Source organism: Stenotrophomonas sp. YJH_SMC_8, from assembly GCF_059371315.1.
The window spans coordinates 226,348-281,388 of the sequence record NZ_JCAFUL010000002.1 but is presented as its reverse complement, the minus strand read 5'-3'; the positions used below and the strand labels follow the sequence as shown (position 1 = coordinate 281,388).

Genomic DNA, 55,041 nt, shown 5'->3' with positions numbered 1-55,041 from the left:
CTGTGGTCAGCGGTTGCGGAAGCGGGTCAGCGCTTCCCATGCGGTACGGACGGCGCCGGCATCCGGGGCCTGTTGCGGCAGCGGGCGGTAGTGCAGGTCAAGCGCCGTCGCATTGCCGAACTTGTCGAACACGTAGATGGCGTTGCCGTGCCGGACGGCGCGTTGTGACCAGCTTTCGACCACCAGTGCGCGCTCGCCTGCGGGTTCGGCCAGCAGATCCTGGCCGGTGCTGAAGTCGCCCAGTGCGTTCTCGCAACCCAGGGCGTGGCGCATCAGGGTCGGCACCCAGTCCTCATGCGAACTGATGCGTGCTTCGTGGCCGCTGCCCTGGCCGGGCCAGTGCAGCACGAACGGCACCTGCAGCTGGTAATCGGAGAAGTTGCCGTTGTGGCCCCAGTAGTTCAGCTTCAGATCGTTGAACTCTTCGGCGTGGTCGCCGGTGACCAGCACGATGGTGTTCTGGTCCAGGCCCTGCGCGCGCAGATCGTCCAGCAGGGTGCCGACGAGGCTGTCGGCGTAATGCACGGCGGTCCGGTAGCGGTTCAGTTCCGGGGCCGGGTCGTGGTCCGGGCCGAACTTGAGGAAGTCGATTTCCTGCGCCATCGGGGTCGCCAGCGGCGGGTAGCCTGCGGGCATGTGGTAGGGCGCATGGGTGGAATCGAGGAAGACGAAGCCGAACCACGGCGTGTGCGCCGCCTGGCTGGCACGGATGTCCTTCTGAAGCGAGGCCACGATGCTGCTGTCACGGCCTTCCGAACCCAGCTCGGACGGGCCCTGGTGCAACTGGTCGCGGACGTCCGCAAATGCAGTGCGGTCGAATTCCGGGCTGTACATCGGCGCGCTGCCGTACAGATGCAGGTCGTACCCCTGCTGCCCCAGCACCTTGAACAGCTGTGAGCCGCGCTGCTCGTCAAGCATGCTTTGCCAGTAGCCGCCCGGCAGGCCGTAGAGCAGGCCGAACAGGCCATAGCGGGTGGCGTTGCCCGTGCTGAAATGGCGGTCGTAGACGCGAGCGGAGGCCGCCAGTGCCGAGGTGTTCGGCATGATCTGCGGGGTAAGCGCATCGTGGCGCAGCGATTCCAGCACGACCATCAGCACGTTCGGTCGCTGTGGGTTCTGGCAGCGCAGCGGCTGCAGCGGATACAGCAGCTGCGCATGGCGCGGATCGGGCAGGCCGACCTGCTGTTCACTGACCACGCCCAGCCTGCGCATGAAGCTCTTGGCGGTGATCGGCTGGGCCCAGGGCAGGTAGTTCCACTGGGCAATCACGTCACGGTCGCCGCGTGCGTCGTAGTAGGCGGTGGCCACCTGGCCGCTCGCCATCAGCAGGGCGGCCACCGCCCAGGCCTGCAGCACCCTGCGGCGGCGGGGCGCGGCCGGCAGCAGCTTCCAGCACGCCCAGGCCAGGATGCCCTCGGCGGTGAAAATGGCCGCCACCAGCAGGCCGGCCTGCACCCAGGTCTTCCACGACAACGCAACCTGGTCCTGCAGGGCGCCGCCGAACACCATGTTCACGACCATGGCATTGAGGTGGAAGCGGTACAGGGTGAACACCTTGGCGTCGACCAGCAGCAGGCACAGCCACAAGCCCTGCAGCAGTACCGCACTGATGCTCAGCGTGCGCGCGCTGCGCGGCCACAGGCCCAGCAGCAGTGGCAGCGCGCCGGCCAGCGCGCCGAAGGCGAGCAGGTGCCCGGGCAGGGCAATCGCGAGATAGGCCAGGCCCTGGTGGCCGCCCGGGTTGTCGTGCAGCGGCACGTTGCCGAGGGTGATCACCGTCGCCAGCAGCGCATTGCCCAGGACGAACAGTGACCACCACGCAAGCCGGCGCCAGCGAAGGGCAGGGCCTGCGGGGGGGAGGGCGATGGCGGCTGGGGCGTCGGGCATGGTGCGTCGGGTCGGGGAGGCGCGGTCGGGGCTTGCGCTGCCAACGTGATGGATTCGTTAAATGTGCGCAGGTCGCGCATTGTATCGATTTGTTTCCGAGGATCGAGTAGCGTCCGCCGGGCGATCTGTCACAATGTTCAGGCGGGCCATGAATGCGCGGGCCCCCCAAGACCCAATGACAAGCCAGGAATCGCTGTGAGCCAGATCCCCACCCTCGACATCACCCGTTTCGACAGCGACCGCGAGGCCTTCGTGGCCGAGCTGGGCGCGGCCTACCGCCAATGGGGATTCGCGGGCATCCGCAACCACGGCATTCCGCAGGCCGACATCGACGCGGCCTACGATGCCTTCAAGGCCTTCTTCGCCCTGCCGGACGAGGTCAAGCGCAAGTACCACGTGGCCGGCAGCGGCGGCGCCCGTGGCTATACCCCGTTTGGTGTGGAAACCGCCAAGGGCTCCAAGCACTTCGACCTGAAGGAGTTCTGGCACATCGGCCGTGAAATCGCCGATGACTCCAAGTACCGTGACGTGATGGCGCCGAACCTGTGGCCGACCGAGGTCGAGGGCTTCCGTGAGCGCGGCTACGGCCTGTACCAGGCGCTGGACAACCTGGGCTCGCGCGTGCTGTCGGCGCTGGCCCTGCACATCGGCCTGCCGGAAGACTTCTTCGCCGACAAGACCAATTTCGGCAACTCGATCCTGCGCCCGATCCACTACCCGCCGATCACCACCGACGACATCCCGAACGTGCGCGCCGGTGCGCATGGCGACATCAACTTCATCACCCTGCTGGTCGGTGCCAGCGCCGCGGGCCTGGAAGTGCAGTCGCACGAGGGCGAGTGGGTGCCGTTCACCTCGGACGCGGACACCATCGTGGTCAACATCGGCGACATGCTGCAGCGCCTGACCAACCATGTGTACCCGTCGACCATCCATCGCGTGGTCAACCCCCCGGGCGAGCTGGCCCGCCAGCCGCGCTACTCGGTGCCGTTCTTCCTGCACCCGAACCCGGATTTCCTGATCGACGTGCTGCCGTCCTGCATCACCCCGGAGAACCCGAGCCGGTACCCGGAGCCGATCACCGCCCACGGCTTCCTCGAGGAACGCCTGCGCGAGATCAAGCTGAAGTAATGAAGAAGCCGCCGAAAGGCGGCTTTTTCATTACGGGTAGCGCCGGGCCATGCCCGGCGAGCGCAGCGGAGGGTGTTCGGCAGGGTTGCACCCTGCACCCGCAGAGGCCAAAGCCAAAGCCAAAGCCAAAGCGGCTCTGGGGTGTTCCGTGGGGAGGCGGGGAGGTGTCGGATGGCGGGGGCGCCGTAAACCCATCCCTGGGGGCTTGGCCGCGGCTTGCTCGTGTGCGCTTTCCTGCGCACACGGCAAGACCGGGGTTGGGCGTCCGGCCCAACCCGCCCGAGGCATGCCTCGGGCCCATGCCGCGGACACCCCGCCATCCGACACCTCCCCGCCTTCGACAGTTTCCCGGTGACGGTTGGCAAATCGTGATTTCCGGTGGGTGTCGACCTTGGTCGACACGGTAGATCCACGCCATGCGTGGATGAGATCTGTCAGATCGAAGCGGGGTAGGGGGCTGGTCCAGCCCGGCAGCCACCCGCAATGCCGCTTTTGCTTTTGATCTTCTTTTTCTTTCCGTGGCGGGCGGAACCGCCGGAATGTGTCAGAGGCCGGGCGGGTGGGGCTGCGCAGGGGCGTGAGCCGCATGGATGCGGCGATCGAGCTTACATGGACGTACTTGCAGCGCCCCCTGCGCAGTCCCACCCGCCCGGCCAGGCCCACCAATCCAACCGGTGCTCTCCTCGACCAACCCCACCCCGCCACGAGGGGCTGCGCCGTTGGCTGAAAATCCATGTAACCGCTTACACGGAAACGGATTTTTGCCGTAACGGGTATCATGACCGGCTGACTTCACACAGGAGCCACCCGCTCATGCGCCGCAAGATCGTCGCCGGAAACTGGAAGCTGCATGGCAGCCGTCAATTCGCCAATGAACTGCTGGGGCAGGTGGCCGCCGGGCTGCCGCTGGACGGGGTGGACGTGGTGATCCTGCCGCCGCTGCCGTACCTGGGTGAACTGGTCGAGGATTTTGGTGACACCGGCCTGGTATTCGGTGCACAGGACGTCAGCAGCAACGAGAAGGGCGCCTACACCGGCGAGGTCTGCGCCGCCATGCTGCACGAGGTCGGTGCGCGCTATGGCCTGGTCGGCCACTCCGAGCGCCGCCAGTACCACCATGAAAGCAGCGAGCTGGTCGCGCGCAAGTTCGCCGCGGCCCTCCATGCCGGCCTGGTGCCGGTGCTGTGCGTGGGTGAGACCCTGGAGCAGCGCGAAGCGGGGCAGACCGAGGCGGTCATCGCCAGCCAGCTGGCACCGGTGCTGGAGCTGGTGGGTGCCGCCGGTTTCGCCCAGGCGGTGGTTGCCTATGAGCCGGTCTGGGCCATCGGTACCGGCCGTACCGCCACCAAGGAACAGGCACAGCAGGTGCACGCGTTCATCCGTGGCGAAGTCGCGCGTATCGATGCTAGAATCGCTGATTCACTGCCCATTGTTTACGGCGGTAGCGTGAAGCCCGACAATGCCGGGGAACTGTTCGCGCAGCCGGATGTCGATGGTGGGCTGGTCGGCGGCGCCTCCCTGGTGGCCGCGGACTTCCTGGCCATCGCAAGGGCGGCGGCCGCGAACTAATCCTAGAAGTATTGTCCGAGGGCGGTTTCCAATGCTGATGTTGATCCTCAATGTCGTCTACGTGCTGGTCGCTGTGGCCATGATCGCGCTGATCCTGATGCAGCGTGGCTCGGGTGCGGCGGCGGGTTCGGGCTTTGGTGCCGGTGCCTCGGGTACGGTGTTCGGTGCGCGTGGCGCCTCGAACTTCCTGTCCAAGTCGACCAAGTGGCTGGCTGTCGTGTTCTTCGGCATCAGCCTCTTCATGGCCTGGTATGCCGGTCATGGCAGCCGTCCGGCGGCCGACCAGGATCTGGGCCTGATGTCCGCCCCGGCGGCGGTCGCTCCGGCGGCTCCGGCAGGCGAATTGCCGGCCGTTCCGAAGGCCGATGCGGTCCCGGCAGCCCCGGTTCCGGCCGCGAATGTGCCGGCTCAGGCGGAATCTTCGGTTTCTGGTGAAGAAAAGCCTTCGGAAGGCTCCCAGAAACACTGAAGCCGGTTACAATACGCGGCGCATCGGGAAGATAGTCTGATGTGATCGTTTGCCCAGGTGGCGGAATTGGTAGACGCACTACCTTGAGGTGGTAGCGACTTAGGTCGTAGGGGTTCGAGTCCCCTCTTGGGCACCATTTGTAAGTAAAGCGGGTTCGCCTGGCGCGCAAGGCGCCAGGTAGATTCCCGTCCACTCCCCCATGCCAAAGCGCCTGCAGGCGCAGCGGCAGAGGCAAGAGAGAATCGCTGTGCTGGCCGAATATTTGCCGTCTCTGCTGTTTCTGATCGTTGCCACCGGTATCGGCATTACGCTGATGCTGGTTGGTCGATTCCTCGGTCCCCGCCGCCCCGATCTGGAAAAGCTGTCGCCGTACGAGTGCGGCTTCGAGGCCTTCGAAGACGCGCGCATGAAGTTCGACGTGCGCTACTACCTGATCGCGATCCAGTTCATCGTCTTCGACCTGGAAATCATCTTCATCGTGCCGTGGACCCAGGTCTTCATGGAGCTGGGCGCCCGTTCGCTCGTCACCATGGGCCTGTTCGTCGGCATGCTGTTCCTCGGTTTCATTTACGTCTGGAAGAAGGGAGCGCTGGAATGGGAGTGATTCAGACTCTCGATGGCCTCATGAACAACCCCACGCCGGAAGGCCGGGTTGATGACATCCTGCGGCCGGAAGGCGACAACCCGCTGCTGGAGAAGGGCTTCGTCACCACCAGCGTCGACGCACTGCTGAACTGGGCGCGCACCGGCTCGATGTGGCCGATGACTTTCGGCCTGGCCTGCTGCGCGGTCGAGATGATGCACGCCGGCGCCGCGCGCCTGGACCTTGACCGCTACGGCGTGGTGTTCCGCCCGTCGCCGCGCCAGTCCGACGTGATGATCGTGGCCGGTACCCTGGTCAACAAGATGGCCCCGGCGCTGCGCAAGGTCTACGACCAGATGCCGGACCCGAAGTGGGTCATCTCGATGGGTAGCTGCGCCAATGGCGGCGGCTATTACCACTACTCCTATTCTGTCGTGCGCGGCTGTGATCGCGTGGTGCCGGTGGACGTCTACGTCCCGGGTTGCCCGCCGACCGCCGAGGCGCTGGTGTACGGGATCCTGCAGCTGCAGAAGAAGATCTGGCGTACACAGACCATCGCCCGCTGACCCTTCCACACTACAAGAGCGCGCCAAGCCCCCATGGCAGAGCAAGCATCCTTCATCGACCGACTCTCCGCACGTTTCGCTGGTGCGAAGGTCATCGTGGTCGAACCCCGCGGCGAAGTGACGCTGGAGGTGCCTGCCGCCGAGTGGCATGCCACCGCGCTGGCGCTGCGTGACGAGTTTGGTTTCGAGCAGGCCGTGGATCTCTGCGGCGTCGACTACCTTGGCTATGGCTCCGACGAATGGGACACCGCCGACGTGTCCTCGCAGGGCTTCAGCCGTGGCGTCGAAGGCAAGGCCCAGGGCCGTTTCGCGTGGGGCGAATTCCCCACCGAGGAAAACGGTGCCGACGGTGCCCGCCCGCAGCACATGCCGACCCAGCGTTTCGCCGTGGTCGCCCAGCTGCGTTCGTACCAGCACAACCTGATGATGCACCTGCGCTGCTTCGCCCCTGACGAAGCACTGCCGGTGGTGTCCTCGCTGACCGGCATCTGGCCGGGCCTGAACTGGTTCGAGCGCGAAGCGTTCGACCTGTACGGCGTGATCTTCGAAGGCCACCCGGACCTGCGCCGGATCCTGACCGACTACGGTTTCGTCGGCCATCCGTTCCGCAAGGACTTCCCGCTGATCGGCAATGTCGAAGTCCGCTACGACGAAGAAAAGAAGCGCGTGATCTACGAACCGGTCACCTCGGTGGAGCCGCGTGTCGGCGTGCCGCGCGTGATCCGTGACGACGCCCGTCTGCAGACCGCAGAAGGCGAGCGCGCGCAGGAGGCAGTGAAGTGAGCGAGTTCCACCAGGCCCGCGAAGCGTTCGCGAGCAATCCGGCCGAAGCACGGCAGGAAATCCGCAACTACACCATGAACTTCGGCCCGCAGCATCCGGCCGCGCACGGCGTGCTACGCCTGATCCTGGAAATGGACGGCGAAACCATCATGCGCGCCGACCCGCACGTGGGTCTGCTGCACCGTGGTACCGAGAAGCTGGCCGAGTCCAAGCCGTTCAACCAGTCGATCGGCTACATGGATCGCCTGGACTACGTGTCGATGATGTGCAACGAGCACGCCTACGTGCGCGCGATCGAGACCCTGATGGGCATCGAGGCGCCGGAGCGTGCGCAGTACATCCGCACCATGTACGACGAAATCACCCGCATCCTCAACCACCTGATGTGGCTGGGCTCCAACGCGCTCGACCTGGGTGCGATGGCGGTGATGCTGTACGCCTTCCGCGAGCGCGAAGAGCTGATGGACTGCTACGAAGCGGTCTCGGGCGCGCGCATGCACGCGGCGTACTACCGTCCGGGCGGTGTCTACCGCGACCTGCCGGACCACATGCCGAAGTACAAGGAATCGCGCTGGCACAAGGGCAAGGCGCTGAAGCAGCTCAATGCTTCGCGCGAAGGCTCGCTGCTGGACTTCCTGGAAAACTTCACCGTCGAGTTCCCCAAGCGCATCGACGAATACGAAACCCTGCTGACCGACAACCGCATCTGGAAGCAGCGTACCGTCGGCATCGGCGTGGTCACTCCGGAACTGGCGCACCAGTGGGGCATGACCGGCGTGATGCTGCGCGGCTCGGGCGTTGCCTGGGACCTGCGCAAGAAGCGCCCGTACGCCAAGTACGATGCCGTCGATTTCGACATCCCGCTGGGCAAGGAAGGCGACTGCTACGACCGTTACCTGGTCCGCGTTGCCGAAATGCGCGAATCCAACCGCATCATCAAGCAGTGCGTGGCGTGGCTGAAGGCCAACCCGGGCCCGGTGATGGTGAAGAACTTCAAGGTCGCTCCGCCCAAGCGCGAGGACATGAAGGACGACATGGAAGCGCTGATCCACCACTTCAAGCTGTTCAGCGAAGGCTACTGCGTGCCGGCCGGCGAGACCTACGCGGCGGTGGAAGCCCCGAAGGGCGAGTTCGGCTGCTACCTGGTCTCCGATGGCGCCAACAAGCCCTTCCGCGTGCACCTGCGCGCACCGGGCTTCGCCCACCTGTCCTCGATCGATTCGATCGTGCGCGGCCACATGCTGGCCGACGTGGTGGCGATGATCGGTACCTACGACCTGGTGTTCGGCGAGGTTGACCGGTAATGCCGTCCGCCACGCCAACGCCCGCTGCAGGCAGCCGGCGCAAGCCGGCGCCGCAGTTTCTGGAATTTCACGTTATGCATTTCGCTGAGGTCGGCCGATGAAGGCGACAGGTAATTTCGAGGCGGCGCGCGACGTCGACCCGATGGTGGTGCTGAGCGACAAGACCCGCGCTCACATCGATCACTGGCTGTCCAAGTTCCCGCCGGACCGCAAGCGCTCTGCCGTGCTGCAGGGCCTGCATGCGGCCCAGGAGCAGAACCAGGGCTGGCTGACCGACGAACTGATCGCCGGCGTGGCCAAGTACCTGGACCTGCCGCCGGTGTGGGCCTACGAGGTCGCCAGCTTCTACTCGATGTTCGAGACCGAGAAGGTGGGCCGCAACAACGTGGCCATCTGCACCAACATCAGCTGCTGGCTCAATGGCGCCGAGGACATCGTGCGCCATTGCGAGAAGAAGCTGGGCATCAAGCACGGTGAATCGACCCCGGACGGCCGCGTCTACCTCAAGCGCGAGGAAGAGTGCCTGGCCGGCTGCGGTGGCGCGCCGATGATGGTCATCAACGGTCACTACCATGAGCGTCTGACCCTGGAAAAGGTCGACGAGCTGCTGGACGGGCTGGAGTAAGGGCATGGCACATCACCACGAATCCAAGGGTCCGGTCGGCCCCGCGCCGCTGCCGCACCAGGTGGTCTACACCACCCTGCATTACGACACCCCGTGGTCGTACGAAAGCTACCTGAAGACCGGTGGCTACGCCGCCCTGCGCAAGATCCTCGAAGAGAAGATCCCGCCGGAGCAGGTCATCGAGATGGTCAAGGCCTCGGGCCTGCGCGGCCGCGGTGGCGCGGGCTTCCCGACCGGCCTGAAGTGGTCCTTCATGCCCAAGGGCAACATGCAGAAGTACATCCTCTGCAACTCGGACGAATCCGAGCCGGGCACCTGCAAGGACCGCGACATCCTGCGCTACAACCCGCATTCGGTGGTGGAAGGCATGGCGATCGCCTGCTACGCCACCGGTTCGACCGTGGGCTACAACTACCTGCGCGGTGAATTCCACCACGAGCCGTTCGAGCACTTCGAGCAGGCCCTGGCCGACGCCTATGCGAACGGCTGGCTGGGCAAGAACGTGATGGGCTCGGGCGTGGACATCGACATCTACGGTGCGCTGGGCGCCGGCGCCTACATCTGCGGCGAAGAAACCGCGCTGATGGAATCGCTGGAAGGCAAGAAGGGCCAGCCGCGCTACAAGCCGCCGTTCCCGGCCAACTTCGGCCTGTACGGCAAGCCGTCGACGATCAACAACACCGAAACCTACGGTTCGGTGCCGGCGATCATCCGCAACGGTCCGGAGTGGTTCAAGGGCCTGAGCCTGACCGCCAACGGCGGCCCGAAGTGCTTCTCGGTGTCCGGCTGCGTGCAGAACGGTGGCAACTTCGAAGTGCCGCTGGGTACCAAATTCCACGACCTGCTGGAAATGGCAGGTGGCCTGCGTCCGGGCCGCACGCTGAAGGGCGCGATCCCGGGCGGCGTGTCGATGCCGGTGCTGACCGCGGCCGAGCTGAAGGACCTGCCGATGGACTACGACACCATCCGTGCACTGGGCTCCGGCCTGGGTTCGGGTGCGATCGTGGTGCTCGACGACAGCGTGTGCTGCGTCAAGTTCGCCTGCCGCATCAGCCAGTTCTTCCACAAGGAATCCTGCGGCCAGTGCACCCCGTGCCGTGAAGGTACCGGCTGGATGCACCGCGTGCTGGAGCGCATCGTCGCCGGCAAGGCCACGATGGAAGACCTGCACCAGCTGAAGGCAGTGGCCGGCCAGATCGAAGGCCATACCATCTGTGCGTTCGGCGAAGCGGCTGCATGGCCCATCCAGGGCTTCCTGCGCCAGTTCTGGGACGAGTTCGAGTACTACATCGTCAACGGTCATTCGATGGTTGACGGCAAGAAGGTGGAGGCAGCCGCTGCATGAGCGCGCAACCCGTAAATCCGAGCGTCCCACCCGATCACGTCACCATCGAGATCGATGGCAAGTCGCTGGTCGTGCCCAAGGGCTCGATGATCATCCAGGCCGCCGACAAGGCCGGCATCTCCATTCCGCGCTTCTGCTACCACGAGAAGCTGCCGATCGCCGCCAACTGCCGCATGTGCCTGGTGGACGTGGAGAAGTCGCCGAAGCCGGCACCCGCCTGCGCTACCCCGGTGATGGACGGCATGAAGGTCGCCACCCGCAGCGAAAAGGCACTGAAGTTCCAGCGCTCGGTGATGGAGTTCCTGCTCATCAACCACCCGCTGGACTGCCCGATCTGCGACCAGGGCGGCGAGTGCGAGCTGCAGGACGTGTCGCTGGGCTATGGCCGTTCGGTCAGCCGCTTCAATGAGCGCAAGCGCGTGGTGCCGGACGAGGACATGGGTCCGCTGGTCGCCACCGAGATGACCCGTTGCATCCAGTGCACCCGCTGCGTCCGCTTCACCGCCGACGTTGCCGGTACCTACGAGCTGGGTGGCATGTACCGCGGTGAGAACCTGCAGATCGGTACCTTCGACGGCAAGCCGCTGACCACCGAGCTGTCCGGCAACGTCGTCGACGTCTGCCCGGTCGGCGCGCTGACCAACAAGGTGTTCCAGTTCCGCGCCCGCCCGTGGGAACTGACCGCGCGCGAGTCGCTGGGTTACCACGACGCGATGGGTTCGAACCTGTTCCTGCACGTGCGTCGCGGCGAAGTGCTGCGCACCGTGCCGCGCGACAACGAAGCCGTGAACGAGTGCTGGCTGTCCGACCGTGACCGCTACTCGCACCAGGGCCTGTACAGCGAAGACCGTGCGGTCAAGCCGCTGCGCAAGGTCAATGGCGAGTGGAAGGAAGTGAGCTGGGCCGAAGGCCTGGCCGCGGCCGCCGAGATCCTCAAGGCGAACCAGGGCGACAACCTGGGCGTGCTGGTGCACCCGTCCACCTCGAACGAGGAAGGCGCGCTGCTGGCCCGCCTGGCCAAGGGCCTGGGCTCGAGCAACATCGATCACCGCATCAACAACCGCGATTTCTCCGACGCCGCAACCGCCGAAGTGTTCGGCCTGCCGTTGGCCGAAATCGAAGGCGCCGACCGCATCGTCGTTCTGGGCAGCAACATCCGCCACGAACTGCCGCTGCTGCACGCCCGCCTGCGCAAGGCGCAGACCACCAAGGGCGCGAAGATCCACGTCGTCAACCCGGTGGACTTCGACTTCGCCTTCAGCATTGCCGGCAAGCAGATCGTCGCCCCGTCGAAGTTCGTCGACGCGCTGGCCAACGCCGAGCTGCGTTCGGCAGTGCAGGGCGGCAACAACACCGTGCTGATCGTCGGTGGCATCGCCGAGAACCACCCGCAGGCTGCCGCGATCCGCGCCGCTGCGCGTGAGTTCGCCGCCGCCACCGGTGCCAAGCTGTGCCGCATCCCGCAGGGCGCCAATGCCGTGGGCCTGACCCGCGCCGGCGTGCTGCCGGCCGGCAAGGACGTCGCCGCGATGCTGGCGCAGCCGCGCCAGGCCTACGTGGTCTACGGCCTGGAGCCGGGCCTGGACTTCGCCGATGCCCCGGCCGCGCGCAAGGCACTGGTCGGTGCCCAGGTGGTGGCCTTCAGCCAGTTCGCCTGCGTGTCCACCCGCGACGTCGCCGACGTCATCCTGCCGATCGGTGCACTGCCGGAAATCGACGCCACCCTGACCAACCTCGATGGTCGCGAGCAGTCGGCCCGTGCCGGCGGCAAGCTGCCGGGCGAGGCCCGTGAAGGCTGGCGCGTGCTGCGTGCGCTGGGCGGCGAAATGGCGCTGACCGGTTTCGACTTCATCGACCTGGCCGGCCTGCGTGCCAGCCTGGCCCCGGTGTCGGTCACCGTTGCCGCTTCGGCGCAGCCGGCGGTTGCCGGTGAAGGCCTGGAAGTGGCTTCGACCGCCGCGATCTACCGCACCGATGCGGTGGTCCGTCGCGCGCCGGCGCTGCAGTCGCATCCGCTGAACAACGCCCCGCGCATCGTGCTGAACGCTGAAGATGCCGCTCGCCTGCAGCTGCAGGAAGGGCAGATGGCCAAGGTCGGCACCGATGCCGGCAAGGCCACCCTGCCGGTGGTGGTCGACGCCCGCGTCGCTGCGGGTTCGGTCTGGATTGAATCGGGCCACGGCGCGACCGCGCCGCTGGGTGCCGCTCGCGTATCGGTGGTGGCTGCATGAACGAATTGCTGTTGAACGCGGTCGACCCGCTGCACCAGTGGCTGCTTGGCCTCGGTGATATCGGCGCGCTGATCTGGATCATCCTGAAGATCCTGGTGATCACCGTGCCGGTGATCATCTCGGTGGCCTTCTACGTGGTCTGGGAACGCAAGCTGATCGGCTGGATGCACGTCCGCCACGGCCCGATGTACGTGGGCATGGGCATCTTCCAGGCCTTCGCCGACGTCTTCAAGCTGCTGTTCAAGGAAGTGGTCCAGCCGAGCAGTGCCAACAAGGCGATCTACCTGCTGGCCCCGCTGATCACCCTGGCCCCGGCCTTCGCGGCCTGGTCGGTGGTGCCTTTCGATTCGCAGATCGTGCTGTCCAACGCCAACGCTGGCCTGCTGTACCTGCTGGCGATGACCTCGCTGGGCATCTACGGCATCATCCTGGCCGGTTGGGCGTCCAACTCGAAGTACGCGTTCCTGGGTGCGATGCGCGCCTCGGCGCAGATGATCAGCTACGAAATCGCCATGGGCTTCGCCCTGGTCGGCGTGATGATTGCCGCTGGCAGCCTGAACCTGAGCAACATCGTGATGGCGCAGGCCGGCAGCTCCGGCTTCTTCGACTGGTTCCTGCTGCCGCTGTTCCCGCTGTTCGTCATCTACTGGGTGTCGGGCGTGGCTGAAACCAACCGCGCGCCGTTCGACGTGGTGGAAGGCGAGTCGGAAATCGTGGCCGGCCACATGGTCGAGTACTCCGGCGGTGCCTTCGCCCTGTTCTTCCTGGCCGAATACGCGAACATGATCCTGATCAGCTTCCTGATCTCGATCTTCTTCCTCGGCGGCTGGCTGAGCCCGGTCCAGGGCTGGGTCAACTTCGGCGATGTCTCGCCGCTGGTCGACTGGATCTGGAAGGGCGGTGCACCGTGGCTGTTCGTCAAGGTGTTCTTCTTCGCCAGTGCCTACATCTGGTTCCGTGCCAGCTTCCCGCGCTTCCGCTATGACCAGATCATGCGCCTGGGCTGGAAGGTCTTCATCCCGCTGGCCATTCTGTGGATCGCGGTTACCGCCGTCATGGTGTTCTTCGGCGTGATTCAAAAGGGCGTCTAAGTGATGAACAGGATTACCCATTACTTCAAGAGCCTGCTGCTGCTCGAACTGCTGGCCGGTCTTTGGCTGACGCTGAAGTACAGCTTCAAGCCGAAGTACACGATGATGTACCCGATGGAGAAGTTCCCGCAGTCGCCGCGCTTCCGTGGCCTGCACGCACTGCGCCGTTATCCCAACGGCGAAGAGCGCTGCATTGCCTGCAAGCTGTGTGAAGCGGTGTGCCCGGCCCTGGCCATCACCATCGACTCGGCCAAGCGCGAGGACGGCACCCGCCGCACCACCCGCTACGACATCGACCTGTTCAAGTGCATCTTCTGCGGCTTCTGCGAAGAAAGCTGCCCGGTGGACTCGATCGTCGAAACCCACATCCTCGAGTACCACTTCGAGAACCGTGGCGAAAACATCGTTACCAAGCCGCAGCTGCTGGCCCTTGGCGATCGTCTCGAAAACGAGATCGCCGAGCGTCGTGCCGCCGATGCCGCTTACCGCTGAGGTCGAGAGATGGATTGGGTAAATATCGCTTTCTGGGTGTTCGCCATCGCGGCAACGGTTTCGGCCGGTGCGGTGATCAGCGTGCGCAACCCGGTGCATGCAGTGCTGTGCCTGGTGCTGACCTTCTTCTCCATTGCCTGCGTGTGGCTGCTGGTGGGCGCCGAGTTCCTCGGCGTGGCGCTGGTGCTGGTCTACGTCGGCGCGGTGATGGTGCTGTTCCTGTTCGTGGTGATGATGCTGGACATCGATCCCACCAAGATGCGTGAAGGCTGGGTGCGCTACCTGCCGGTCGGTCTGATCGTGGCGGTGGCGATGCTGGTGCAGATGCTGATCCTGATCGGCGTGAAGGGCAGGGCGGTCAACCCGTTCCCGGCCGACAACGCCGCTGCGGTCGCTGCCGACAGCTCCAACGTCACCTGGCTGGCGCGCACGCTGTTCACCGAATACCTGCTGCCGTTCGAGTTCGCCGCCGTCATCCTGACCGTGGCCGTGGTCGCCGCCGTGATGCTGACCCTGCGCCGCCGTACCGGCGTGAAGAGCCAGAACCCGGGTGAGCAGACCATGGTCAAGGCCGACCAGCGCCTGCGCATGGTCAAGATGGGCGCCGAAGCACCGGTCGTGCACAGCAACAGCAAGCCGGCCACCGGCGAGGAGACCCAGCCGTGATTACCCTTGGCCACATGCTTGCGCTGGGCGCGGTGCTGTTCGCCATCAGCCTGGCCGGCATCTTCCTCAACCGGAAGAACGTCATCGTCCTGCTGATGTCGATCGAGCTGATGCTGCTGTCGGTGAACATCAATTTCGTCGGATTCTCGCGTCAGCTGGGCGATCCGTCCGGCCAGCTGTTCGTGTTCTTCATCCTGACCGTCGCCGCCGCGGAAGCCGCCATCGGCCTGGCGATCCTGGTGACCCTGTTCCGTACCCGCCGCACGATCAATGTCGGCGAAGTCGATTCGCTGAAGGGCTGATCCACAGATGGAAATCACTCTCTCCAAGAGTCTGTTGATCGCAGTGGTGCTTGCACCGCTGTTCGGCAGCATCATCGCCGGCCTGTTCGGTCGCCAGGTCAAGCGCTTCGGCGCGCAGACCATCACCATCCTCGGCGTCGCGGTAGCCTGCGGCCTGTCGATGTACACGTTCTACCAGCTGATGTGGGGCGGCGCGCAGCCGTTCAACCAGAACATCTACACGTTCTTCGAGGTTGGCCAGTACTCGGCCCACGTCGGCTTCATGGTCGACAAGCTGACCGCGATGATGATGGTGGTGGTGACCTTCGTGTCGCTGCTGGTCCACATCTACACGATCGGCTACATGCAGGACGATCCGGGCTACCAGCGGTTCTTCAGCTACATCTCGCTGTTCACCTTCTCGATGCTCACCCTGGTGATGAGCAACAACTTCCTGCAGCTGTTCTTCGGCTGGGAAGCGGTGGGCCTGGTGTCGTACCTGCTGATCGGCTTCTGGTTCAAGCGCCCGACCGCGATCTTCGCCAACATGAAGGCGTTCCTGGTCAACCGCGTCGGTGACTTCGGCTTCCTGCTGGGCATCGCCGGCGTGCTGTGGGTGTTCGGCACCCTGGACTACTCGCAGGTGTTCTCGCAGGCCGGCATGCTGGCCGACCCGCGCGCCCAGCTGCAGATCTGGGACGGCACGATCCTGGGCATGCAGCTGCTGAACGAGCCGGTGATCTGGTCGATCGCCACCGTCATCTGCATCTGCCTGTTCATCGGCGCCATGGGCAAGTCGGCCCAGGTCCCGCTGCACGTGTGGCTGCCGGACTCGATGGAAGGCCCGACCCCGATCTCGGCACTGATCCACGCCGCGACGATGGTGACCGCCGGTATCTTCATGGTCACCCGCATGTCGCCGCTGTTCGAGCTGTCGCAGACCGCGCTGAACTTCGTGCTGTTCATCGGTGCCACCACCGCGTTCTTCACCGGCCTGATCGGCATCGTGCAGAACGACATCAAGCGCGTCGTCGCGTACTCCACGCTGTCGCAGCTGGGCTACATGACCGTCGCCCTGGGCGTGTCGGCCTACTCGGCCGCCGTGTTCCACCTGATGACCCACGCCTTCTTCAAGGCCCTGCTGTTCCTGGGCGCCGGCTCGGTCATCATCGCGATGCACCATGAGCAGGACATGCGCAAGATGGGCGGCCTGCGCAAGTACATGCCGATCACCTTCATCACCATGTGGATCGGTACGCTGGCCCTGGTCGGCACGCCGTTCTTCTCCGGCTTCTACTCGAAGGACACCATCATCGAGGCGGCCGAAATCCACGCCCACATGCAGAACAGCTGGGTGGCCACCTATGGCTACTGGGCGGTGCTGGGTGGCGTGCTGGTGACCAGCTTCTACAGCTTCCGCCTGCTGTTCATGACCTTCCATGGCAAGGAACGCTTCCGCGACGCGCATGACGCTCATGGCGACGGCCATGCAGATGGGCACGCGGGCCATGACCATGACGATCACCACGCCGCCGACGCGCACCATGCCGACGCCCATCACGGCGATGCGCATGACGACCACGGCCATGGCCACGGTCCGCATGAGCCGCACGAAACCCCGTGGGTAGTGACCCTGCCGCTGATCCTGCTGGCCATCCCGTCGATCGCCATCGGTTTCTTCAGCATCGGTCCGATGCTGCACGGCACCGACTGGGCCGGCCACCATGCGCACGAGGCGATCAAGGGCCAGGCACAGACGTTCTTCACCGGCATCGTCGACTTCTACGATCCGGCCAAGAACACCGTCGCGTTCCTGGGTGAAGAGTTCCATGGCCCGGTCGCGTTCGCGCTGCACGGCATGATGCTGCCGCCGTTCTGGCTGACCCTGGCGGGCTTCCTGCTGGCCGCGCTGTTCTACCTGTGGAAGCCGGACCTGTCGGGCAAGGCGCGCAAGACCTTCGCCCCGATCGTTTCGGTGCTGGAAAACAAGTACGGCTTCGACAAGCTGTGGATCGATGGCCTTGCCGGCGGCAGCGTCAAGCTGGGCAGGGTCTCGCGCTGGATCGACAGCAATATCGTCGACGGCGTGGTCAATCTCTCGGCACGTGTTGTGGACGTCGCAGCCGGCGTGCTGCGTCGTACCCAATCCGGTTTCCTCTATCACTACGCCTTCGCGATGATCATCGGCCTGATTGCCCTGCTGGGCGTGCTGATGCATTACCTGCGTTGATGACCTGTACGGAATAAGAAGACGTGTCGAACTGGCCTCTACTCAGTGTCCTCATCTGGCTGCCGATCATCGGTGGTGCCCTGATCCTTGCGATCCGTGATGCGCAGACCGCCCGCTGGGCGTCGCTGGGCGTCGCGGTACTCACCTTCGTTGCAAGCCTCTCGCTGCTGAGCGGCTACAACCCGGGCATCGACGGTCTGCAGTTCGTCGAGACCCATGCCTGGATCCCGGCGTACAAGATCGGCTACAACCTGGGCGTGGACGGCATTGCCGTGGCGCTGATCCTGCTGACCACCCTGGTCAGCGTGCTTGCCCTGATCGGCGCCTGGAGCGCCATCGACAAGCGCGTGAACCAGTACGTGGCGGCCTTCCTGATCCTGGAAGGCGTCACCGTCGGCATCTTCGCCGCGACGGACGCGATGCTGTTCTACGTGTTCTTCGAAGCCATGCTGATCCCGATGTTCCTGATCATTGGTGTCTGGGGCGGCCCGCGCCGCATCTACGCTGCGCTGAAGTTCTTCCTGTACACCTTCCTCGGCTCGGTGCTGATGCTGGTGGCGCTGATCTACCTGTACATGAAGGGCGGCAGCTTCCAGCTGGCCGACCTGTACGCGCTGCCGCTGTCGGCCAAGGAACAGACCTGGATCTTCTTCGCGTTCCTGATCGCCTTCGCGGTCAAGGTGCCGATGTTCCCGGTCCACACCTGGCTGCCGGACGCCCACGTGGAAGCGCCGACCGCCGGTTCGGTGATCCTGGCCGCCATCGCCCTGAAGATCGGTGGCTACGGCTTCCTGCGCTTCAACCTGCCGATCGTCCCGGACGCGTCGCAGGAATGGGCCTGGCTGGTGATCGCGCTGTCGCTGATCGCGGTGATCTACGTCGGCCTGGTCGCCCTGGTGCAGGACGACATGAAGAAGCTGATCGCCTATTCGTCGATCGCGCACATGGGCTTCGTCACCCTGGGCACCTTCATCGCCCTGTGGCTGGTGCGTGAAGCCGGCAACGCCGATGCCGCCCGCTTGGGCCTGCAGGGCGCCATGGTGCAGATGATTTCGCACGGCTTCGTGTCCGGCGCGATGTTCTCCTGCGTCGGCGTGCTGTACGACCGCATGCACAGCCGCCGCATCGCCGATTACGGCGGCGTGGTCAACGTGATGCCGTGGTTCGCCACCTTCGCCATGCTGTTCTTCATGGCCAACGCGGGCCTGCCGGGCACCAGCGGTTTCGTCGGCGAGTTCATGGTCATCCTGTCGGCCTTCCAGCGTAATCCGTGGATCGCACTGGGCGCGGCCACCACCCTGATCATCGGCGCCGCCTACACCCTGTGGCTGTACAAGCGCATCTTCTTCGGCGAAGTGGCCAACAGCCACGTGGCCGAACTGAAGGACATCAACGGCCGCGAATGGCTGGTGCTGGGCGTGTTCGCCATCGGCGTGCTGGCCCTGGGCATCTACCCCAAGCCGCTGACCGACCTGATGGAGCCCTCGATCGCGAAGCTGGCGATGCAGATCGCATCCAGCAAGCTGCTGTAATTCCAGGATTTGATGATGACCACCTCGCCGCTGCTGCCATTGACCGCCGCTGACCTGCCACCGCTCGCTCCCGAGCTGGTGCTGATCGGCAGCGCCTTCGCCCTGATGATCCTCGACCTGTTCGTCAGCAACCGGAACAAGATCGTCACCCACCTGTTCTCGCTCGCTGCGCTGGCCGTGGTGCTGTTCATGCTGGCCACCGGCGTGGGCGGGCAGGGCGAGGTCTTCCATGGCATGTTCGTGCGCGATACCGCCGCGGACGTGATGAAGACCGGGATCGTGCTGCTCAGCGGCCTGACCCTGGTCTACGGCTGGCGCTACCTGCGTGACCGCAACCTGTTCCAGGGCGAGATCCCGGTGCTGATCCTGTTCGGCACCGCCGGCATGATGATCCTGGTCTCGGCCGGCAGCCTGCTGATGGTCTACCTGGGCCTGGAACTGCTGGCGCTGTGCTCCTACGCCCTGGTCGCCAGCAACCGTGAAAACGGCCTGGCCTCGGAAGCGGCGATGAAGTACATCGTGCTTGGCTCGCTGGCCTCGGGCCTGCTGCTGTACGGCATGTCGCTGATCTACGGCGCCACCGGCAGCCTGCACCTGGACGTCATCCGTGACGCCATCCCGCACTCGGAAGAGCGCGTGCTGCTGATCACCGGTGCGGTGTTCATGATCGCCGGCGTCGCCTTCAAGCTGGGTGCTGCACCGTTCCACATGTGGCTGCCGGACGTGTACCAGGGTGCCCCGGCACCGATCGCGCTGTTCATCAGCTCGGCGCCGAAGCTGGCCGCCTTCGGCATGGCCTACCGCCTGTTGGAGATGGGCGTGGGTCCGCTGTCGACCGAACTGCAGTTGCTGATCGCCGGCCTGGCCGCGGTCTCGCTGGTCATCGGCAACCTGATGGCCATCGCGCAGAGCAACCTCAAGCGCATGCTGGCGTTCTCCACCGTCTCGCACATCGGCTTCCTGCTGATGGGCATCGCCGGTGGTGGCGCGCAGGGCTATGCCGCAGCGCTGTTCTACGCACTGGCCTACGCCATCATGTCCACCGCCGCCTTCGGCGCGATCATCGCGCTGTCGCGTGCCGGCTTTGAAGCCGAGAACATCGAGGACTTCAAGGGCCTCAATGCCCGCAACCCGTGGATGGCCGGCCTGGTGCTGTGCATCATGGCGTCGCTGGCCGGCATCCCGCCGTTCCTGGGCTTCTGGACCAAGCTGGCGGTGCTGGGCGCGGCCGTCAATGGCGGCCTGCTGTGGCTGGCCATCCTCGGCGTGCTGTGCGCCGTGGTCGGCTGCTTCTACTACCTGCGCGTCATCAAGGTCATGTACTTCGATGAGCCGGTGGGCGAGGCCATGCCGCGCAGCAACGACCGCGTGCTGGGCCTCGTGCTGGGCGTGAACGCGCTGGCGCTGCTGGCGCTGGGCCTGGCCTGGAACCCGATCATGGTCTGGTGCCAGCAGGCATTTGCGCATCTTGCATAAAAGTTGACACAAAGCTGCGCGATTCGTGTAATATGCGCAGCCTGAGTTGTCACTGCAGCGGTTCAGCCAGAACATCGTTGCGGTAGCCCTCCTCGAAAGAGCAGGGCAGCAGTTCAAACACTTCCGGTGCGGGGTGGAGCAGTCTGGCAGCTCGTCGGGCTCATAACCCGAAGGTCGCAGGTTCAAATCCTGCCCCCGCTACCAACATCGAATCGGCGCCAACCGGCTTGATGAATGAGGAAAAGCTTGCAGGTTTTGAAGTTATGCCTCATAATTCCGCTTCTGATGCGGGGTGGAGCAGTCTGGCAGCTCGTCGGGCTCATAACCCGAAGGTCGCAGGTTCAAATCCTGCCCCCGCTACCAAGTAAAGAGATCGCCTTCGAAGTCCTGCTTCGAGGGCGTTTTTCTTTGGGGTCTGCGTCGTTTTCGCTGGGTTGGGGTCAGATCCCTTTTCCAGGGGAAAAGGGATCTGACCCCGGGCCCGCACCTTGCACCAGCGCGGTGCAGCCGCTATCATCAGCGGCCTAGCAGTACCCCTGAAGGCGGCCTCCCGGCGGGAGTCCGGACCCGGAAGGAGGGCCGCAACCGGCAGGCACTGCAGGTTGCAACCGGAATCCAGTCACCGGAGTCTTTCCGGAAAAGGGGCCCAGCGGGCCCTTTGTCGTTTCCGGGGCGTCATGTTTTCACGCCGGCCAAGGCCGGCACCCAACCAAGAGATCAAGGCAGGCTGTGAGCGACAAGGCAACCGACATCGCGAATCTGCTCGCCCCGACCGTTGTGTCGCTGGGCCTGGAGCTGCTGGGCGTTGAGTATCTGCCGGCCCCCGGCGGTGCGACCCTGCGCCTTTACATCGACGTGCCGCTGGCTGAACAGCCCGAGCGCATCATCAATGTCGACGACTGCGAGCGGGTCAGCCGCGAAGTGTCGGCGCAGCTGGACGTCGAAGACCCGATCAGCGGCAATTACACGCTGGAAGTGTCCTCGCCGGGCGTGGATCGCCCGCTGTTCAACCTGGAGCAGTTCGCTCGCCACCAGGGTGAATCGGCCAAGGTCACGCTGAAGCTGCCGCAGGACAACCGTCGTCGCCTGCAGGGCCGTATCGAGGCGACCGACGAGGCCGCAGGCACCATCACCTTCATCGTCGACAAGACCGAAGTGGTGGTGTCGGCCGACAACATCGACAAGGCACGGATCATGCCCGACTGGGTGGCGCTGGGGCTGGCCCCGAGCAAGCCGACCGGTCCGGCACCGAAGCGTCCGAAGCCGAACACGAATTCTTCTTCCAACGAGCCGGCGGCAAAGAAGCCGCGCGCGGAGTGAGCCAATGAGCAAGGAACTGTTGCTGGTAGTCGACGCGGTCGCCAACGAGAAGGGCGTGCCGCGTGAAGTGATCTTCGATGCCATCGAGGCCGCCCTGGCCTCGGCAGCGAAGAAGCGCTATCCCGACGAGGAAGTGCTGACCCGCGTGGTCATCGACCACAAGGATGGCAGCTACGAAACCTACCGCCGCTGGGAAGTGGTGGCCGATGACGTGGTCATGGAATCGCCGGACCGCCAGATCCGCCTGATGGACGCCGTCGATGAAGCCGAAGGCGTGGACGTCGGCGACTACATCGAAGAGCAGATCGAGAACCCGGACTTCGGCCGCATCGCCGCCCAGGCCGCCAAGCAGGTCATCGTCCAGCGCGTGCGCGAAGCCGAGCGCCAGCAGGTCGTGGATGCGTGGAAGGATCGCGTCGGCGAACTGATCACTGGTGTGGTCAAGCGCGCCGAGCGCGGCAACATCTATGTCGACCTCGGTGGCAACGCCGAAGGCTTCATCCCGAAGGACAAGGGCATTCCGCGCGACGTGCTGCGCGCCGGCGACCGCGTGCGCGGCTACCTGGCCGAAGTCCGTTCGGAACCGCGTGGCCCGCAGCTGTTCATCAGCCGCGCCGCCCCGGAATTCATGATCGAGCTGTTCAAGCTGGAAGTGCCGGAAGTCGGCCAGGGCCTGGTGGAAATCAAGGCCTGTGCCCGCGATCCGGGCGACCGCGCCAAGATTGCCGTGCTGGCCCACGACCAGCGCACCGATCCGATCGGCGCCTGCATCGGCATGCGCGGTTCGCGCGTGCAGGCCGTGTCCAACGAGCTCAATGGCGAGCGCGTGGACATCGTGCTGTGGAACGACAACCCGGCCAACTTCGTCATCAATGCGATGGCACCGGCCGAAGTACAGTCGATCATCGTCGATGAAGACAAGCACTCGATGGACCTGGCCGTCGCTGAAGACCGCCTGGCCCAGGCGATCGGCAAGGGCGGCCAGAACGTGCGCCTGGCCAGCCGCCTGACCGGCTGGCAGCTCAACGTGATGACCCAGGACCAGGTCACCGCCAAGTCGGAAGCCGAGCAGGCTTCGGCCCGCCAGCTGTTCATGGACAAGCTGGAAGTGGACGAAGAGATCGCCGGCATCCTGGTCAGCGAAGGCTTCGGCACCGTCGAGGAAATCGCTTATGTCCCGGTCGGCGAACTGCTGGCCGTGGAAGGTTTCGACGAAGACATCGTCGAAGAGCTGCGCGCTCGTGCCCGCGATGCGCTGCTCAATGAGGCCCTGGCAGTCGAGGAAGGCCTTGAAGACGGCCAGCCGGCGCAGGACCTGCTGTCCCTGAAGGGCATGGACGAAGCCACCGCGTATGCGCTGGCCGGCCACGGCGTGCGTACCAGCGAGGACCTGTCCGACCTGGCCGCCGACGAGGTCATGGACTTCGGCATCGAAGGACTGGATCAGGCGCGCGCCGCTGCGCTGATCCTGGCCGCCCGTGCCGAAGAGATCGCCCGACTGGAACGCGGCGAATGAGCCGGCAATGAACAGGGCCCTGAGCCGCTCAGGGCGTAGAATCCGCGCCACCTCCAGATGCGGGGGGGCGCCCACAAGATCATAGGATCCGAATGTCGCAGCAAACCACCATCCGCAAGCTTGCCGAACTGGTCAACACGCCGGTCGAAAAACTGCTGGAACAGCTGGCCGGTGCCGGCATGAAGTTCAGCGGTCCCGACCAGGTCGTGACCAGCTCCGAGAAGGTGAAGCTCCTGGGCTTCCTTCGTCGTTCGCACGGCAAGCCCGAGCAGGCCCCGGAAGAGACCGATCAGTCTGCAAAGAAGATCACGCTCAACCGCCGGAAGCAGCAGGAAGTGACGGTCAATTCCGGTCGCAGCAAGACGACCGTGAATGTCGAGGTCCGCCAGAAGCGTACCTACGTCAAGGATGGTGCTCGCGCCATGACGCCGGACGAAGAGCGCGCCGACATCCTGCGCAAGCTGGAAGAGTCGCGTGCCCGCAACCTTGCCGAACAGCAGGCCCTGGCCGAGAAGGATCGTCTGCGCGACGAAGCCATCGTCCGTGCCCGTGAGGAAGAGGTCGCGGCCAAGGAACGCGCAGAGGCCGAGAAGAAGGCCGCCGAGGAAGCTGCGGCTGCCGCCAAGGCTGCCGAGGCGCTGGCTGCCAGCAAGCCCAAGCGCGCTCCGATCGATGAAACCGCGCCGCGCCCGCCGCGTGCTCCGGCCGCCGCTCCGGCTGCGCCGCGCAGTGCACCGCCGCCGCCGCGCAACGACGACCGCAACAACCGCAGCGCACCGCGCAACGAGCGTGGCCCGGGCGACCGTTTCGCCGGCCAGATGCACCTGTCGGCTGCCGACCGCGCGCGTCGTGGCAACAGCAACAACAGCAACACCCGTGGTCGTCCGGGCGGGCGTAACCAGGCCGGTGGCCGTCGCGACATGTCGCGCGGTGGCAACAATGCCGGTCCGCACGCGTTCGAGCGTCCGACCGCACCGGTGGTGCGTGAAGTGGCGATCGGCGACACGATCACCGTGGCCGACCTGGCGCAGAAGCTCGCGCTGAAGGGCGGCGAGGTGGTCAAGGCGCTGTTCAAGATGGGCGTGATGGCCACCATCACCCAGTCCATCGACCATGACACCGCCGCGCTGGTGACCGAAGAACTCGGCCACAAGGCGATCCGTGCCAACGACAACGACGCCGAAGACGCACTGCTGGCCTCGGCCGGTGAAAACCAGGGCGAAGCCACCCAGCGCCCGCCGGTGGTCACCATCATGGGCCACGTCGACCACGGCAAGACCTCGCTGCTGGATTACATCCGCCGCACCAAGGTCGCCACCGGCGAAGCCGGCGGCATCACCCAGCACATCGGTGCCTACCACGTGGATACGCCGAAGGGCGTGATCAGCTTCCTGGATACCCCGGGCCATGCTGCCTTCACCTCGATGCGTGCCCGCGGTGCCAAGCTGACCGATATCGTGGTGCTGGTCGTGGCCGCCGATGACGGCGTCATGCCGCAGACCAAGGAAGCGATCCAGCACGCCCGTTCGGCGGGGGTGCCGCTGATCGTGGCGATCAACAAGATCGACAAGTCCGACGCCGACCCGATGCGGGTCAAGAACGAACTGCTGTCCGAGCAGGTCGTGGCCGAAGATTTCGGTGGTGATACCCAGATGGTGGAGATCTCGGCCAAGACCGGCCTGGGCATCGACGACCTGCTGGACGCCATCTCGATCCAGGCCGAACTGCTGGAACTGAAGGCCGTCGACGAAGGCCGCGCCTCGGGCGTGGTGATCGAATCGTCGCTGGACAAGGGCCGCGGCCCGGTCGCCACCGTGCTGGTGCAGCAGGGCCGCCTGAAGAAGGGCGACTACCTGGTGTGCGGCATCCAGTACGGCCGCGTGCGTGCGCTGTTCGACGAAACCGGCAAGCAGCCGGAGTTCGCCGGCCCGTCCATCCCGGTGCAGGTCCTGGGCCTGTCCGGCGTGCCGGAAGCCGGTGACGACTTCGTGGTCGTCGAGGACGAGCGCCTGGCCAAGGACGTTGCCCAGCAGCGTGAGACCAAGCGTCGTGAATCGCGCCTGGTCGCCACCGCTGGCAGCCGCATGGAAGACATCATGGCGACCCTGGGCAAGGGCGAGGGCCAGCAGGTCCTCAACCTGGTCATCAAGGCCGACGTGCAGGGTTCGGTGCAGGCCCTCAGCCAGGCACTGGTCGCGCTGTCCAACGAAGACATCCGCATCAACGTGATCCACTCCGGCGTGGGCGGCATCACTGAATCGGACGCCAACTCGGCGGCCGCCTCGAAGGCCACCGTCATCGGCTTCAACGTGCGTGCGGATGCTTCGGCCCGTCGCATCATCGAATCCAACGGCGTGGACCTGCGTTACTTCTCGATCATCTATGACGTGATCGATCAGGTGAAGCAGGTGGCTTCCGGTCTGCTGGGCGTGGAGATCCGCGAAGAGATCATCGGTATCGCCGAGGTCCGCGACGTCTTCCGCAGCTCCAAGCTGGGCGCCGTCGCCGGCTCGATGGTCATCGAGGGCGTGGTCAAGCGCAACAAGCCGATCCGCGTGCTGCGCGACAGCGTGGTGATCTTCGAAGGCGAACTGGAATCGCTGCGCCGCTTCAAGGAAAACGTCGAGGAAGTCCGCAACGGTACCGAATGCGGTATCGCGGTGAAGGCCTACAACGACGTCAAGCCGGGTGACCAGATCGAGTGCTTCGAGCGTATCGAAGTGCCGCGCACCCTGTAATGCTGCAAGGGGCCGGTCCTCGCGGACCGGTCCGCCACCCTGGTGGGGCCCGACCCTGGTCGGGCCGCCTTCCCTGGTAGGGCCCGGCCTTGGTCGGGTCACATTCAAATCAAGAGCCTGACCGCGTGCCCAAGACTTTCCATCGAACCGACCGTGTCTCCGCCCAGCTGCGCCGTGAACTCGGCACCCTGGTGCACAACGCCGTGCGCGAGCACGGGTTGCCCTCGGTGAGCGTGTCCGACGTGGAAATCACCCGCGACATGGCCCATGCCAAGGTGTTCGTCACCGCACTGATGCCGGAGCGTTCGGCTGAAGCCGTGGCCGGCCTGAAGGAGCTGGGCTACCGCCTGCGCATGGACCTGGCACGCGCGATGAAGCTGCGCCACGTGCCGGAGCTGCATTTCCACTACGACGATTCGGTCGACCGTGGTGAGCACATCGACAACATCCTGCGCGACCTGCCCGATACGCTGGCCGCGGAGAAGCGTCGCGAGAGCGACGAAGAATAAGCTAGCGCCGGGCCCATGCCCGGCGTCTTTCCATTCTGACCGTGCGAGGCCGGACGCTGGCCGCGCTTCGCGCTCGCCGGGCATGGCCCGGCGCTACCCGTATCTGTCATGACCCGAATTCAGTTCCGCCGCCTGGATGGCATCCTGCTGCTCGACAAGTCGACCGGCATGAGCTCCAACGCCGCCCTGCAGGTGGCCCGCCGCCTGTTCCGCGCCGAGAAGGGCGGCCACACCGGCAGCCTCGACCCGCTGGCCACCGGCCTGCTGCCGCTGTGCTTCGGCGAGGCGACCAAGATCGCCGGCCTGCTGCTCGGCTCGGCCAAGGCCTACGACGCCGAGATCGTGCTCGGCCAGACCACCGATACCGATGACGCCGAGGGCCAGGTGCTGCTGCAGCGCCCGGTGCCGGCCATCAGTGCCGAAGCGCTGCAGGCCGCACTGGCACCGCTGACCGGCAGCATCCGCCAGCGTGCCCCGATCTATTCGGCGTTGAAGCAGGGCGGTGAATCGCTGTACGTGAAGGCCCGCCGTGGCGATGTCATCGAAGCGCCAGAGCGCGAGGTCCAGGTGCATGCCATCGAGGTGCTGGAGCAGCAGCCGGAACGGCTGCGCCTGCGCGTGACCTGCGGCTCGGGCACCTATATCCGCAGCCTGGCCCGCGATCTGGGCGAGGCGCTGGGTTGTGGCGCCCATATCAGCGCGCTGCGCCGGCTCTGGGTGGAACCGTTCCGCGAACCGGCCATGGTCACCCTGGACCAGCTGCGGGCAATGGTCGAGGCCGGCGACGAGGCGGGCATGGACGCGCTGCTGCTGCCGCTGGCGGCCGGGCTGGCGGAATACCCGCGGGTCGACCTCGATGCCGGCCAGGCCCACCGCTTCTGCGTCGGCCAGCGCCAGCGCGACCCGTCCTGGCCGCATGGCCTGGTCGCCGTGTTTGGTCCGGACGATGCTGTCCAGGGGCTCGGGCAGGTCGATGACAGCGGGCTGCTGGCCCCGCAGCGCCGCTTCAACCTCTGAACGGGGCAGGGCGGTTCAGCCCCGGACCTTGTTCCCGGCCCCCCCGACCGTTACAATTTCGCGGCCGTTTTCCGGCAGCCTGCCTCGCGCAGGTTTCATCCTCGTAGTCCACGGCGAGCCTGGCGGTGCGCGAAGCGCGTTCCTGCCGGCCACGCATCACAGAGAAAAAAGAAATGTCGATCGACACCCAGAAGGTCATTGAAGACAACAAGCGCAGCTCGGCTGACACCGGCTCCCCGGAAGTCCAGGTTGCCCTGCTGACCGCCCGCATCGAACTGCTGACCGGCCACTTCAAGACCCACAAGAAGGACCACCACAGCCGCCGCGGCCTGCTGCAGATGGTCAACCGCCGTCGCAGCCTGCTCGACTACCTGAAGAAGAAGGACGTCGAGCGTTACAAGGCCCTGATTGAAAAGCTTGGCCTGCGTCGCTAAGCAACGAATCCCCCGCGGCGCAGCGATGCGCCGCGGTTTTGTTTTGTAGCATCGCAATCCCCGATTCAGGCCGGAACGATCCGGCCACCCGCTGGCGGCAAGGGTCGCCGACGGTCCAAATTCGCAGACAGCATCCCCAAGGACACCCTCCGTGGCAAAAATCACCAAAACCTTCCAGTACGGCAAGCACACCGTCACGCTCGAGACCGGCGAAGTCGCCCGTCAGGCCAGCGGTGCCGTCATCGTCAAGATGGACGACACCGTACTGCTGGTCACCGCCGTCGCCGCCAAGAGCGCGCGCGAAGGCCAGGACTTCTTCCCGCTGACCGTCGATTATCAGGAAAAGTTCTACGCCGGCGGCCGTATCCCGGGTGGTTTCTTCAAGCGTGAAGGCCGTGCGACCGAGAAGGAAACCCTGATCTCGCGTCTGATCGACCGTCCGATCCGCCCGCTGTTCCCGGAAGACTACAAGAACGAAGTGCAGATCATCGCCACGGTCATGTCGCTGAACCCGGACGTGGACGGCGACATCCCGGCCCTGATCGGCGCCTCGGCTGCCCTGGCCCTGGCCGGCACCCCGTTCATGGGTCCGATCGGCGCTGCCAAGGTCGGTTACAAGAACGGCGAGTACATCCTGAACCCGACCGTCAGCGAACTGGCTGACTCGCAGCTGGAACTGGTCGTCGCCGGTACCTCCAACGCCGTGCTGATGGTTGAATCCGAAGCCGCGCTGCTGTCCGAAGAAGTGATGCTGGGCGCCGTGACCTTCGGTCACCGCGAAATGCAGAAGGTCATCAACGCGATCAACGAGCTGACCGTCGAAGCCGGCACCAAGCCGTCGACCTGGGAAGCCCCGGCCAAGAACGACGCGCTGATCTCCGCCCTGAAGGAAGCCATCGGCCCGCGCCTGGGCGAAGCCTTCCAGGTGCGCGACAAGCTGCAGCGCCGCGACGCCATCTCGGCGATCAAGAAGGACGTGGTCGAAACCCTGGCTGGCCGCGTGGCTGCCGAGGGCTGGAACCCGGCCGAGCTGTCGAAGGAATTCGGCGAGCTGGAATACCGCACCATGCGTGACTCGGTGCTGGACACCAAGGTCCGCATCGACGGTCGTGCGCTGGACACCGTCCGCCCGATCGCCGTGAAGACCGGCGTGCTGCCGCGTACCCACGGTTCCTCGCTGTTCACCCGCGGCGAAACCCAGGCCATCGTGACCATCACCCTGGGCACTGCCCGTGACGGCCAGGTCATCGACGCCGTTGCCGGTGAGTACAAGGAAAACTTCCTGTTCCACTACAACTTCCCTCCGTTCTCGGTGGGCGAGTGCGGCCGCATGATGGGTCCGAAGCGCCGCGAAATCGGCCACGGTCGCCTGGCCAAGCGCGGCGTGCTGGCTGTCATGCCGTCGCTGGAAGCCTTCCCGTACACCATCCGCGTCGTCTCGGAAATCACCGAGTCGAACGGTTCCTCGTCGATGGCCTCGGTCTGCGGCTCGTCGCTGGCCCTGATGGACGCCGGCGTGCCGGTGAAGGCGCCGGTGGCCGGTATCGCCATGGGCCTGGTCAAGGAAGGCGAGCGCTTCGTCGTCCTGTCCGACATCCTGGGTGACGAAGATCACCTGGGCGACATGGACTTCAAGGTGGCCGGTACCGCTGAGGGCATCTCCGCCCTGCAGATGGACATCAAGATCGAAGGCATCACCGAAGAGATCATGAAGCAGGCCCTGCAGCAGGCCAAGGCTGGCCGTCTGCACATCCTGGGCGAAATGGCCCACGGCCTGACCGCTCCGCGCGAAGAGCTGTCGGACTACGCGCCGCGCCTGCTGACCATCAAGATCCACCCGGACAAGATCCGCGAAGTGATCGGCAAGGGTGGTTCGACCATCCAGGCCATCACCAAGGAAACCGGCACCCAGATCGACATCCAGGACGACGGCACCATCGTCATCGCTTCGGTCAACGCCATCGCTGCCCAGGCCGCCAAGGCCCGCATCGAGCAGATCACCTCGGACGTCGAGCCGGGCCGCATCTACGAAGGCAAGGTCGCCAAGATCATGGACTTCGGTGCGTTCGTCACCATCCTGCCGGGCAAGGACGGCCTGGTCCACGTGTCGCAGATCTCCAGCGATCGCGTCGAGAAGGTCGGCGACGTGCTGAAGGAAGGCGATGTGGTCAAGGTCAAGGTGCTGGAAGTCGACAAGCAGGGCCGTATCCGCCTGTCGATGAAGGCCGTGGAAGAAGGCGACGCCGTCAGCGCCGAGTAATCGGCGGTGGGTGTCAACCTTGGTTGACACGCTCCTGGAATCGCTGAAATGAAAAAGCGGGCTTCGGCCCGCTTTTTCTTTGCCTGCCGCCATCAGGTAGCGCCGGGCCATGCCCGGCGGGGCAGCTACGCTTCCTCGTCTTCCTCCTCCCCCAGCCACCACACCTGGCCCGGCTCGGGGTCACTCAGCGGATGCTCTCGCTGTTCGATGGCCTCCAGCACGCGTCCCGGGGCCGCGGCGGTCCACGCCGCCAGCAGCTTCTCCACCGCAGCCCGGCCCTGCGCGGCAATGCCCAGATCGCGCTCGCGCGCCCAGGTACCTTCTTCGACGGCCTCTGCATCGTCGTCATGTTGGTGCGGGGTGCCATAGCTGCAGCGGCGGCACAGCCGGCGCACGGTCGCGGTCCAATCCTCGACCATGCCGATGCCAGGCAGGTTCATGGCCCCCAGGGCAGCGATGTCATCGGCTGAATCGCACTGCACGAACACGGTGAAGGTCGCCATGTCCGATGGCTGCAGGCGCTGCATTGCATTGAACACCGGCACCTCGTGTTCGCCGTACGTACGGCGGCCAGTCGATGCGCCGTCATGCAGCACGATGTCGCCGAAGCGGAAGCCGCTTTCGGGCAGCGGTACGTTGTCGATGCGTGCACGCACCGGATCAATGCGGCTCATGTACACCACTTCGGCGTCGGACCACGGCGCCAGGCGCATGCAGGCCACGCCGAAGCTGCCCTCGATCGGGCCTTCGCCCTCGGGCAGGGTGATCCCGCAGCGGGTCCACTGGCGTCGTGCTTCGGCCCAGTCCGCCATGCCGGTGGCCGCGATTCCGGCATTCCAGGCGGTGGCGACATCGAATTCCCCGCGCAGCTGCTCCGATCGCAGGTTGTCCTGCAGCGACGCCGGCCAGTCGCGCAGGTACTTGTGCGCCAGCCCGCGCATGTAGTGCAGGTAGGGCACCTCGGGAGCGATGGCGATCAGTTCGCCGAACAGCTCCACCGCCTGCGGCAGGTCGCCTTCGTGGAACGCGTCGTAGGCGCGCGCTTCCAGTATCTGGTGTTCGTCGAGGGATGCGTCGTCCAGCAGGTCGCCGTCGGGAGTGGTGTCGTGATCGGTGCTCATGTCCATGTGCGGTTGAAGATCCGCGGCCACCTTAGCCGATGCAGGGCGCCGGGTGCGCTGCGTCGGTGCGTGTCCTGCTGCAATGCATGATGGCAGTGGCATGACTGCCACGTTGTCGCCCTCTGGCCGATCGTTGCTGTCCACTGGACGACATGCCACGACATCGGTCCCACGGCCTCATCGGTTTGCTAACGTGGCGGCGCCTTCGAACCGGGAGATTCCATGTTCCGCCAGACCGTGGCCGTCCTTGCCGTGCTGATTGCCGGCGCCCTGCCCATTGCCGCGCACGCCGCGCCCGCACAGCCGCCGATCTTCGGTGCCTACTACCCCGGCGGTTCCGCCGAGCGCTATCCGGTGTCGAGCATTCCGGCCGAGCGCCTGACCCACCTGTTCTACGCGTTCTCGACCATCGAGGACGGGCGCTGCACGATCGGTGCGGAAGCACCGAAGAACTTCGCCGCGCTGGCCGAGCTGAAGAAGGCACACCCGCACCTGCGCACGCTTATTTCGATTGGCGGCTGGGGTGCGGGCGGGTTCTCCGATGCGGCGCTGACCGAGGCCAGCCGCAAGCGGTTGGTCGATTCGTGCATGGCGTTGTTCTTCGATCGCCACGCCGGCAGCTTTGATGGCGTGGATATCGACTGGGAATTCCCGGTCAGTGGCGGCCCGAAGGAGCTTGCGCACCGTCCGCAGGATCGCGCCAACCTGACCCGGCTCGCGCAGGCGTTCCGCGTGGCACTCGATGCGCGCGGTCGCAAAGCGGGGCAGCCGATGCTGCTGACCGCCGCGCTGGCTGCCGGTCGCCTGCAGACCGATGGCCCCTACGATCCGGCCGCCAGCTACGACCTGCCGGCGCTGGCCAAGGTGTTCGATTTCATCAACCTGATGAGCTACGACATGGGCACCGGCTTCTCGGCGGTGTCGACCTTCAACGCGCCGCTGCATGAGGTGGCGGCCGACCCACTGGCGCCGGAGCTGCGCCGTTGGAACAACGTGGCCGGTGCCGTGCAGTTCTACCGCGAGCACGGCGTGCCGGCCGGCAAGCTGGTGCTGGGCGTGCCGTTCTACGGGCGCGGCTTCAAGGTCACCGGCGACGCCCCGGATGGGCTGTACCAGGCCTACAGTGCACCGGCCGATGCCGGCGATTGGCGGGTGATCAAGGCGCGCTATCTCGACCAGCCGGGCTGGACGAAGCACTGGCAGCCGCAGGCACAGAGCCCATGGCTGTACAACGCCGCGCAGAAGATCTTCATCAGCTATGAGGACCCGCGCTCGATCGGCCTGCGTGCGCAGTTCGCCCGCGAGGAGGGCCTGGCCGGCGTGTTCATGTGGGAGCTGACCGGCGACGACGAACAGGCCAGCCTGCTCAACGCCATGCTCGCCCCGTGGCAGAAGGCACGCGTCGGCGATTGAGCCTCCCGCTGGCGCTGGGCCACGCCCGGCGGATGCGGCAACGCCATCGGCCCAACCCCGCACATCGAGGCAATGCCCGCAGCGTTACGCTGCGGGCATGATCCATCTCGAACGCCTGGACCATCTGGTCCTCACCGTGGCCGACATCGAACGCAGCTGTGATTTCTACCAGCGCGTGCTCGGCATGCAGGTCGTGCGCTTCGGCGCCGGCCGTACCGCGCTGCAGTTCGGCCGGCAGAAGATCAACCTGCATCCGGCCAGCACCCCGCTGCAGCCGCATGCGCTGCAACCCACGCCGGGCAGCGCCGATCTCTGCCTGATCACGCGTACCGCCACGGCCGATGTGCTGGCGTACCTGCAGGCGCAGGCCGTCGCGGTGGAGGAAGGGCCGGTGGCCCGCACCGGCGCACTGGGTCCGATCGAATCGGTGTACTTCCGCGACCCGGATGGCAACCTGATCGAAGTCAGCCGTTACCCGGACGAAGCACAACTGCTCCGGTAGCGCCGGGCCAGGCCCGGCGACGCTTCAGTTCGCCCAGACGCTGTTCGGATCGCCGTTGCGGGCGCGACGCTGGCTGGCGACTGCCAGGCGGGCGAAGCCAAAGGCCATGGCCAGCGCGATGGCATCGATCCAGAACAGCGGCCAATGGCCCTGCGCGGCGGCGCGCCACAGCCAGTCGCCACTGAGTGCGCCGTGCAGCACCGGCACCAGCGCGGTGCTGATCGCCGCAGCCCACAGCAGCTCGCGTGCGGCCTGTGCCGGGCGGCGCAATGCCGCCCACAACGCGCAGGCTGCCCAGCTGCCGAAGCAGGCCCAGCGGATGCCGTGATCGACCGCCGCCGGTGCCAGACGTTCCAGCACCAGCGCGCTGGCGAATGCCACCGAGATCGCCACGCACAGGCCGATGCACACGCCGACCGTCGCCCGTGCCATGTTCACTCCGGCGCGTGGCTGCTGCGGCTGGCGACGCTTGCGCCGCGACTCGATCCACAGCAGGTTGCCCGAGTAGAACAGGAAGGCGCCGCCGAGGCCGAGCAGGAAATACAGCCAGACCACCACGCCGTTGCCGAACTCGCCGAAGTGCAGCGCATAGGCGGCGCTGAGCGTGGCGTGGTTGGCGTCGCGCTGGCCCGGCAGCTGGGTCGCCAGTACATTGCCGGTGGCAACGTCCAGCGCCACAGCGCCGAGGGGGCCGAGCGTGCCGGTGGATTCACCGGTGATCTCGATGGTGGCGTTGGCGTCGCCGGCATTGGCCAGCTTCAGGTAGGCCGGCTCGAAGCTGGTCACACCCTGTGCGCGCGCCACTTCCAGCGCCCGCGCATGCAGCACGCGCAGGCTGCCCGGCGGCGACGGAATGCCGGTGGCTTCCCGCACCGGTGCGGTGTCCATTGCCGTCGGCACCGCCTGCAGGGCCTTGCCGTCGAAGATCAGCGGGTTGAGCAGGGCCATCTGCACGAACACCAGGCAGAGCAGGGCGCCGGTCACCGCGAACATCAGGTGGAAGGGCAGGCTCAGCACGCCGATCACGTTGTGCGCGTCCTGCCACAGTTGCTTCAGGTTGCGGCCCGGACGCAACGCGAACAGGTCGCCGAGCAGCTTCGGCAGATGGATCACCAGCCCGCTGAGCAGCGCCATGCCGTACAGCAGGCTGACAATGCCCATCACGTAGATGCCGGCCACAGGCAGGCCCAGGCTGTAGTGCAGCTCGTTGACCAGTTCCGCCAGCCCGGTCTGCGGCGGCGTCGGGCTGCCTGCGATCTGGCCTGGCCAGGCATAGCGCCAGCTGCCGTCATCGGCCTGCCAATATGCCAGTGGCTGCGGATGGTCGGCGCCGGGGAAGGTCATGCCGACGTGGCGGCGGGCTTCCGGATGCGCGGCCAGCACGTCCTCCAGCAGGTACTGCGCATCGTCCAGCCCGGCCGGCAGCGCGGTGGCTGCGCCGGGCGTCTGCCACAGCGGCAGGTCGTGGTGGAACAGGGTCAACGCACCGGCATAGAACGCCACGAACAGGCCGAAGCCGGCCACCAGGCCGACCCAGGTATGCAGGGTGGTGAACGTGCGCAGGGTCTGGGAGCTGAACTTCATGGGACGGGTCTCATTGCACCACGCCGATCAGGCGCAGCAGCCCAAGCACGGCGAAGCCGGTGGCGGCGCTGCCACCCAGCACCAGCCAGGCACGCAGCGCGCTGCGGAAACTGAACGCCCACAGGGCGGCCAGCATCCACAGCGGGATGAAGGCGATCAGGGTTGGCACCAGCGCCCGCTGCCAGGGGCCGGGCGGCAGCCATGCCAGCAGACCGGTCGCGGCCGCGGCCAGGAAGAAGCCGGCGACGATGCCGGCGAAGGCGCGCGGCCACATCAGGGCGACTCCGGGCCGGGACGGTGCCAGGCGGCCAGGGCCGGCAACAGCATCGCAGCCAGCATCCAGGTGCACAGCATCGCCACCAGGCCAGCGGCAAAGCCAAGCTCGGCCATCCACAGCCAAAGCGCGGCGGCAGCGGCGACCAGGCCGATCTGGCGGCCCAGGCGTCCGGCGCGGCGCAGGCGCGGCCAGCGGCAATGCGGCGAGGCGGCATAGAAGGCCAGTGCCGAGAACATCGCTGCCAGCATGCCCAGGCTGCAGAAGCCGAGCGTGGAAAGGCCGACGGTGATCATCGCGGGCGGCCGGCGCGGCAGCGGGCCGGCGAACGCGGGGCACGGGCGGGGCCGGCGGGAGCCGGTCGGAGCGGGTGGCGCATCACGGGGTCCTGGGGGAAAGCGGGCAGGCTGGCACGGGGCGGCCTGCGCCGACATGGTAATCATTGCAATTTCACGCCGCCAGCGAGACCCATTCAGCGGACCGTACGGTAGCCCTTGGGCTTTCCGGTGCGCTGGTTTAAGATCGTCCTGTATCCCTGACTGGAACAAGGTGGCCCGCGCACAGCGCCGGCCGAGCGTGCGACATGAGCACTACCACCGCCCACTGTTGACCTGCCCCCGAAGGCCCTGTGTTCCAGGCGCCCTCGTGGCGCTTTTTTATTGCCCGGGCGCCGCCCCGGGAGCGCTTTCCAGCCCGCCCCGCGGGCCCCGCACGAAGCCAATGCGATGATCAACATTACCCTCCCCGACGGCAGCCGCCGCGAGTTTGAAAACCCCGTCAGCGTCATGGACGTCGCCCAGTCGATCGGTGCCGGCCTGGCCAAGGCCACCATTGCCGGTGCCGTCGATGGCGTGCTGGTCGATGCCAGCGACGTCATCGACCACGATGCCAGCCTGCGCATCATCACCGCCAAGGACGAGGAGGGCGTGGAGATCATCCGCCACTCCTGCGCCCACCTGGTCGGCCACGCCGTCAAGCAGCTGTACCCGGACGTGAAGATGGTGATCGGCCCGGTGATCGCCGAGGGCTTCTACTACGACATCTACTCCGAGCGCCCGTTCACTCCGGACGACATGGCCGCGATCGAGAAGCGCATGGGTGAGCTGATCGCCCAGGACTACGACGTCATCAAGAAGATGACGCCGCGCGCCGAAGTGATCGAGATCTTCAAGGCCCGTGGCGAGGACTACAAGCTGCGCCTGATCGAGGACATGTCCGACGACATCCAGGCGATGGGCATGTACTACCACCAGGAGTACGTGGACATGTGCCGCGGCCCGCACGTGCCGAACACGCGCTTCCTGAAGGCCTTCAAGCTGACCCGCATCTCCGGCGCCTACTGGCGCGGCGACGCGCAGAACGAGCAGCTGCAGCGCATCTACGGCACCGCCTGGGCCGACAAGAAGCAGCTCGAGGCGTACATCAAGCGCATCGAGGAAGCCGAGATGCGCGACCACCGCCGCATCGGCAAGCAGCAGGACCTGTTCCACCTGCAGGAAGAAGCGCCGGGCCTGGTGTTCTGGCACCCGAAGGGCTGGGCGCTGTGGCAGGTGGTCGAGCAGTACATGCGCAAGGTCTACCGCAACAGCGGCTACGGCGAAGTGCGCTGCCCGCAGATCCTGGACGTAAGCCTGTGGAAGAAGTCCGGCCACTGGGACAACTACCAGGACAACATGTTCTTCACCGAATCGGAGAAGCGCACGTACGCGGTCAAGCCGATGAACTGCCCGGGCCACATCCAGGTGTTCAACCAGGGCCTGCACAGCTACCGCGACCTGCCGATCCGCTACGGTGAGTTCGGTTCCTGCCACCGCAACGAGCCGTCCGGCGCGCTGCACGGCATCCTGCGCGTGCGTGGCTTCACCCAGGACGACGGCCATGTGTTCTGCACGGAAAACCAGATCGAGTCGGAAGTGACGGCCTTCCACCAGCAGGCGCTGGCGGTCTACCAGCACTTCGGCTTCGACGACATCCAGATCAAGATCGCCCTGCGCCCGGAATCGCGCCTGGGTGACGACGCCACCTGGGACAAGGCCGAAGGCGCGCTGCGCTCGGCGCTGACCGCCTGTGGCGTGGAATGGCAGGAGCTGCCGGGCGAGGGTGCCTTCTATGGCCCGAAGATCGAGTACCACCTGAAGGACGCCATCGGCCGTACCTGGCAGCTGGGCACCATGCAGGTCGACTTCATGATGCCGGGCCGGCTGGGCGCCGAGTACGTGGACGAGAACAGCCAGAAGAAGCACCCGGTCATGCTGCACCGCGCCATCGTCGGCTCGATGGAGCGCTTCCTGGGCATCCTGATCGAGCACCACGCCGGCCAGTTTCCGGCCTGGCTGGCCCCGACCCAGGTGGTGGTGGCCAACATCACCGACGCCCAGGCCGACTACGTCTCGGGCGTGACCAAAACCCTTGCGGAGCAAGGCTTCCGCGTCAGCTCGGATTTGCGTAACGAGAAGATCGGCTATAAAATCCGCGAGCATACGTTGCAGCGCGTGCCCTACCTGCTGGTCATCGGTGACCGCGAGAAGGAAAATGGGGCTGTGGCGGTGCGTACGCGTTCTGGCGAAGACCTGGGCAGCATGAGCCTGCAGGCCTTCATCGAGCGGCTCCACGCCGAGGGCGCGTAAGCAAAGGTCCGGTCCGGGCGCACAGGCACCCGGACCGGTTCGATACCCTTGGGAGAACGTAATATCAGCACCCCTGACAACAAACAGAACCGCAAGAATCAGGAAATCCGTGTGCCGCGCGTCCGCGTGATCGGCAGTGACGGAGAAATGATCGGCGTGTTGTCGCGCGACGAAGCGCTGTCCATGGCCGAAGATGAAGGCCTGGACCTGGTCGAAATCCAGCCGCAGGCCGATCCGCCGGTCTGCAAGATCATGGACTTCGGCAAGTTCAAGTTCGAAGCGCAGAAGAAGGCCAGCGAGGCCAAGAAGAAGACCAAGCAGGTCGAGATCAAGGAAGTGAAGTTCCGTCCGGTCACGGACGAGGGCGACTACCAGATCAAGCTGCGCAAGATGCGCGGGTTCCTCGAGGATGGTGACAAGATCAAGGTCAACATCCGTTTCCGTGGCCGTGAAATGAGCCACCAGGAACTGGGCCGCGAAATGGCCAACCGGATCGAGGCCGATCTGGGCGAGGACATCGTCATTGAATCCCGTCCGCGCCTGGAAGGGCGTCAGATGGTCATGATGATCGCGCCGAAGAAGAAGACCTGAGGCCTGACGGGCCGCCTTCCGGGGCGCCTGGCTGAATGGTTCAGGGTAAGGGGACGCCGCTGGCGTCCCTTTGCTTTTGCAGGAGGCCGGTGAATTGCCGGTAAAGGGTTGCAGGGGCTGGTGGCAGGGCGGTTTTGCCTGTATCATGCCCGGCTCGACCCACCCAGGACGGGTCGTACGCCGATCATGGCAGGACGGAAAGAGCGGCCCAGGCCGCCGCCAGATCAGTCAGAAACCAGGGTCATATCCCATCAAGGACATTGCAATGCCCAAGATCAAGACCAACCGGGCAGCGGCCAAGCGTTTCCGCAAGACCGCCTCGGGCAAGTACAAGTGCGGCCACGCCAACCGTAGCCACATCCTCACGAAGAAAGCGACCAAGCGTAAGCGTAATCTGCGTCAGACGGGCCATGTCCGTGCAGAAGACGCAGGCCGTCTGGACCGCATGCTCCCTTACCTCTGAGGAACTGAAAAATGGCACGAGTTAAGCGTGGCGTACAGGCGCGTCGCCGCCACAAGAAGATTCTGGATCTCGCCAAGGGCTATTACAACGCCCGTCGCAAGGTCTTCCGCGTCGCCAAGCAGGCGGTCATCAAGGCACAGCAGTACGCCTACATCGGCCGTAAGCAGAAGAAGCGCAACTTCCGTTCGCTGTGGATCACCCGTATCAATGCGGCTGCCCGCATCAACGGCCTGAGCTACAGCCGCTTCATGAACGGTCTGCTGAAGGCCGGCATCACCCTGGATCGCAAGGTCCTGGCTGACATCGCCGTGCACGACGCAGCCGGTTTTGCTGCGCTGGCCGAAAAGGCCAAGGGCGCGCTGGCGGCATAAGTCCTTCCCGATGCCGTAACCGTTCACTCGGAACGGTGTCAGGTCAAGGCAATGCATGGGGAAGGGCGCAAGTCCTTCCCCATTCTTTTTTGGGTCCCGGCGAGGCCACGACGGCAGCGCGGGGACGGCGGTGGCGACAGGGGTCGGCCCTTCGCGCATCGCGATGGCAGATCGACTGGAGTTCCGGCCCCCCATGAGCGACATCCAATCCCTCACCACCCAGGCGCTGGCCGATGTGGCCGCCGCACAGAGCCCCGACGTGCTGGAACAGCTGCGCGTGGCCCTGCTTGGCAAGAGTGGCAGCATCACTTCGCAGCTCAAGCAGCTCGGCGCCCTGCCGGCCGACGAGCGCAAGGCCGCCGGTGAAGCGATCAACCAGGCCCGTGACGCGCTGACCCGCGCGCTGGGCGAGCGCAAGGCGCTGCTGGAAGACGCGGCACTGGATGCGCGCCTGGCCGCCGAAGCCATCGACATCACCCTGCCGGGCCGCAATGGCGACCGTGCCGGCCTGCACCCGATCACCCGCACCCTGGAGCGCATCACCGGCATCTTCGGCCGGCTGGGCTACGAGCTGTCGGAAGGGCCGGAGATCGAGGACGACTGGCACAACTTCGAGGCGCTGAACTTCCCGCCGCACCACCCGGCGCGCGCCATGCACGACACCTTCTACTTCGGCGACGGCCGCCTGCTGCGTACGCATACCTCCGGTGTGCAGGTGCGCTACATGGGCGACCACGCGCCGCCGCTGCGCATGATCGCCGCCGGCAAGGTGTACCGCAGCGACAGCGACCAGACCCACTCGCCGATGTTCCACCAGGTCGAAGGCCTGCTGGTCGACGAGCATTCGACCTTCGCCGACCTGAAGGGCACGCTGGCCGAGTTCGTGCGCGCGTTCTTCGAGCGCGATTTCGAGATGCGTTTCCGTCCCAGCTACTTCCCGTTCGTTGAACCGGGCGCGGAAGTGGACATCGCCTGGCAGCAGCCCGATGGCAGCACCCGCTGGCTGGAAGTGCTTGGCTGCGGCATGGTGCATCCGAACGTGCTGCGCAACGTCGGCATCGATCCGGAGCGCTACACCGGCTTTGCCTTCGGCATGGGCGTGGAGCGTTTCGCGATGCTGCGCTACGGCGTCAATGACCTGCGCGCGTTCTTCGAGAACGATGTGCGGTTCCTGAAGCAGTTCGCGTAACGCACTAGGTAGCGCCGGGCCATGCCCGGCGGACTCAACAACGCAGGCCCAGGCGCATGCGCCGGGCCCACCAGGGTGACACCATGAAATTCTCCGAAAACTGGCTGCGCAGCCACGTCCCGACCTCCGCCTCGCGCGATGAACTGAGCGCGGTGCTGACCGCCATCGGCCTGGAAGTGGAAGAGGTGACCGCGCTTGGCGAAGGCCTCGGCCACGTGGTCGTGGCTCGCATCGTCGAAGCCGTGCGCCATCCCGAAGCCGATCGCCTGCAGGTGTGCAAGGTCGATGCCGGGCAGGGCGAGCTGCTGCAGATCGTGTGCGGCGCACCGAACGCGCGCCCGGGCCTGGTCGCGCCGCTGGCGATGGTCGGTGCGCAGATCGGCGAGCTGAAGATCAAGCCGGCCAAGCTGCGCGGCGTCGAGTCCAACGGCATGCTGTGCTCGGCCAAGGAGCTGGGCCTGGACAATGATGCATCCGGCCTGCTGGAGTTGCCGGACGATGCACCCGTCGGCCAGTCCCTGGTCGAGTATCTGGGGCTGCCGGACGCCAGCATCGAGATCAAGCTGACCCCGAACCGCGCCGACTGCTTCAGCCTGCGCGGCATCGCCTACGACGTCGCCGCGGCCACCCGCAGCGAAGTGCTGGATTTCGCCGCCGATGCCATTGCGCCGGTCGGCAGCCGTGAACTGTCGATCCAGCTCGACGCCGGCGCCGAAGCGCCGCGTTACCTGGGCCGCGTCATCGAAGGCGTCAACGCCGCCGCCAAGACCCCGCTGTGGATGGCCGAGCGCCTGCGCCGCAGCGGCGTGCGTCCGGTCTCGCTGCTGGTCGACATCACCCAGTACGTGATGCTGGAGCTGGGCCAGCCGATGCATGCCTACGACCTCGGCACCCTGCAGGGCAGCATCGCCGTGCGCCGTTCGCGCGCTGGCGAGAGCCTGAAGCTGCTGGACGGCCGCGATGCCGCGCTGGACGACAGCTTCCTGGTGGTCACCGATGCCGACCGTGCGGTCGGCCTGGCCGGCCTGATGGGCGGCTTCGACACCCGCGTCACCGATGACACCGCCGCGGTGTTCCTGGAGGCCGCGCACTTCGCGCCGGCCGCGATCATGGGCCGTGGCCGCAAGCTGGGCCTGCACACCGATGCCGGTCACCGCTTCGAGCGTGGCGTCGATCCGGCACTGCCGCGCACCGCCATCGAATACGCCACCCGCCTGGTGCTGGACCTGGCCGGCGGTACCCCGGCGCCGGTCACCGAGGCTGTGCGTGAAGCCGATCTCCCGCAGCCGGCAACCATCGTGCTGCGCCGCGCCCGCATCACCCGCGTGCTCGGCATCACCATCGACGACGCCGAAGTCGAGCGCATCCTGCGCGCGCTGGGCATGGACGTGGCTGCCACGGCCGAGGGCTGGCAGGTCGCCGCGCCGAGCCGTCGCTTCGACATTGCCATTGAAGAAGACCTGATCGAAGAACTGGCCCGCATCCACGGTTACGAGCAGATCCCGACCACGCTGCCGGGCGGTGCCTCGCGCGTGGCGATGCCGAGCGAGACCCAGCTGGACACGCTGAGCGTGCGTCGCCAGCTGGTCGCCCGCGACCAGCAGGAAACCGTCAATTTCGCCTTCGTCGACGACGCGCTGCTGACCCAGTGGCAGCTGCGCGACGGCCTGGTGCCGCTGGCCAACCCGCTGTCGGCGGAACTGGCGGTGATGCGCCCGTCGCTGCTGCCGGGCCTGGTCGCCACCCTCGGCCGCAATGCCGCGCGCCAGCTCGGCCGCGTGCGCCTGTTCGAGATCGGGCGCGTGTTTGCCCAGCAGGCCGGGGACGGCCAACCGGCACCGCTGGAAACCCCGCGCGTGGCCGCTGCCGTCTGTGGCGATGCGCAGGCGGTGCAGTGGGGCCTGCCGACCCGCAAAGTCGACTTCCACGACCTGAAGGGCGACCTGGAATCGCTGGCCGCCGCCAGTGGTGCGCAGCTGGAGTTCCGCCCGTCGGCCCGTCCCTATGGCCACCCGGCGCGTTCGGCCGAGGTGTTCCGCGATGGCGTGGCGATTGGCTGGATCGGCCAGGTCCACCCGCGCCTGGCCAGGGCGATGGACATCGAAGCCGACGTGTACGCCTTCGAACTGGACCTGGATCCGCTGGCCGCCCGTCGCCTGCCGCGTGCAGGCGAGCTGTCGCGCTTCCCGGCAGTGCGCCGCGACCTGGCGTTCCTGGTGCCTGAACAGGTGGCCTGGGCCGACCTGGCGGCGACCGTCCGCCAGGCCGCCGGCCCGCTGCTGCGCGACCTGAACCTGTTCGACCGCTATGTCGGCCAGGGCGTCGAGCCGGGATTCAAGAGTCTCGCTATGGGCTTGATTTTGCAGGACAAGTCGCGCACTCTGACGGACCGCGACGTGGATGCGGTGGTGGCCGAGGCGGTCACTGCCATCGAGCGTGAACACCACGCCCGGATCCGCGGCTGAGCGGGCAGCACTCGGGGGTAGCAGGCAATGGCATTGACCAAGGCGGAGATGGCGGAAAAGCTGTTCGACGAAGTCGGTCTGAACAAGCGGGAAGCCAAGGAATTCGTCGACGCGTTTTTCGATGTGCTGCGTGAAGCATTGGAACAGGGACGTCAGGTGAAGCTGTCGGGCTTCGGTAATTTCGATCTGCGGCGCAAGAACCAGCGCCCGGGTCGCAACCCCAAGACCGGCGAGGAAATTCCGATTTCCGCCCGTACGGTGGTCACCTTCCGTCCGGGCCAGAAGCTCAAGGAGAGGGTGGAAGCTTATGCTGGATCCGGGCAGTAACCGCGAACTACCGCCGATCCCGGCCAAGCGCTACTTCACCATCGGTGAAGTCAGCGAGCTGTGCGACGTCAAGCCGCACGTCCTGCGCTACTGGGAAACCGAGTTTCCCAGCCTTGAGCCGGCCAAGCGCCGAGGCAACCGCCGCTACTACCAGCGCCACGACGTGCTGATGGTGCGGCAGATCCGCAGCCTGCTGTACGAGCAGGGCTACACCATCGGTGGTGCACGCCTGCGCCTGGATGGCCCCGATGCCCGCGAGGAATCGGCGCTGAGCAACCAGATCATCAAGCAGGTGCGCATGGAGCTGGAAGAAGTGCTGCAGTTGCTGCGCCGCTGATCCCATTTCCATCGTAATCCGCTATACTTCACGGCCCGCCGCACTGGCGGGCACATCGCAGCATCAGTCGGGGCGTAGCGCAGCCTGGTAGCGCATCTGCCTGGGGGGCAGAGGGTCGTCGGTTCGAATCCGGCCGTCCCGACCACTGTGATGAATCAAGAAGCCTGCGCAGCGATGCGTGGGCTTTTTTGTGCGCGCGGTGTATGCTGCGCGCCACTCGTACTACCGCGGCTGCTGAACCCGGTACTCACGAGAACACATCATGGAATCTGCAAGAAACCGTGCCTGGCGTCGCAGCCAGGCTCGCAACCGCGGTGGCGACCGCGCTACGACCGCCTACAGCTACAAGCCCGAGAAGAACTGGAAGCTGCTGTATACGCGCGATGCCAAGCTCGCGCGTGCACGCCAGCTGGGCTTCACCTATCCGGTCCTCAGCGCCCGCCAACTGCAGGAACAGGAATGATCAACCTGCTGTTCGTCTGCAGCCGCAACCAGCTGCGCAGCCCGACCGCCGAAGCCATGTGGCGACGGCGGCCCGGCTTCGCAGCGCTGTCGGCCGGCACCAGCCCACATGCACGACGCCCCATCGGCCCGGCGGATATCCGCTGGGCCGATGTCATCTTCGTGATGGAGGCCAAGCACCAGCATCGCCTGCAGGCCACGTACGCACGCCTGCTGGAGCACAAGCGCCTGCATTGCCTGGACATCCCCGACGACTATCGCTGCATGGATCCGGTGTTGATGGACCTGCTGGACGCCAAGGTGGCCGTGTATCTCGACCAGCTGCCGGCAAAGCGGTAGATCAGCTCCGGATCGCCTTTGTCCAGTCCATGCACGATGCCGTGGTCGATGAAACCGGGTGTGGCGAGCAAGCGTTGCATGCTGGTGCTGGTGCTGGTGCTGGTGCTGGTGCTGGATGCATGGGGCGAAGTGAAGCGCTTGCCGTGGCCCTGCAGCGCGATGGCGTGCGCATGACCAATCGCTGCAGCCAGCGCGCGGCCGGCAGTCAATACACCCGGAACTCGGCCCTGCAGCCATCGCTGACCCAGATGCCGCGACGGTCCCAGCCCCAGTTGTGGTCTTCGATGCAGGTTGTCACCGATTTCTGCTTGACCATGCGCACCTCATGACGCACGCGGATGCGGCATTCCTTGTCCTTCTTTTCGTAGGACTCACAGACCAGGCGTTCACCCTCATCGTCGCGATCACGGCCCCTGCCGCGTCCCGGCCAGCGGCCATGTTCGTCGGCGACAAACTCGGCACGGCAGCCATCGGTCACCCAGAGCATGCGACGGCTCTGGCCCCAGTTCTGGTTTTCCACGCAGCGGGTGACCGATAGTTGCCTGGCCAGGCGCATCGGGCCCTCGATCGGGCATTGCTCGGTCTTGTTGAACTGGGATTCGCAGCGAAGTGCGGGAATGTGCGCTGCGTCGTAATCCTGGGCAGCCACGGTGGTGGCTGCAAGCAGCATGGCCAGGGAGATGCCGCCAATGGGCAGCAGCAGGCGATGGGTCATGGGGGCCTCGTTGAGGGAGCGGGGCGGCAAGAATGACCCAGCCCGGGTCCATTGGAACGCTTCGTTCCCGACGTGGCTCAGTGGGGATTTAGTAGTGCGCGCGGGTCCATGCAGAGGCTTACATCCCGTATCATCGCTGCACATCCGATCGCATCGGGTTACACCTTCTTACATGTCTTCCACGCCTGTCGGCGCGGCCTGTGGCGGCCGTCACTGGCGCGCGGCCGGCCTGTGGAGGACGATGCGCGGACCACGACGACCACAGGGGGTTGCGTTGATCAGCAGTATCGTCATTCATCGCTCGGTAGGCGCAGGCGCCGCCGAGGTGCAGGTCCTGGACACCACGTTCAAGGGCAAGCATGTGTTCGTTGCCTGGGGGCTGCGCGGGCCGGAACTGACCCGCAGCGCGGACCCGGCTGCCACTGTGGCTGCGCGCAAGGCGCTGCAGTCCGTGGCAGGGCACAGCGAGGGGCCGCGCAGCCCGGAAGTGTTCATTGCCAACCAGTCGGCGGTGGCGATCACCGTCTATCGCCTGCTCACCGAAGCGCGCTCGGGAGATGGCGTCTTCTTCCTGTGCGATTCGCAGGCCGTGGTCGACTGGTTGATCACCGCGCTGGAAGTCCGCGACGCGGGCTGATTCCGCGTCGCGCATTGCGGCGCCTCAGCCGAGTGCTGCATCCACCGCAGCCAGCGCATGCAGGGTGGTGGTGTCGAACAGCGGTACTGCGCTGTCTTCCGGCCGTACCAGCAGCATGATCTCGGTACAGCCCAGGATGATCGCTTCGGCGCCGCGCTCGACCAGGCGCGCGATCACGCCGGCGTAGAGCTGCCGCGAGCGCTCGCTGGCCACGCCGGCAATCAGCTCCTGGTAGATGATGTCGTGCACGTTGCGGCGGTCATCGGCATCAGGCACCAGTACCTCCAGGCCGAAGCGTTCCTGCAGGCGACCTCGATAGAAGTCCTGCTCCATGGTGAAGGCCGTACCGAGCAGGCCCACTTTGCGCGCACCTGCCTGCAGGATCGCAGTCGCGGTCGGATCGGCGATGTGCAGCAGCGGCAGCGTGCAGGCCGCCTCGATGCGATCGGTCAGCTTGTGCATGGTGTTGGTGCAGATCAGCAGCAGGTCGGCGCCGCCCGCCTGCAGGCGCCGCGCGCCATCGACCATGTGATCACCCAGGGCGTCCCAGTCGCCGTCGTGCTGCAGCTGCTTGATGCCGGCGAAATCCACCGACCACAGCAGCAGCTGCGCGGAGTGCGCGCCTCCGAGCCGCCGCCGGACCTCCTCGTTGATGAGGCGGTAGTACTGGGCCGAACTTTCCCAACTCATGCCGCCGATCAGGCCGAGGGTCTTCATGCGCTGCTCCAGGGAAGAGGCGGCCATTGCAGCACAATGAGGAAGGGCATTGCACAACGCATGGGCGTTGGGCAGGCCACGCGGATGGGGTCTGATCGACCCCGGTGCTGCTGCGGCGCGATAATGTTGCTACCAATGGGAGGGCGGGGCGATGGGCGAGTGTTGCGGCTGTGGCAAGACCCTGGACGTGGCGGCGATGCAGGCGCGGCACCGGCGCGTGCTGTGGATCGTGCTGCTGGTCAATCTGGCCACCTTTGCGTTGATGGTCGCTGCCGCCGGATACAGCCATTCGTCCTCGTTGCTGTCCGGCGCCCTGGACAACCTGGGTGACGCGGCGACCTATGCGTTGAGCCTGGCGGTGGTCGGCGCAGGCCTCGTGGCCAAAGCGCGGGTTGCCCTGTTCAAGGGATTGCTGATCCTGGCGGCGGCCCTCGTGGTGGCTGCGCAGATCGGATGGCGGTTGCTGCACCCGGAGGTGCCCCTGTTTGCCAGCATGGGCCTGGCGGCGCTGCTCAACCTGGCCGCCAACGCGGCGTGCCTGTGGTTGCTGACCCCTTATCGCAACGACGACATCAACCTGGCGTCCGCCTGGGAATGCTCGCGCAATGACCTGTATGAGGGCGCATCGGTGTTGCTGGCCGCGGGCCTGGTTGCGCTGTTCGGTGCGGGCTGGCCGGATCTGCTGGTTGCGGTTGCACTGCTGGTGCTGTTCCTGCGCTCGGCGTTGCGGGTCCTGCGCTCGGCCTGGGAGGAACTGCGCAGCGCGCGCCTGCTGGCGTCGTAAGTGCACGTCTGTAACCGTCGCATCCGCCCCAGGCTGTATGTGACGCAGGCCATGGCCACGCTCTAAGCTTGCTGGGTTTTCCTGCGTGGATGTTGAAATGGCCCTGCATACCTGGTGGTGGTTCCTGGCCACGGTCTTTGTCCTGTGCGGCACGCCGGGGCCGAACATGCTGCATATCCTCGGCCGCAGCGTCGGACTCGGCTTCCGCGGCAGTGTGCCGGCGATGGCAGGTTGCCTGCTGGCGATGCTGCTGGTGCTGGCGGCCTCCGCAGCGGGCCTGAGTGCGCTGCTGCATTCCTCGCCGATGCTGTTCGAGGTGCTGCGCTATCTGGGCGTGGCCTATCTGGCCTGGCTGGGCCTGAAGGCATGGCGCGACAGCTGCCGTCCCGCGCCTCCGGTGACGGTGGATGCCGCACTGCCGATGACGCCGACGCTTGGTGCCTGGACCGTGTTCCGTGGTGGCCTTCTGGTGGGTCTGAGCAATCCCAAGCTGCTGCTGTTCGCGGCGGCGTTCCTGCCGCAGTTCGTCGATCCGTCGCGCAGCCAGGCGGTGCAGTACAGCGTACTGGTGGCCACCTTCGCGGCCTGCGAACTGTTCTGGTACGTGATGTACGCGGCCGGCGGTCACGGCCTGCGGCGTTGGCTCGCAAAGCCATTCGCGCGGCGCTGGTTCGAGCGCCTGGTGGGAAGTGTGTTCCTGGCGTTCGCGGTGGCGCTGCTGCGTTTCCGCCCGCGCTGATTCACGCCGTGCACGCGGCCTGTTCACGACTGCGGCATCGGCCGCAGCCTAAGTTGATCCTCCAGTTTGGAATCCCTGCGGGGAAAGGATCGACATGATCAAGTGGGCCATCATTTTCGCCGTCATCGGCATCATCGCGGGCGTGCTCGGCTTCGGTGGCATTGCCGGTGCCGCGGTCGGCATCGCCAAGTTCCTGTTCTGGGCCGGCATCATCATTGCCGTGGTGCTGTTCCTGCTCGGCATGAGCGTGGCCAAGAAGGTCAGCTAGCGCCGTGGTCGCGCAGCAGTGTGCTCAGTGCGCGCTGCTGCGCGAGAACAGGTTGATCACCAGCACGCCGGCGCAGATCAACCCGATGCCGATCAGGGCCGGTGCATCCAGGCGCTGCTTGAACACCACCAGCCCGATCAGCGAGATCAGCACGATGCCGACACCGGACCAGATCGCATAGGCGATGCCGGTCGGCACCGACTTCATGGTCATCGACAGCAGGTAGAAGCACAGCCCGTAGCCGACCAGTGCGCCCAGCGTCGGCGCCAGCCGGCTCATGCCATCGGAAGCCTTCAGCAGCGAGGTGGCGATTACCTCCAGCACGATGGCGGCAGCGAGATAGGCGTAGGGGTTCATCATCGGCTCCGGTTCACTGCGGGTCGCACAGCTTCAGCGCCTGCTCGGCCATCGCCACTGCGTTGATGCGCTCGTCTTCGTCCAGCGGGCGCCCGTAGGCGGTCGCCCAGTAGCCATCGGCGGCGCAGCGCGCGGCATACAGCCGTGGGTCGCCGGCTTCGTCAGGGAACTCGGCCAGCATCGCGCGCTTCCAGTCGCGCCAGTGCGCAAGCAGGCCCGGTTCCATCAGGTTGCCCAGGGTCAGGCCGATGTCGTTCTCCTGTTCCTGCTGCAGCAGATGTTCGAAGTTGGCCTGCACATAGGCACGGCTGAAACAGCCATGGCCCTTCGGGTTTTCCTGCAGCAGGGCACGCACGCGCGCTTCGAATTCGCCAATCAGTGCCCCGATGGCTTCGTCGACCAGGGCCTGCTTGTTGCTGAAATGATGGAACAGCGCGCCCTTGCTGACCCCGGCTGCCTGCGCGACGTCCTGGACGGTCAAGGCCGCCAGGCCCTGTTGGCCGATCACTGCGATGGTGGCCTGCAGCAGCGACTGGCGCACGCTGTCGGGCGCCTTGCGGCGCGAGCGGGAAGGGGATGCGGACATGGCAGGAAGAAACCGACTGGACGGTACGATTGTAGCGCAGGCTTTACTTTGCGCTGCGCTGCCACCGCCGGCAAGAGGCCGGCAGCCTGGACTCAATCGCCGATACGGGCGAAGCGCGGTTGCGGTCCGTGTTCGCCAGGAACCTGTTCAATGAACATCGGATACGGGCGGACCCAGAGGCCACCTTCACCATAGAGGGCGCGATACAGCACCATCGGCTGCAGGGTTTCACTGCTGCGCACGATGTCGATCACCTCGTACTCGCCGCCCTTGAAGTGGCGGTAGCGGCCCGGGGTGAGGGAGGGCAGCGGGCTCAATTCAGCCATGGCGCGCACCGCTCACTTGCGGGCCGGGCTGGCCGGCTTCGCGCAATAACTGTCGATGGCCTCGGCGGTATTGGCCAGGCCCTGTGCCTGCGCCAGTTCCCACGGACGTTCGCAGCGCTGGCTGTGCTCGCACCACTGGTAGCCGGCCGAACCGATGCAGCCATGGGCATCGCGATCGCCACCGACGACCGGCGTGGCCGGTGTTGCGGCTGCTGCATCGGCGCGCGCAGCCGCCTGATCCTGGCTCGCGCAGGCGGCCAGGAGCAGCAGGGCTGGAATGAGAAGAAGCGCTTTCATCGGGTGGGCTCCGTGCCTAAAGCAACAGTGTCTGCCGCAGCCTTGCCGACAGCAAGCGCTCAGTACACGGCGGCTCGGATCAGTTCCTCGATCAGCACGAGGTAGCTGGCCACGAAATAGAACTTCAGCAACGTCCAGCGCTGCTGCGAGAAGAAGGTGCGCATGTGGAAGGGGCCCCTGTTGGTGACGGTAGTGTGAAGCCCGGCTGACTCCGTGACAAGGATCACGGAATGAACAGGCTAAACGGACTCAGGGATGTGAGGGGAAGCCGACCGCACCCCATGGCATTTTCGTACATGTCTGATAGGCCATCCCTGAGGCGATCGCTAGCCTGTGGATGTACCGGCCAGCATCCAACCGCCTGCCGCTGCATTCTTTCACCTGCAGGAGCCTTTCATGGTCATCACCGTTCAATGCACTGCCCGGCACTGGGCCGTGGTGCATCCACATGCGCCCGATGCCGCGTGTTACGTCCGTGGCGCCGACGCTTTCGACGCGGCCATCGCGCTTGCCCAGGAGCACCATCGCCGCACGGGACAGTGCAGCATCGTGCGGGTCGCGGCATTCGGCACGTCAGTGGAAGCGGTCCGTGTTGGAGAGTGAAACCGGGGGAGTGCGGTACGGTCAGGCGCGGTTGAGCAGTTTGAATGGGAAAAAACCGGAGTAGCGCGCCCCCCTGTGCGGCGCGCCGCGAATCCCGGATGCTTGCGCCATCGTATTCATCTGGAGACATCGATGGGCAAGGCACTCACCTGGCGCACCGTGGCCTGCACCCTGCTGCCAATGCTGGCAGCCGCCGGTGGCGCGCAGGCGCAGAGCTATGGGTACGGGTACGACGACGATCGCTACGGCGGCCGTGAGGGCAGCGGCATCGTGCGCTGCGAGTCGATCAAGAACCGTAGCAACGAGTGCCGCCTGGAGGGCCGTGCACGGATGATCCGGCAGTTGTCCGGCTCGCCGTGCGTGGAAGGTGAGACCTGGGGCCAGTCGCGCTATGGCGTCTGGGTGACCCAGGGCTGCCGCGCCGAGTTCGTCGGCGAGTACCGCCGTGGTGGCGGCTGGGGCAATGGTGGGGGTTGGGGCAACGGCAATGGCAACGGTTGGGGCGGCAGTGAGGTGATCACCTGCCATTCCAATGGCCACCGCCAGGAGTACTGCGACGCCCGCATCCGCCGCGGCGTGCGCCTGGTCCGGCAGGATTCGCGCAGTGCCTGCATCGAGGGCCAGACCTGGGGCTGGGATCGTCGTGGCATCTGGGTCAGTAACGGCTGTCGGGCACAGTTCCAGGTGAATTGAGCATGGCCCTCTAAAATCAGAAAAATCTGATACAGCTCACATTTTGAACTGTCGTATCTTCTGCGATCAGGGCGCCTCCATGTGTCCCTGATCTGTTGCGATGATGCCTGCCGTGATCGGCAGGAATGTCCCGCTACCGTCGATACGCTGCCTCAAGGAGTGAGCCGCATGTTGATCCGCCTGCAATGCGAACAGCGCCAATGGCGCGTGCTGCATCCGGACCGGCCGGAGCCGATCGATTTCCGCGACGGTGCCCGGGCCTTCGACTTCGCTGAAACCCTGGCGCGCCTTCACTTTGTCGATACCGGGCAGCGTGCTGCCGTGCGCGTGGAAGCCAGCGGCGCCTTCGTGGAAGCGGTCAGCTACGGCTGAGTGCGGGGGCCTTCTTCGCAAGGTCCGCCGCGCGGAGCCCGTCATCCACGCATGGCGTGGATCTACCGGGTGTGGCATCCACGCGTGGCGCGGATGTACCCGTTCGGGAATGGATGCGTGTCTCCGGTAGATCCACGCCATGCGTGGATCCACCGTCTGCTGGGCTGCTTCAGCCCGCCGCGCTCAGCGGCGGGGTGCCCGCGGCCAGCTGCGGCCAACGCTTGAGCACGGCCGCACGGATGCCCGCTGCGTCGATGCCGGCTTCGGCCAGCAGATCCTCGCGGCTGGCATGATGCTGGTAGCTGTCTGGCAGGCCCAGATGCAGGATCGGGCGCAGCACGCCTTCGGCATTGAGCAGTTCACCGACGCCGGAGCCGGCGCCACCGGCCACCACGTTGTCTTCAATCGTGACCAGGCCCTCGTGCTGGGCGGCGACAGCCAGCACCAGCTCGCGGTCCAGCGGCTTGATGAAGCGCATGTTGACCACGCTCAGGCCCAGTTCGCGGCCGACCTGTTCGGCGGCGGCCACGGTGCTGCCGAAGGCGAGCAGGGCGATGCGGCTGCCCTGCAGGCGCAGCTCGCCCTTGCCGATCGGCAGGGTGGCCAGATCGGTGCCGGCTGCAACGCCGGTACCGGTGCCACGCGGATAGCGCACGGCGGCCGGGCCCGGGTGCTGCAGGCCGGTGCTGAGCATCTGCCGGCACTCGGCTTCGTTGGATGGCGCCATCACCACCAGGTTCGGCACGCAACGCAGGAAGCTCAGGTCGAGGTTGCCGGCATGGGTCGCACCGTCCGGGCCGACCACGCCGGCGCGGTCGATCGCGAACAGCACGTCCAGGTCCTGGATCGCCACGTCATGCACCAGCTGGTCGTACGCGCGCTGCAGGAAGGTGGAATAGATCGCCACTACCGGCTTGCCACCCTGGGTCGCCATGCCGGCGGCCAGCGTGACCGCGTGCTGTTCGGCAATCGCCACGTCGAAGTAGCGCTGCGGGTATTCCTTGCTGAAACGCACCAGGCCGGAGCCTTCGCGCATCGCCGGGGTGATGCCGTACAGGCGCGGCTCGGCGGCGGCGGCATCGCACAGCCAGTCGCTGAACACATCGGTGTAGGTGGGCTTCTTGGCGCCGGCCTTGGCCACCAGGCCCTTGTCCGGATCGAACGGGCCGACGGCGTGGTAACCGATCTGGTCGCCCTCGGCCGGCTCGTAGCCCTTGCCCTTGGTGGTCATCACGTGCAGCAGCTTCGGGCCCTTGGAGGCACGCAGCGTCTTCAGCGTGGACAGCAGGGCCGGCATGTCGTGGCCGTCGATCGGGCCGGTGTAATGGAAGCCCATTTCCTCGAACATCGTGGACGGCACGAACATGCCCTTCCAGTGCTCTTCCCAGCGCTTCACGAAGCGTGCCGGGTTGTTCTTCTTGTCGCCGAGGATCTTCTTGCCGCCTTCGCGCAGCGCGTTGAGCGTGCGGCTGCCGGTGGCACGGCCGAGCATCTTGGTCAGGCCGCCGACCGCCTCGGAGATCGACATGTTGTTGTCGTTGAGGATCACCAGCAGGTTCGGTTCCGGGTCCATGCCGCCGGCGTGCATCAGCGCTTCGAAGGCCATGCCGGCGGTCATCGCGCCGTCACCGATCACCGCCACGATCTTGCGATCGTCGCCTTCGGACTGGCGCGCGATGGCCATGCCGAGTGCGGCCGAGATCGAGGTGGAGGAGTGGCCGACGCCAAAGGTGTCGTACTCGCTTTCCTCGCGCTTCGGGAACGGCGCGACGCCGTCCTTCTGCTTGACGGTATGGATCTCGTCGCGACGGCCGGTGAGGATCTTGTGCGGGTAGGTCTGGTGACCCACGTCCCAGACCAGCTGGTCGTGCGGGGTCTGGTACAGGTAGTGCAGTGCCACGGTGAGTTCGATCACGCCCAGGCCGGCGGCGAAGTGGCCACCGCTCTTGCCCACCGATTCGATGAGGTAGGCGCGCAGTTCGTCGGCGACCGCCCTCATTTCGGATTCGTCGAACGTGCGCAGGTCATCCGGTGTCTGGATGCGCGCGAGGCGGGGATAGCGGGCAGAGTCGATCATCATGTTCGCACTTGTTCTGAACGCCCATTTTCGCCCTCAAACGGGGGTGGGGCAAGCAAACGCCGCCGCCCGTGACAGGACGGTGAGGGTTGCATTTTCGGCGATTCAGGTGCTCAGTTTTGACCGCTTCGGCAATTGCGCCTTCAGGAAGGCCATCTGGTCGGCCAGGATGTTGCGGTTGGACAGGATCAGGTGCTCGATCCAGCTGGGCCGGTAGGGCACCGCCAGCAGTGGCATTCCGGCCTGCTGCGGGGTGCGGTCGCTCTTGCGCGAGTTGCAGTGGAAGCAGGCGGTGACCACGTTTTCCCAGCAGTCCAGGCCGCCCTTGGACAAGGGCATGACGTGGTCGCGGGTGAGCGTGGGGCGGTTGAACTGCTGGCCGCAGTACATGCACAGGTGGGCGTCGCGGGCGAACAGGGCCGGGTTGGTCAGGTTCGGCGTCGGGTCGATCGCGCGGGAGCGGGCGTGGCCGCGCGCGGCGATGATCGGGTGCAGGTCCATCCCGCTCTGCAGGCCGCTGAAGCGGTTGGTGCCGCCATGGATGTGCAGGCAGGGATCGCCGAGTGTCCAGGCGACGGCTTCGCGGGCGTAGAGGCACGCCGCGTCCTGCCAGGTGATCCAGTCCAGTACGCGTCCGTGGGCGTCAAGCGAGAGCAGCCGGACGGAACCGGGTCGATGCAGCGTCGTGGCGTTGGGCGATGCTTCGGCGCCCGGAGCAGAAAAGGGAGCTCCGGCTTCGATCAGACCCAAGCGTGTAGTGTCTGTCTCCATCGGGAGAACAGCTTATACCTGAATGTTGACGATTTGTGTATCGCCTGTGGGCGATACGCAAATCGCAACGATTCAGGTCCGCGCATTCCTCCTATTCCCCGCGCCTTTGGCGCGCCCCCTTTAACAAAAGGGGGCTCTTCTCCAGATGGATCTCGGTGGTTTTCATCCACCATGGCGTGGACCTACCGTGTCGACCAAGGTCGACATCTACCAACAGCAGCAGAAATCTGTCGAAGGCGGGGTGGGTCCGGTTGCGGGGGCGTGAGCCGCATGGATGCGGCGATCGAGGCTACAGGGACGTACTTGCGCCGTCCCCCGCAATCGGACCCACCCTGCCATCCCGCAGGAAGCCAGCTGTTGCTGTTGCTTTGGCTCCAGCCTTGGCTTCTGCGGGTGCCGGGCGCAGCCCGGCTCAGGCGCCGAAGCGCTCGTCGTCCATCGCCATCAGCGGGGCGGCGCCGGCCTGGATGGCGGCGGCGTGGCTGAGGGTGCGCGGCAGCACGCGGGCGAAGTAGAAACGCGCGGTCTCGCGCTTGCCCTGGGCGAAGGCGGCGCCGTGCGCGCTGGCATCGGCGGCGGCCACGCTGCGGGCCCACCAGTAGGCCAGCACCACATAACCCGAATAGAACAGGTAGTCGTAGCTGGCCGCGCCCAGTTCGTCCGGGTTGGCGGCCGCGCGCTGCAGCACGTCCAGGGTCAGCTTGCCCCATTCGGCAGCCTTGGCGCGCAGCGGGCCGATGAACTCGGCCAGCGCTTCGTTGCCTTCGTGTTCCTTGGCGAAGGCTTCGATCTCGGCCAGCATCAGCTTCAGGCCGGCGCCCTGGCTGGACGCGGTCTTGCGGCCGATCAGGTCCAGTGCCTGGATGCCGGTGGTGCCTTCATACAGGGTGGTGATGCGGGCGTCGCGCGCCAGCTGCTCCATGCCGTGCTCGCGGATGTAGCCGTGGCCACCGAAGCACTGCAGGGCGTTGTAGGTGTT

Annotated in this window: 57 protein-coding genes, 4 tRNA genes and 1 pseudogene (1 of these 62 only partly in view); 47 read left to right on the top strand and 15 right to left on the bottom strand. The window is 65.9% G+C overall.

What is annotated here, in order from left to right; translation table 11 throughout:
• Positions 1-6 precede the first annotated feature (6 nt).
• On the bottom strand, positions 7-1,887 hold the full coding sequence (locus AC5P88_RS03260; protein WP_495224285.1) for a DUF3413 domain-containing protein: 1,881 nt from the start codon (positions 1,885-1,887) through the stop codon (positions 7-9).
• Between the two features lie 195 nt (positions 1,888-2,082).
• Between AC5P88_RS03260 and AC5P88_RS03255 the strand changes: the two genes are divergently transcribed.
• From AC5P88_RS03255 to pnp, 27 genes are all read left to right on the top strand, one after another.
• Positions 2,083-3,018 (top strand): isopenicillin N synthase family dioxygenase, encoded by a 936-nt coding sequence (locus AC5P88_RS03255; RefSeq protein WP_106548827.1) that lies wholly within the window; start codon positions 2,083-2,085, stop codon positions 3,016-3,018.
• 813 nt (positions 3,019-3,831) lie between these two features.
• Positions 3,832-4,587 (top strand): triose-phosphate isomerase, encoded by a 756-nt coding sequence (gene tpiA / locus AC5P88_RS03250; protein WP_106548826.1) that lies wholly within the window; start codon positions 3,832-3,834, stop codon positions 4,585-4,587.
• A 31-nt stretch (positions 4,588-4,618) separates the two neighbouring features.
• Complete coding sequence (gene secG, locus AC5P88_RS03245) at positions 4,619-5,056, top strand: preprotein translocase subunit SecG (RefSeq protein ID WP_005410465.1); 438 nt, start codon at positions 4,619-4,621, stop codon at positions 5,054-5,056.
• Positions 5,057-5,107: 51 nt separating this feature from the next.
• Positions 5,108-5,192 (top strand) — tRNA-Leu (locus AC5P88_RS03240).
• A 111-nt stretch (positions 5,193-5,303) separates the two neighbouring features.
• Positions 5,304-5,660 carry an NADH-quinone oxidoreductase subunit A gene (locus AC5P88_RS03235; RefSeq protein ID WP_005414075.1) on the top strand — a complete coding sequence of 119 codons (357 nt, stop codon included), beginning with the start codon at positions 5,304-5,306 and terminating at the stop codon, positions 5,658-5,660.
• Positions 5,651-6,205 carry a NuoB/complex I 20 kDa subunit family protein gene (locus tag AC5P88_RS03230; RefSeq protein ID WP_005410463.1) on the top strand — a complete coding sequence of 185 codons (555 nt, stop codon included), beginning with the start codon at positions 5,651-5,653 and terminating at the stop codon, positions 6,203-6,205. Before AC5P88_RS03235 ends, AC5P88_RS03230 begins: the two co-directional genes overlap by 10 nt.
• Positions 6,206-6,238: 33 nt before the next feature.
• Positions 6,239-6,988 (top strand): NADH-quinone oxidoreductase subunit C, encoded by a 750-nt coding sequence (locus AC5P88_RS03225; RefSeq protein WP_005410462.1) that lies wholly within the window; start codon positions 6,239-6,241, stop codon positions 6,986-6,988.
• Positions 6,985-8,292, top strand: a complete 1,308-nt coding sequence (locus AC5P88_RS03220) for an NADH-quinone oxidoreductase subunit D (RefSeq protein ID WP_495224283.1) — start codon at positions 6,985-6,987, stop codon at positions 8,290-8,292. Before AC5P88_RS03225 ends, AC5P88_RS03220 begins: the two co-directional genes overlap by 4 nt.
• A gap of 97 nt (positions 8,293-8,389) precedes the next feature.
• Positions 8,390-8,917: an NADH-quinone oxidoreductase subunit NuoE gene (gene nuoE, locus AC5P88_RS03215; RefSeq protein ID WP_005410460.1), complete on the top strand. Its 528-nt coding sequence runs from the start codon at positions 8,390-8,392 to the stop codon at positions 8,915-8,917.
• A 4-nt stretch (positions 8,918-8,921) separates the two neighbouring features.
• A complete protein-coding gene (gene nuoF / locus AC5P88_RS03210) occupies positions 8,922-10,262 on the top strand; it encodes an NADH-quinone oxidoreductase subunit NuoF (protein WP_005410459.1) in 1,341 nt (446 codons plus the stop codon).
• Complete coding sequence (gene nuoG / locus AC5P88_RS03205) at positions 10,259-12,493, top strand: NADH-quinone oxidoreductase subunit NuoG (RefSeq protein WP_495224282.1); 2,235 nt, start codon at positions 10,259-10,261, stop codon at positions 12,491-12,493. The genes nuoF and nuoG overlap by 4 nt, the downstream gene beginning before the upstream one ends.
• Positions 12,490-13,584, top strand: coding sequence for an NADH-quinone oxidoreductase subunit NuoH (nuoH, locus tag AC5P88_RS03200; RefSeq protein WP_005410457.1), 1,095 nt, complete (start codon positions 12,490-12,492; stop codon positions 13,582-13,584). The genes nuoG and nuoH overlap by 4 nt, the downstream gene beginning before the upstream one ends.
• 3 nt (positions 13,585-13,587) lie before the next feature.
• Positions 13,588-14,076 carry an NADH-quinone oxidoreductase subunit NuoI gene (nuoI, locus tag AC5P88_RS03195; protein ID WP_005410456.1) on the top strand — a complete coding sequence of 163 codons (489 nt, stop codon included), beginning with the start codon at positions 13,588-13,590 and terminating at the stop codon, positions 14,074-14,076.
• Between the two features lie 9 nt (positions 14,077-14,085).
• Positions 14,086-14,742 carry an NADH-quinone oxidoreductase subunit J gene (locus AC5P88_RS03190; RefSeq protein WP_495224281.1) on the top strand — a complete coding sequence of 219 codons (657 nt, stop codon included), beginning with the start codon at positions 14,086-14,088 and terminating at the stop codon, positions 14,740-14,742.
• A complete protein-coding gene (gene nuoK, locus AC5P88_RS03185) occupies positions 14,739-15,044 on the top strand; it encodes an NADH-quinone oxidoreductase subunit NuoK (protein WP_005410454.1) in 306 nt (101 codons plus the stop codon). The genes AC5P88_RS03190 and nuoK overlap by 4 nt, the downstream gene beginning before the upstream one ends.
• A gap of 7 nt (positions 15,045-15,051) precedes the next feature.
• Positions 15,052-17,253, top strand: a complete 2,202-nt coding sequence (gene nuoL / locus AC5P88_RS03180; protein WP_495224280.1) for an NADH-quinone oxidoreductase subunit L — start codon at positions 15,052-15,054, stop codon at positions 17,251-17,253.
• Between the two features lie 23 nt (positions 17,254-17,276).
• On the top strand, positions 17,277-18,785 hold the full coding sequence (locus AC5P88_RS03175) for an NADH-quinone oxidoreductase subunit M (protein WP_495224279.1): 1,509 nt from the start codon (positions 17,277-17,279) through the stop codon (positions 18,783-18,785).
• Between the two features lie 15 nt (positions 18,786-18,800).
• Positions 18,801-20,261, top strand: coding sequence for an NADH-quinone oxidoreductase subunit NuoN (gene nuoN / locus AC5P88_RS03170; RefSeq protein ID WP_005410451.1), 1,461 nt, complete (start codon positions 18,801-18,803; stop codon positions 20,259-20,261).
• Positions 20,262-20,388: 127 nt separating this feature from the next.
• Positions 20,389-20,465: transfer RNA gene (locus tag AC5P88_RS03165), tRNA-Met, on the top strand.
• 82 nt (positions 20,466-20,547) lie between these two features.
• A tRNA-Met gene (locus AC5P88_RS03160) sits at positions 20,548-20,624 on the top strand.
• 366 nt (positions 20,625-20,990) lie between these two features.
• Complete coding sequence (gene rimP / locus AC5P88_RS03155; RefSeq protein ID WP_005410450.1) at positions 20,991-21,581, top strand: ribosome maturation factor RimP; 591 nt, start codon at positions 20,991-20,993, stop codon at positions 21,579-21,581.
• Between the two features lie 4 nt (positions 21,582-21,585).
• Positions 21,586-23,097 carry a transcription termination factor NusA gene (gene nusA, locus AC5P88_RS03150; protein ID WP_006458580.1) on the top strand — a complete coding sequence of 504 codons (1,512 nt, stop codon included), beginning with the start codon at positions 21,586-21,588 and terminating at the stop codon, positions 23,095-23,097.
• Positions 23,098-23,189: 92 nt separating this feature from the next.
• Complete coding sequence (gene infB / locus AC5P88_RS03145) at positions 23,190-25,835, top strand: translation initiation factor IF-2 (protein WP_495224278.1); 2,646 nt, start codon at positions 23,190-23,192, stop codon at positions 25,833-25,835.
• Between the two features lie 125 nt (positions 25,836-25,960).
• Positions 25,961-26,344 (top strand): 30S ribosome-binding factor RbfA, encoded by a 384-nt coding sequence (gene rbfA, locus AC5P88_RS03140; RefSeq protein WP_005410447.1) that lies wholly within the window; start codon positions 25,961-25,963, stop codon positions 26,342-26,344.
• A 108-nt stretch (positions 26,345-26,452) separates the two neighbouring features.
• Positions 26,453-27,361 carry a tRNA pseudouridine(55) synthase TruB gene (gene truB / locus AC5P88_RS03135; protein WP_495224277.1) on the top strand — a complete coding sequence of 303 codons (909 nt, stop codon included), beginning with the start codon at positions 26,453-26,455 and terminating at the stop codon, positions 27,359-27,361.
• A gap of 173 nt (positions 27,362-27,534) precedes the next feature.
• Positions 27,535-27,795, top strand: a complete 261-nt coding sequence (gene rpsO / locus AC5P88_RS03130; protein WP_005410445.1) for a 30S ribosomal protein S15 — start codon at positions 27,535-27,537, stop codon at positions 27,793-27,795.
• 151 nt (positions 27,796-27,946) lie between these two features.
• Entirely contained in the window at positions 27,947-30,055 is a 2,109-nt protein-coding gene (pnp, locus tag AC5P88_RS03125; protein ID WP_032128652.1) for a polyribonucleotide nucleotidyltransferase, read from the top strand.
• Positions 30,056-30,180: 125 nt separating this feature from the next.
• On the opposite strand, the gene AC5P88_RS03120 is transcribed toward pnp, so the two are convergent.
• Entirely contained in the window at positions 30,181-31,176 is a 996-nt protein-coding gene (locus AC5P88_RS03120) for a tetratricopeptide repeat protein (RefSeq protein ID WP_258179432.1), read from the bottom strand.
• Positions 31,177-31,398: 222 nt separating this feature from the next.
• On the opposite strand from AC5P88_RS03120, the gene AC5P88_RS03115 reads away from it, so the two are divergent.
• Positions 31,399-32,589: a glycoside hydrolase family 18 protein gene (locus AC5P88_RS03115; protein ID WP_495224275.1), complete on the top strand. Its 1,191-nt coding sequence runs from the start codon at positions 31,399-31,401 to the stop codon at positions 32,587-32,589.
• Between the two features lie 97 nt (positions 32,590-32,686).
• Positions 32,687-33,091 (top strand): VOC family protein, encoded by a 405-nt coding sequence (locus AC5P88_RS03110; protein ID WP_495224274.1) that lies wholly within the window; start codon positions 32,687-32,689, stop codon positions 33,089-33,091.
• 24 nt (positions 33,092-33,115) lie between these two features.
• Here AC5P88_RS03110 and AC5P88_RS03105 read toward each other — a convergent pair whose 3' ends face one another.
• Genes AC5P88_RS03105 through AC5P88_RS03095 form a run of 3 tightly spaced genes read right to left on the bottom strand, consistent with a single transcriptional unit; the run spans position 33,116 to position 35,245 of the window.
• Entirely contained in the window at positions 33,116-34,675 is a 1,560-nt protein-coding gene (locus tag AC5P88_RS03105) for a PepSY-associated TM helix domain-containing protein (RefSeq protein WP_106548817.1), read from the bottom strand.
• Positions 34,676-34,685: 10 nt separating this feature from the next.
• Positions 34,686-34,949: a hypothetical protein gene (locus tag AC5P88_RS03100; protein WP_106548816.1), complete on the bottom strand. Its 264-nt coding sequence runs from the start codon at positions 34,947-34,949 to the stop codon at positions 34,686-34,688.
• Positions 34,949-35,245, bottom strand: a complete 297-nt coding sequence (locus tag AC5P88_RS03095) for a hypothetical protein (protein ID WP_049434122.1) — start codon at positions 35,243-35,245, stop codon at positions 34,949-34,951. The genes AC5P88_RS03100 and AC5P88_RS03095 overlap by 1 nt, the downstream gene beginning before the upstream one ends.
• A gap of 429 nt (positions 35,246-35,674) precedes the next feature.
• Here AC5P88_RS03095 and thrS point away from each other — a divergent pair, with 429 nt between their 5' ends.
• The 11 genes from thrS to AC5P88_RS03040 all read left to right on the top strand — a co-directional run bounded on the left by thrS (position 35,675) and on the right by AC5P88_RS03040 (position 44,120).
• Complete coding sequence (gene thrS, locus AC5P88_RS03090; protein WP_010486466.1) at positions 35,675-37,576, top strand: threonine--tRNA ligase; 1,902 nt, start codon at positions 35,675-35,677, stop codon at positions 37,574-37,576.
• Positions 37,577-37,624: 48 nt separating this feature from the next.
• On the top strand, positions 37,625-38,167 hold the full coding sequence (gene infC, locus AC5P88_RS03085) for a translation initiation factor IF-3 (protein WP_019660568.1): 543 nt from the start codon (positions 37,625-37,627) through the stop codon (positions 38,165-38,167).
• Positions 38,168-38,432: 265 nt separating this feature from the next.
• A complete protein-coding gene (rpmI, locus tag AC5P88_RS03080; RefSeq protein ID WP_005410436.1) occupies positions 38,433-38,630 on the top strand; it encodes a 50S ribosomal protein L35 in 198 nt (65 codons plus the stop codon).
• Positions 38,631-38,641: 11 nt separating this feature from the next.
• On the top strand, positions 38,642-39,001 hold the full coding sequence (gene rplT, locus AC5P88_RS03075) for a 50S ribosomal protein L20 (protein WP_005410435.1): 360 nt from the start codon (positions 38,642-38,644) through the stop codon (positions 38,999-39,001).
• A 193-nt stretch (positions 39,002-39,194) separates the two neighbouring features.
• Entirely contained in the window at positions 39,195-40,190 is a 996-nt protein-coding gene (locus tag AC5P88_RS03070) for a phenylalanine--tRNA ligase subunit alpha (RefSeq protein WP_005417865.1), read from the top strand.
• Between the two features lie 83 nt (positions 40,191-40,273).
• Positions 40,274-42,655, top strand: a complete 2,382-nt coding sequence (gene pheT / locus AC5P88_RS03065) for a phenylalanine--tRNA ligase subunit beta (RefSeq protein WP_495224273.1) — start codon at positions 40,274-40,276, stop codon at positions 42,653-42,655.
• A 27-nt stretch (positions 42,656-42,682) separates the two neighbouring features.
• The gene (locus tag AC5P88_RS03060) at positions 42,683-42,982 is read left to right on the top strand and encodes an integration host factor subunit alpha (protein WP_005410432.1); all 300 of its coding nucleotides are present in this window, start codon (positions 42,683-42,685) and stop codon (positions 42,980-42,982) included.
• Positions 42,963-43,319 carry a MerR family transcriptional regulator gene (locus AC5P88_RS03055; RefSeq protein WP_005410431.1) on the top strand — a complete coding sequence of 119 codons (357 nt, stop codon included), beginning with the start codon at positions 42,963-42,965 and terminating at the stop codon, positions 43,317-43,319. Before AC5P88_RS03060 ends, AC5P88_RS03055 begins: the two co-directional genes overlap by 20 nt.
• 68 nt (positions 43,320-43,387) lie before the next feature.
• Positions 43,388-43,464, top strand: a tRNA-Pro gene (locus AC5P88_RS03050).
• Positions 43,465-43,581: 117 nt separating this feature from the next.
• A complete protein-coding gene (locus AC5P88_RS03045; protein ID WP_014037933.1) occupies positions 43,582-43,782 on the top strand; it encodes a hypothetical protein in 201 nt (66 codons plus the stop codon).
• Positions 43,779-44,120 (top strand): low molecular weight protein tyrosine phosphatase family protein, encoded by a 342-nt coding sequence (locus tag AC5P88_RS03040; RefSeq protein ID WP_049430374.1) that lies wholly within the window; start codon positions 43,779-43,781, stop codon positions 44,118-44,120. The genes AC5P88_RS03045 and AC5P88_RS03040 overlap by 4 nt, the downstream gene beginning before the upstream one ends.
• Here AC5P88_RS03040 and AC5P88_RS03035 read toward each other — a convergent pair.
• Both AC5P88_RS03035 and AC5P88_RS03030 read right to left on the bottom strand, forming a co-directional pair.
• Positions 44,108-44,287: pseudogene (locus tag AC5P88_RS03035) on the bottom strand (hypothetical protein); the annotation flags it as partial. The gene AC5P88_RS03040 and the pseudogene AC5P88_RS03035 sit on opposite strands and share 13 nt — an antisense overlap.
• A gap of 38 nt (positions 44,288-44,325) precedes the next feature.
• On the bottom strand, positions 44,326-44,835 hold the full coding sequence (locus AC5P88_RS03030) for a DUF3011 domain-containing protein (protein WP_099551918.1): 510 nt from the start codon (positions 44,833-44,835) through the stop codon (positions 44,326-44,328).
• 241 nt (positions 44,836-45,076) lie between these two features.
• Between AC5P88_RS03030 and AC5P88_RS03025 the strand changes: the two genes are divergently transcribed.
• Positions 45,077-45,472 (top strand): hypothetical protein, encoded by a 396-nt coding sequence (locus tag AC5P88_RS03025; RefSeq protein WP_106548813.1) that lies wholly within the window; start codon positions 45,077-45,079, stop codon positions 45,470-45,472.
• Between the two features lie 24 nt (positions 45,473-45,496).
• On the opposite strand, the gene AC5P88_RS03020 is transcribed toward AC5P88_RS03025, so the two are convergent.
• Complete coding sequence (locus AC5P88_RS03020; protein ID WP_495224338.1) at positions 45,497-46,189, bottom strand: aspartate/glutamate racemase family protein; 693 nt, start codon at positions 46,187-46,189, stop codon at positions 45,497-45,499.
• Positions 46,190-46,340: 151 nt separating this feature from the next.
• On the opposite strand from AC5P88_RS03020, the gene AC5P88_RS03015 reads away from it, so the two are divergent.
• The 3 genes from AC5P88_RS03015 (at position 46,341) to AC5P88_RS03005 (ending at position 47,980) form a co-directional block, all read left to right on the top strand.
• Positions 46,341-46,973: a cation transporter gene (locus AC5P88_RS03015; RefSeq protein ID WP_197620249.1), complete on the top strand. Its 633-nt coding sequence runs from the start codon at positions 46,341-46,343 to the stop codon at positions 46,971-46,973.
• A 97-nt stretch (positions 46,974-47,070) separates the two neighbouring features.
• Positions 47,071-47,712, top strand: coding sequence for a LysE family translocator (locus AC5P88_RS03010; protein ID WP_164146825.1), 642 nt, complete (start codon positions 47,071-47,073; stop codon positions 47,710-47,712).
• A gap of 94 nt (positions 47,713-47,806) precedes the next feature.
• A complete protein-coding gene (locus tag AC5P88_RS03005; protein WP_049430366.1) occupies positions 47,807-47,980 on the top strand; it encodes a DUF1328 domain-containing protein in 174 nt (57 codons plus the stop codon).
• A 24-nt stretch (positions 47,981-48,004) separates the two neighbouring features.
• On the opposite strand, the gene AC5P88_RS03000 is transcribed toward AC5P88_RS03005, so the two are convergent.
• The 4 genes from AC5P88_RS03000 to AC5P88_RS02985 all read right to left on the bottom strand — a co-directional run bounded on the left by AC5P88_RS03000 (position 48,005) and on the right by AC5P88_RS02985 (position 49,546).
• Entirely contained in the window at positions 48,005-48,337 is a 333-nt protein-coding gene (locus tag AC5P88_RS03000) for an SMR family transporter (RefSeq protein WP_049430384.1), read from the bottom strand.
• 13 nt (positions 48,338-48,350) lie between these two features.
• Positions 48,351-48,923 (bottom strand): TetR/AcrR family transcriptional regulator, encoded by a 573-nt coding sequence (locus AC5P88_RS02995; protein ID WP_111113478.1) that lies wholly within the window; start codon positions 48,921-48,923, stop codon positions 48,351-48,353.
• A 92-nt stretch (positions 48,924-49,015) separates the two neighbouring features.
• Positions 49,016-49,249, bottom strand: coding sequence for a DUF1653 domain-containing protein (locus tag AC5P88_RS02990; protein ID WP_106548809.1), 234 nt, complete (start codon positions 49,247-49,249; stop codon positions 49,016-49,018).
• 12 nt (positions 49,250-49,261) lie between these two features.
• Entirely contained in the window at positions 49,262-49,546 is a 285-nt protein-coding gene (locus AC5P88_RS02985; RefSeq protein WP_106548808.1) for a hypothetical protein, read from the bottom strand.
• Positions 49,547-49,942: 396 nt separating this feature from the next.
• On the opposite strand from AC5P88_RS02985, the gene AC5P88_RS02980 reads away from it, so the two are divergent.
• From AC5P88_RS02980 to AC5P88_RS02970, 3 genes are all read left to right on the top strand, one after another.
• A complete protein-coding gene (locus AC5P88_RS02980; RefSeq protein ID WP_106548807.1) occupies positions 49,943-50,149 on the top strand; it encodes a hypothetical protein in 207 nt (68 codons plus the stop codon).
• A gap of 132 nt (positions 50,150-50,281) precedes the next feature.
• Positions 50,282-50,842 (top strand): DUF3011 domain-containing protein, encoded by a 561-nt coding sequence (locus tag AC5P88_RS02975; RefSeq protein ID WP_495224271.1) that lies wholly within the window; start codon positions 50,282-50,284, stop codon positions 50,840-50,842.
• Positions 50,843-51,010: 168 nt separating this feature from the next.
• On the top strand, positions 51,011-51,214 hold the full coding sequence (locus AC5P88_RS02970) for a hypothetical protein (RefSeq protein WP_005410416.1): 204 nt from the start codon (positions 51,011-51,013) through the stop codon (positions 51,212-51,214).
• A 169-nt stretch (positions 51,215-51,383) separates the two neighbouring features.
• Here AC5P88_RS02970 and dxs read toward each other — a convergent pair whose 3' ends face one another.
• The 3 genes from dxs to AC5P88_RS02955 form a co-directional block, all read right to left on the bottom strand.
• Complete coding sequence (gene dxs / locus AC5P88_RS02965; protein WP_106548854.1) at positions 51,384-53,291, bottom strand: 1-deoxy-D-xylulose-5-phosphate synthase; 1,908 nt, start codon at positions 53,289-53,291, stop codon at positions 51,384-51,386.
• Between the two features lie 105 nt (positions 53,292-53,396).
• Positions 53,397-54,062 (bottom strand): HNH endonuclease, encoded by a 666-nt coding sequence (locus AC5P88_RS02960; protein WP_019336875.1) that lies wholly within the window; start codon positions 54,060-54,062, stop codon positions 53,397-53,399.
• A 412-nt stretch (positions 54,063-54,474) separates the two neighbouring features.
• Positions 54,475-55,041 carry the end of an acyl-CoA dehydrogenase C-terminal domain-containing protein gene (locus AC5P88_RS02955; RefSeq protein ID WP_106548805.1) on the bottom strand. The gene runs 1,224 nt beyond the window's last position, so the window shows 567 of its 1,791 coding nt (coding positions 1,225-1,791); its start codon lies off the right edge, out of view; the stop codon is at positions 54,475-54,477.

Bases quoted from the DNA above. Each gene is read 5' to 3' on its own strand.
- AC5P88_RS03260 (WP_495224285.1), bottom strand. From the start codon at position 1,887: ATGCCCGACGCCCCAGCCGCCATCGCCCTCCCCCCCGCAGGCCCTGCC.
- tpiA (WP_106548826.1), top strand. From the start codon at position 3,832: ATGCGCCGCAAGATCGTCGCCGGAAACTGGAAGCTGCATGGCAGCCGT.
- secG (WP_005410465.1), top strand. From the start codon at position 4,619: ATGCTGATGTTGATCCTCAATGTCGTCTACGTGCTGGTCGCTGTGGCC.
- AC5P88_RS03230 (WP_005410463.1), top strand. From the start codon at position 5,651: ATGGGAGTGATTCAGACTCTCGATGGCCTCATGAACAACCCCACGCCG.
- AC5P88_RS03225 (WP_005410462.1), top strand. From the start codon at position 6,239: ATGGCAGAGCAAGCATCCTTCATCGACCGACTCTCCGCACGTTTCGCT.
- nuoE (WP_005410460.1), top strand. From the start codon at position 8,390: ATGAAGGCGACAGGTAATTTCGAGGCGGCGCGCGACGTCGACCCGATG.
- nuoF (WP_005410459.1), top strand. From the start codon at position 8,922: ATGGCACATCACCACGAATCCAAGGGTCCGGTCGGCCCCGCGCCGCTG.
- nuoG (WP_495224282.1), top strand. From the start codon at position 10,259: ATGAGCGCGCAACCCGTAAATCCGAGCGTCCCACCCGATCACGTCACC.
- nuoH (WP_005410457.1), top strand. From the start codon at position 12,490: ATGAACGAATTGCTGTTGAACGCGGTCGACCCGCTGCACCAGTGGCTG.
- nuoI (WP_005410456.1), top strand. From the start codon at position 13,588: ATGAACAGGATTACCCATTACTTCAAGAGCCTGCTGCTGCTCGAACTG.
- AC5P88_RS03190 (WP_495224281.1), top strand. From the start codon at position 14,086: ATGGATTGGGTAAATATCGCTTTCTGGGTGTTCGCCATCGCGGCAACG.
- nuoL (WP_495224280.1), top strand. From the start codon at position 15,052: ATGGAAATCACTCTCTCCAAGAGTCTGTTGATCGCAGTGGTGCTTGCA.
- nuoN (WP_005410451.1), top strand. From the start codon at position 18,801: ATGACCACCTCGCCGCTGCTGCCATTGACCGCCGCTGACCTGCCACCG.
- nusA (WP_006458580.1), top strand. From the start codon at position 21,586: ATGAGCAAGGAACTGTTGCTGGTAGTCGACGCGGTCGCCAACGAGAAG.
- infB (WP_495224278.1), top strand. From the start codon at position 23,190: ATGTCGCAGCAAACCACCATCCGCAAGCTTGCCGAACTGGTCAACACG.
- truB (WP_495224277.1), top strand. From the start codon at position 26,453: ATGACCCGAATTCAGTTCCGCCGCCTGGATGGCATCCTGCTGCTCGAC.
- rpsO (WP_005410445.1), top strand. From the start codon at position 27,535: ATGTCGATCGACACCCAGAAGGTCATTGAAGACAACAAGCGCAGCTCG.
- AC5P88_RS03120 (WP_258179432.1), bottom strand. From the start codon at position 31,176: ATGAGCACCGATCACGACACCACTCCCGACGGCGACCTGCTGGACGAC.
- AC5P88_RS03115 (WP_495224275.1), top strand. From the start codon at position 31,399: ATGTTCCGCCAGACCGTGGCCGTCCTTGCCGTGCTGATTGCCGGCGCC.
- AC5P88_RS03110 (WP_495224274.1), top strand. From the start codon at position 32,687: ATGATCCATCTCGAACGCCTGGACCATCTGGTCCTCACCGTGGCCGAC.
- AC5P88_RS03105 (WP_106548817.1), bottom strand. From the start codon at position 34,675: ATGAAGTTCAGCTCCCAGACCCTGCGCACGTTCACCACCCTGCATACC.
- AC5P88_RS03100 (WP_106548816.1), bottom strand. From the start codon at position 34,949: ATGTGGCCGCGCGCCTTCGCCGGCATCGTCGCCGGCTTCTTCCTGGCC.
- AC5P88_RS03095 (WP_049434122.1), bottom strand. From the start codon at position 35,245: ATGATCACCGTCGGCCTTTCCACGCTCGGCTTCTGCAGCCTGGGCATG.
- thrS (WP_010486466.1), top strand. From the start codon at position 35,675: ATGATCAACATTACCCTCCCCGACGGCAGCCGCCGCGAGTTTGAAAAC.
- rpmI (WP_005410436.1), top strand. From the start codon at position 38,433: ATGCCCAAGATCAAGACCAACCGGGCAGCGGCCAAGCGTTTCCGCAAG.
- rplT (WP_005410435.1), top strand. From the start codon at position 38,642: ATGGCACGAGTTAAGCGTGGCGTACAGGCGCGTCGCCGCCACAAGAAG.
- AC5P88_RS03070 (WP_005417865.1), top strand. From the start codon at position 39,195: ATGAGCGACATCCAATCCCTCACCACCCAGGCGCTGGCCGATGTGGCC.
- pheT (WP_495224273.1), top strand. From the start codon at position 40,274: ATGAAATTCTCCGAAAACTGGCTGCGCAGCCACGTCCCGACCTCCGCC.
- AC5P88_RS03060 (WP_005410432.1), top strand. From the start codon at position 42,683: ATGGCATTGACCAAGGCGGAGATGGCGGAAAAGCTGTTCGACGAAGTC.
- AC5P88_RS03055 (WP_005410431.1), top strand. From the start codon at position 42,963: ATGCTGGATCCGGGCAGTAACCGCGAACTACCGCCGATCCCGGCCAAG.
- AC5P88_RS03045 (WP_014037933.1), top strand. From the start codon at position 43,582: ATGGAATCTGCAAGAAACCGTGCCTGGCGTCGCAGCCAGGCTCGCAAC.
- AC5P88_RS03040 (WP_049430374.1), top strand. From the start codon at position 43,779: ATGATCAACCTGCTGTTCGTCTGCAGCCGCAACCAGCTGCGCAGCCCG.
- AC5P88_RS03030 (WP_099551918.1), bottom strand. From the start codon at position 44,835: ATGACCCATCGCCTGCTGCTGCCCATTGGCGGCATCTCCCTGGCCATG.
- AC5P88_RS03025 (WP_106548813.1), top strand. From the start codon at position 45,077: ATGCGCGGACCACGACGACCACAGGGGGTTGCGTTGATCAGCAGTATC.
- AC5P88_RS03020 (WP_495224338.1), bottom strand. From the start codon at position 46,189: ATGAAGACCCTCGGCCTGATCGGCGGCATGAGTTGGGAAAGTTCGGCC.
- AC5P88_RS03015 (WP_197620249.1), top strand. From the start codon at position 46,341: ATGGGCGAGTGTTGCGGCTGTGGCAAGACCCTGGACGTGGCGGCGATG.
- AC5P88_RS03010 (WP_164146825.1), top strand. From the start codon at position 47,071: ATGGCCCTGCATACCTGGTGGTGGTTCCTGGCCACGGTCTTTGTCCTG.
- AC5P88_RS03005 (WP_049430366.1), top strand. From the start codon at position 47,807: ATGATCAAGTGGGCCATCATTTTCGCCGTCATCGGCATCATCGCGGGC.
- AC5P88_RS03000 (WP_049430384.1), bottom strand. From the start codon at position 48,337: ATGAACCCCTACGCCTATCTCGCTGCCGCCATCGTGCTGGAGGTAATC.
- AC5P88_RS02995 (WP_111113478.1), bottom strand. From the start codon at position 48,923: ATGTCCGCATCCCCTTCCCGCTCGCGCCGCAAGGCGCCCGACAGCGTG.
- AC5P88_RS02990 (WP_106548809.1), bottom strand. From the start codon at position 49,249: ATGGCTGAATTGAGCCCGCTGCCCTCCCTCACCCCGGGCCGCTACCGC.
- AC5P88_RS02985 (WP_106548808.1), bottom strand. From the start codon at position 49,546: ATGAAAGCGCTTCTTCTCATTCCAGCCCTGCTGCTCCTGGCCGCCTGC.
- AC5P88_RS02980 (WP_106548807.1), top strand. From the start codon at position 49,943: ATGGTCATCACCGTTCAATGCACTGCCCGGCACTGGGCCGTGGTGCAT.
- AC5P88_RS02975 (WP_495224271.1), top strand. From the start codon at position 50,282: ATGGGCAAGGCACTCACCTGGCGCACCGTGGCCTGCACCCTGCTGCCA.
- AC5P88_RS02970 (WP_005410416.1), top strand. From the start codon at position 51,011: ATGTTGATCCGCCTGCAATGCGAACAGCGCCAATGGCGCGTGCTGCAT.
- dxs (WP_106548854.1), bottom strand. From the start codon at position 53,291: ATGATCGACTCTGCCCGCTATCCCCGCCTCGCGCGCATCCAGACACCG.
- AC5P88_RS02960 (WP_019336875.1), bottom strand. From the start codon at position 54,062: ATGGAGACAGACACTACACGCTTGGGTCTGATCGAAGCCGGAGCTCCC.